At 68.5% G+C, this 55221-nt stretch carries 52 protein-coding genes, 1 tRNA gene and 1 other RNA gene (2 of these 54 running past the window's edge); 23 read left to right on the top strand and 31 right to left on the bottom strand.

The features are described 5' to 3' along the window. The 4 genes in view from GVY41_RS06560 to GVY41_RS06545 are tightly spaced (at most 44 nt apart) and all read right to left on the bottom strand, a layout consistent with a single transcriptional unit that may run on beyond the window. Positions 1 to 811, bottom strand: the 5' portion of a protein-coding gene (locus tag GVY41_RS06560) for an excalibur calcium-binding domain-containing protein (protein ID WP_161344218.1). It extends 17 nt beyond the left edge of the window; only the first 811 of its 828 coding nucleotides appear in the window; it begins with the start codon at positions 809 to 811; its stop codon lies beyond the left edge, outside the window. Positions 812 to 855: 44 nt separating this feature from the next. Further along, entirely contained in the window at positions 856 to 2343 is a 1488-nt protein-coding gene (gatA, locus tag GVY41_RS06555) for an Asp-tRNA(Asn)/Glu-tRNA(Gln) amidotransferase subunit GatA (RefSeq protein WP_161344220.1), read from the bottom strand. Beyond that, complete coding sequence (gatC, locus tag GVY41_RS06550) at positions 2340 to 2627, bottom strand: Asp-tRNA(Asn)/Glu-tRNA(Gln) amidotransferase subunit GatC (RefSeq protein WP_161344222.1); 288 nt, start codon at positions 2625 to 2627, stop codon at positions 2340 to 2342. Before gatC ends, gatA begins: the two co-directional genes overlap by 4 nt. Before the next feature lie 41 nt (positions 2628 to 2668). Beyond that, positions 2669 to 3343: a ceramidase domain-containing protein gene (locus tag GVY41_RS06545; RefSeq protein WP_161344224.1), complete on the bottom strand. Its 675-nt coding sequence runs from the start codon at positions 3341 to 3343 to the stop codon at positions 2669 to 2671. A 69-nt stretch (positions 3344 to 3412) separates the two neighbouring features. On the opposite strand from GVY41_RS06545, the gene GVY41_RS06540 reads away from it, so the two are divergent. Then, complete coding sequence (locus GVY41_RS06540; RefSeq protein WP_161344226.1) at positions 3413 to 4105, top strand: metal-dependent hydrolase; 693 nt, start codon at positions 3413 to 3415, stop codon at positions 4103 to 4105. A gap of 140 nt (positions 4106 to 4245) precedes the next feature. On the opposite strand, the gene GVY41_RS06535 is transcribed toward GVY41_RS06540, so the two are convergent. Beyond that, positions 4246 to 4719, bottom strand: coding sequence for a nucleoside deaminase (locus tag GVY41_RS06535; protein ID WP_161344228.1), 474 nt, complete (start codon positions 4717 to 4719; stop codon positions 4246 to 4248). Between the two features lie 126 nt (positions 4720 to 4845). On the opposite strand from GVY41_RS06535, the gene GVY41_RS06530 reads away from it, so the two are divergent. From GVY41_RS06530 to GVY41_RS20290, 11 genes are all read left to right on the top strand, one after another. Further along, positions 4846 to 6720 (top strand): pseudouridine synthase, encoded by a 1875-nt coding sequence (locus GVY41_RS06530; RefSeq protein WP_161344230.1) that lies wholly within the window; start codon positions 4846 to 4848, stop codon positions 6718 to 6720. A 157-nt stretch (positions 6721 to 6877) separates the two neighbouring features. After that, the gene (locus tag GVY41_RS06525; protein ID WP_161344232.1) at positions 6878 to 7087 is read left to right on the top strand and encodes a hypothetical protein; all 210 of its coding nucleotides are present in this window, start codon (positions 6878 to 6880) and stop codon (positions 7085 to 7087) included. Continuing rightward, a complete protein-coding gene (locus tag GVY41_RS06520) occupies positions 7087 to 7998 on the top strand; it encodes a 5-bromo-4-chloroindolyl phosphate hydrolysis family protein (RefSeq protein WP_161344233.1) in 912 nt (303 codons plus the stop codon). The genes GVY41_RS06525 and GVY41_RS06520 overlap by 1 nt, the downstream gene beginning before the upstream one ends. Positions 7999 to 8059: 61 nt before the next feature. After that, complete coding sequence (locus GVY41_RS06515) at positions 8060 to 9244, top strand: toxic anion resistance protein (protein WP_161344235.1); 1185 nt, start codon at positions 8060 to 8062, stop codon at positions 9242 to 9244. 3 nt (positions 9245 to 9247) lie between these two features. Beyond that, the gene (locus GVY41_RS06510; RefSeq protein ID WP_237422056.1) at positions 9248 to 10213 is read left to right on the top strand and encodes a DUF2927 domain-containing protein; all 966 of its coding nucleotides are present in this window, start codon (positions 9248 to 9250) and stop codon (positions 10211 to 10213) included. Between the two features lie 24 nt (positions 10214 to 10237). After that, entirely contained in the window at positions 10238 to 11362 is a 1125-nt protein-coding gene (locus GVY41_RS06505; protein WP_161344237.1) for an SPFH domain-containing protein, read from the top strand. Between the two features lie 4 nt (positions 11363 to 11366). Then, a complete protein-coding gene (locus tag GVY41_RS06500; protein WP_170301126.1) occupies positions 11367 to 12467 on the top strand; it encodes a TFIIB-type zinc ribbon-containing protein in 1101 nt (366 codons plus the stop codon). 76 nt (positions 12468 to 12543) lie between these two features. Next, positions 12544 to 13479: a carbohydrate kinase family protein gene (locus GVY41_RS06495; RefSeq protein WP_161344239.1), complete on the top strand. Its 936-nt coding sequence runs from the start codon at positions 12544 to 12546 to the stop codon at positions 13477 to 13479. Continuing rightward, positions 13479 to 13937, top strand: a complete 459-nt coding sequence (dtd, locus tag GVY41_RS06490) for a D-aminoacyl-tRNA deacylase (RefSeq protein ID WP_161344241.1) — start codon at positions 13479 to 13481, stop codon at positions 13935 to 13937. Before GVY41_RS06495 ends, dtd begins: the two co-directional genes overlap by 1 nt. 6 nt (positions 13938 to 13943) lie before the next feature. After that, positions 13944 to 14327, top strand: coding sequence for an alpha/beta fold hydrolase (locus GVY41_RS20295; RefSeq protein WP_229725949.1), 384 nt, complete (start codon positions 13944 to 13946; stop codon positions 14325 to 14327). After that, positions 14328 to 14879 (top strand): serine aminopeptidase domain-containing protein, encoded by a 552-nt coding sequence (locus GVY41_RS20290; RefSeq protein WP_268234499.1) that lies wholly within the window; start codon positions 14328 to 14330, stop codon positions 14877 to 14879. 4 nt (positions 14880 to 14883) lie between these two features. On the opposite strand, the gene GVY41_RS06480 is transcribed toward GVY41_RS20290, so the two are convergent. Next, positions 14884 to 15807: a DMT family transporter gene (locus tag GVY41_RS06480; RefSeq protein WP_161344243.1), complete on the bottom strand. Its 924-nt coding sequence runs from the start codon at positions 15805 to 15807 to the stop codon at positions 14884 to 14886. 219 nt (positions 15808 to 16026) lie between these two features. Between GVY41_RS06480 and metH the strand changes: the two genes are divergently transcribed. From metH to GVY41_RS06460, 4 genes are all read left to right on the top strand, one after another. Further along, on the top strand, positions 16027 to 19794 hold the full coding sequence (gene metH, locus GVY41_RS06475; protein ID WP_161344245.1) for a methionine synthase: 3768 nt from the start codon (positions 16027 to 16029) through the stop codon (positions 19792 to 19794). A 48-nt stretch (positions 19795 to 19842) separates the two neighbouring features. Then, a complete protein-coding gene (gene dsbD / locus GVY41_RS06470; RefSeq protein ID WP_229725951.1) occupies positions 19843 to 21618 on the top strand; it encodes a protein-disulfide reductase DsbD in 1776 nt (591 codons plus the stop codon). Continuing rightward, positions 21615 to 22412 (top strand): TlpA disulfide reductase family protein, encoded by a 798-nt coding sequence (locus GVY41_RS06465; RefSeq protein WP_161344247.1) that lies wholly within the window; start codon positions 21615 to 21617, stop codon positions 22410 to 22412. The genes dsbD and GVY41_RS06465 overlap by 4 nt, the downstream gene beginning before the upstream one ends. Before the next feature lie 67 nt (positions 22413 to 22479). Then, complete coding sequence (locus GVY41_RS06460) at positions 22480 to 22698, top strand: DUF6324 family protein (RefSeq protein ID WP_161344249.1); 219 nt, start codon at positions 22480 to 22482, stop codon at positions 22696 to 22698. Between the two features lie 13 nt (positions 22699 to 22711). On the opposite strand, the gene GVY41_RS06455 is transcribed toward GVY41_RS06460, so the two are convergent. Next, complete coding sequence (locus GVY41_RS06455; protein ID WP_161344251.1) at positions 22712 to 23185, bottom strand: MmcB family DNA repair protein; 474 nt, start codon at positions 23183 to 23185, stop codon at positions 22712 to 22714. 128 nt (positions 23186 to 23313) lie between these two features. Between GVY41_RS06455 and ssrS the strand changes: the two genes are divergently transcribed. Further along, positions 23314 to 23470: non-coding RNA, 6S RNA (gene ssrS, locus GVY41_RS06450), on the top strand. A gap of 105 nt (positions 23471 to 23575) precedes the next feature. On the opposite strand, the gene GVY41_RS06445 is transcribed toward ssrS, so the two are convergent. The 8 genes from GVY41_RS06445 to GVY41_RS06410 form a co-directional block, all read right to left on the bottom strand. Next, the gene (locus GVY41_RS06445) at positions 23576 to 24406 is read right to left on the bottom strand and encodes a DUF481 domain-containing protein (RefSeq protein ID WP_161344253.1); all 831 of its coding nucleotides are present in this window, start codon (positions 24404 to 24406) and stop codon (positions 23576 to 23578) included. A gap of 258 nt (positions 24407 to 24664) precedes the next feature. Continuing rightward, a complete protein-coding gene (locus tag GVY41_RS06440) occupies positions 24665 to 25465 on the bottom strand; it encodes a YoaK family protein (protein ID WP_161344255.1) in 801 nt (266 codons plus the stop codon). Positions 25466 to 25584: 119 nt separating this feature from the next. Further along, complete coding sequence (locus GVY41_RS06435) at positions 25585 to 25920, bottom strand: hypothetical protein (protein WP_161344257.1); 336 nt, start codon at positions 25918 to 25920, stop codon at positions 25585 to 25587. A gap of 99 nt (positions 25921 to 26019) precedes the next feature. Then, on the bottom strand, positions 26020 to 26505 hold the full coding sequence (nusB, locus tag GVY41_RS06430) for a transcription antitermination factor NusB (RefSeq protein WP_161344259.1): 486 nt from the start codon (positions 26503 to 26505) through the stop codon (positions 26020 to 26022). Between the two features lie 14 nt (positions 26506 to 26519). Continuing rightward, positions 26520 to 27038 (bottom strand): 6,7-dimethyl-8-ribityllumazine synthase, encoded by a 519-nt coding sequence (locus tag GVY41_RS06425; protein ID WP_161344261.1) that lies wholly within the window; start codon positions 27036 to 27038, stop codon positions 26520 to 26522. Positions 27039 to 27043: 5 nt separating this feature from the next. Continuing rightward, the gene (ribB, locus tag GVY41_RS06420; RefSeq protein ID WP_161344263.1) at positions 27044 to 28144 is read right to left on the bottom strand and encodes a 3,4-dihydroxy-2-butanone-4-phosphate synthase; all 1101 of its coding nucleotides are present in this window, start codon (positions 28142 to 28144) and stop codon (positions 27044 to 27046) included. 96 nt (positions 28145 to 28240) lie between these two features. After that, a complete protein-coding gene (locus tag GVY41_RS06415) occupies positions 28241 to 28801 on the bottom strand; it encodes a hypothetical protein (protein WP_161344265.1) in 561 nt (186 codons plus the stop codon). After that, positions 28798 to 29427 (bottom strand): riboflavin synthase, encoded by a 630-nt coding sequence (locus tag GVY41_RS06410; protein ID WP_161344267.1) that lies wholly within the window; start codon positions 29425 to 29427, stop codon positions 28798 to 28800. Before GVY41_RS06410 ends, GVY41_RS06415 begins: the two co-directional genes overlap by 4 nt. A 448-nt stretch (positions 29428 to 29875) precedes the next feature. Between GVY41_RS06410 and GVY41_RS06405 the strand changes: the two genes are divergently transcribed. The 3 genes from GVY41_RS06405 to GVY41_RS06395 all read left to right on the top strand — a co-directional run bounded on the left by GVY41_RS06405 (position 29876) and on the right by GVY41_RS06395 (position 34445). Next, positions 29876 to 31165: a capsule polysaccharide biogenesis protein gene (locus tag GVY41_RS06405; RefSeq protein ID WP_161344269.1), complete on the top strand. Its 1290-nt coding sequence runs from the start codon at positions 29876 to 29878 to the stop codon at positions 31163 to 31165. An 80-nt stretch (positions 31166 to 31245) separates the two neighbouring features. Continuing rightward, positions 31246 to 32388, top strand: coding sequence for a polysaccharide biosynthesis/export family protein (locus GVY41_RS06400; RefSeq protein ID WP_161344271.1), 1143 nt, complete (start codon positions 31246 to 31248; stop codon positions 32386 to 32388). An 8-nt stretch (positions 32389 to 32396) separates the two neighbouring features. Further along, complete coding sequence (locus tag GVY41_RS06395) at positions 32397 to 34445, top strand: capsular polysaccharide biosynthesis protein (RefSeq protein ID WP_161344273.1); 2049 nt, start codon at positions 32397 to 32399, stop codon at positions 34443 to 34445. On the opposite strand, the gene ribD is transcribed toward GVY41_RS06395, so the two are convergent. The 11 genes from ribD to GVY41_RS06340 all read right to left on the bottom strand — a co-directional run bounded on the left by ribD (position 34442) and on the right by GVY41_RS06340 (position 46227). Then, a complete protein-coding gene (gene ribD / locus GVY41_RS06390) occupies positions 34442 to 35533 on the bottom strand; it encodes a bifunctional diaminohydroxyphosphoribosylaminopyrimidine deaminase/5-amino-6-(5-phosphoribosylamino)uracil reductase RibD (RefSeq protein WP_161344275.1) in 1092 nt (363 codons plus the stop codon). The genes GVY41_RS06395 and ribD overlap by 4 nt on opposite strands. Then, entirely contained in the window at positions 35530 to 35997 is a 468-nt protein-coding gene (gene nrdR / locus GVY41_RS06385) for a transcriptional regulator NrdR (protein WP_066814404.1), read from the bottom strand. The genes ribD and nrdR overlap by 4 nt, the downstream gene beginning before the upstream one ends. Before the next feature lie 120 nt (positions 35998 to 36117). Beyond that, entirely contained in the window at positions 36118 to 36378 is a 261-nt protein-coding gene (locus GVY41_RS06380; RefSeq protein ID WP_161344277.1) for a Txe/YoeB family addiction module toxin, read from the bottom strand. Further along, the gene (locus tag GVY41_RS06375) at positions 36375 to 36629 is read right to left on the bottom strand and encodes a type II toxin-antitoxin system Phd/YefM family antitoxin (protein ID WP_161344279.1); all 255 of its coding nucleotides are present in this window, start codon (positions 36627 to 36629) and stop codon (positions 36375 to 36377) included. The genes GVY41_RS06380 and GVY41_RS06375 overlap by 4 nt, the downstream gene beginning before the upstream one ends. 46 nt (positions 36630 to 36675) lie before the next feature. Then, positions 36676 to 37065, bottom strand: coding sequence for a hypothetical protein (locus GVY41_RS06370; protein ID WP_161344281.1), 390 nt, complete (start codon positions 37063 to 37065; stop codon positions 36676 to 36678). After that, positions 37062 to 39050: an RNA polymerase sigma factor RpoD gene (rpoD, locus tag GVY41_RS06365; RefSeq protein ID WP_161344283.1), complete on the bottom strand. Its 1989-nt coding sequence runs from the start codon at positions 39048 to 39050 to the stop codon at positions 37062 to 37064. The genes GVY41_RS06370 and rpoD overlap by 4 nt, the downstream gene beginning before the upstream one ends. A gap of 150 nt (positions 39051 to 39200) precedes the next feature. Then, positions 39201 to 41162 (bottom strand): DNA primase, encoded by a 1962-nt coding sequence (gene dnaG, locus GVY41_RS06360; RefSeq protein ID WP_161344284.1) that lies wholly within the window; start codon positions 41160 to 41162, stop codon positions 39201 to 39203. Positions 41163 to 41211: 49 nt separating this feature from the next. Beyond that, on the bottom strand, positions 41212 to 41751 hold the full coding sequence (locus GVY41_RS06355) for a sarcosine oxidase subunit gamma (RefSeq protein WP_229725952.1): 540 nt from the start codon (positions 41749 to 41751) through the stop codon (positions 41212 to 41214). Then, the gene (locus tag GVY41_RS06350) at positions 41744 to 44689 is read right to left on the bottom strand and encodes a sarcosine oxidase subunit alpha family protein (RefSeq protein ID WP_161344288.1); all 2946 of its coding nucleotides are present in this window, start codon (positions 44687 to 44689) and stop codon (positions 41744 to 41746) included. The genes GVY41_RS06355 and GVY41_RS06350 overlap by 8 nt, the downstream gene beginning before the upstream one ends. Further along, entirely contained in the window at positions 44686 to 44964 is a 279-nt protein-coding gene (locus tag GVY41_RS06345) for a sarcosine oxidase subunit delta (RefSeq protein WP_161344290.1), read from the bottom strand. Before GVY41_RS06345 ends, GVY41_RS06350 begins: the two co-directional genes overlap by 4 nt. Positions 44965 to 44976: 12 nt before the next feature. Continuing rightward, entirely contained in the window at positions 44977 to 46227 is a 1251-nt protein-coding gene (locus GVY41_RS06340) for a sarcosine oxidase subunit beta family protein (protein ID WP_161344292.1), read from the bottom strand. Positions 46228 to 46434: 207 nt separating this feature from the next. On the opposite strand from GVY41_RS06340, the gene metG reads away from it, so the two are divergent. Beyond that, positions 46435 to 48153 (top strand): methionine--tRNA ligase, encoded by a 1719-nt coding sequence (metG, locus tag GVY41_RS06335; RefSeq protein WP_161344294.1) that lies wholly within the window; start codon positions 46435 to 46437, stop codon positions 48151 to 48153. A 37-nt stretch (positions 48154 to 48190) separates the two neighbouring features. On the opposite strand, the gene trhA is transcribed toward metG, so the two are convergent. The 4 genes from trhA to GVY41_RS06315 all read right to left on the bottom strand — a co-directional run bounded on the left by trhA (position 48191) and on the right by GVY41_RS06315 (position 50336). Next, on the bottom strand, positions 48191 to 48886 hold the full coding sequence (gene trhA / locus GVY41_RS06330; RefSeq protein ID WP_161344296.1) for a PAQR family membrane homeostasis protein TrhA: 696 nt from the start codon (positions 48884 to 48886) through the stop codon (positions 48191 to 48193). Between the two features lie 65 nt (positions 48887 to 48951). Next, positions 48952 to 49596, bottom strand: coding sequence for an exopolysaccharide biosynthesis protein (locus GVY41_RS06325; RefSeq protein WP_161344298.1), 645 nt, complete (start codon positions 49594 to 49596; stop codon positions 48952 to 48954). 213 nt (positions 49597 to 49809) lie between these two features. Next, the gene (locus tag GVY41_RS06320) at positions 49810 to 50016 is read right to left on the bottom strand and encodes a cold-shock protein (RefSeq protein WP_066814430.1); all 207 of its coding nucleotides are present in this window, start codon (positions 50014 to 50016) and stop codon (positions 49810 to 49812) included. A gap of 236 nt (positions 50017 to 50252) precedes the next feature. Then, positions 50253 to 50336: transfer RNA gene (locus GVY41_RS06315), tRNA-Leu, on the bottom strand. Between the two features lie 321 nt (positions 50337 to 50657). Here GVY41_RS06315 and GVY41_RS06310 point away from each other — a divergent pair. Continuing rightward, positions 50658 to 51854, top strand: a complete 1197-nt coding sequence (locus GVY41_RS06310; RefSeq protein WP_161344300.1) for an META domain-containing protein — start codon at positions 50658 to 50660, stop codon at positions 51852 to 51854. Here the strand turns inward: GVY41_RS06310 and GVY41_RS06305 are convergent. Continuing rightward, entirely contained in the window at positions 51851 to 52318 is a 468-nt protein-coding gene (locus tag GVY41_RS06305; RefSeq protein ID WP_161344302.1) for an Lrp/AsnC ligand binding domain-containing protein, read from the bottom strand. The two genes, GVY41_RS06310 and GVY41_RS06305, sit on opposite strands and share 4 nt — an antisense overlap. A gap of 132 nt (positions 52319 to 52450) precedes the next feature. On the opposite strand from GVY41_RS06305, the gene putA reads away from it, so the two are divergent. After that, on the top strand, positions 52451 to 55221 hold the 5' portion of the coding sequence (gene putA, locus GVY41_RS06300) for a bifunctional proline dehydrogenase/L-glutamate gamma-semialdehyde dehydrogenase PutA (protein ID WP_161344304.1). 676 nt of this gene lie beyond the right edge of the window; only the first 2771 of its 3447 coding nucleotides appear in the window; the start codon lies at positions 52451 to 52453; its stop codon lies beyond the right edge, outside the window.

Raw genomic sequence — 55221 nt, 5'->3', positions numbered from 1 at the left:
GGAACGGGGTCGGGTCCCAGCGGCAGGCATAGCCGTCGCCATCGGGGTCGAGGTTGCCCGGGTCGCGCTGCGGGCCGCCGCGGCGCAGGAACTCCATCTGCGCCAGATCCTGCGAGGGGAACTGCGCGCAGTTCTTCTCATAGTTCGACAGGTGCAGGCCGAGACGGGTGTAGACCTTCTGCCCCGGCGGGTTGCTGGCGTTCAGCGCGTATTCGACGATGTTCGGCCCGGTCTCGGTGCGGGGCGGCAGGGCGGTGGGCTGCACCTGCTGATATTGCGCGGCATTGGCCTCGATGCGGGCGCGGTCGGATTCGATGGTCTCCCGCGAGGCGACGGCCGAGAAATCATTCTCGTCCGAGATGCGGGGACCGCCACCGACCGGGGCGGCAGCAACCGGCGCGGCAGTTGAGGGCAGCGGCTGATAGGCGGTTGTCGGGACGGGCTGATAGGGCACCGGGGCGGTTGGCAGCGGCTGGAAGGGCGCGGCGGTGCTGCCGGTGGCCGACGTGGCGTTCAGCGCGGCAAGGGCGGCAGAGCCAATGGCGGCATCGCCCGTGGGCGCAGTGGAGCTAAGCGCGGTGGAGCCAAGCGGGGCCGAGCTGATCGGCCCGCCGGTGATCGCCGAGGCGGGCGCGGTGGCGGCGCCGTAGCTGCCCTGCGACGCCGCCTGGCCCGAGTTGTTGCGCATGTAGGTGCCGTAGTCCTCGAACCCGACGCCGGCGCCGCTGTCGGGCATGGTCGGCGCGCAGGCGGCAAGGGCCAGCAAAAGCGCTGCCGGTGAGACGATCCGCAGTGAACAGCCCTTGGTCATGCTTGGCCCCCGAGTTGGCAATCGTGTTCTGGCAATCGCGCCGCTTACCACCATTTCGCCGGTTTGGAAACGAAGCCGGTCGCACGCTCCAGCACATAGGCGTGATTGAGGAGGTCACCCTCCTCCCACGGCCGGCCGATCAGCTGCAGCCCCAGCGGCAGGCCGCGGCCATCAAGGCCCGTCGGCACCGCGATGCCCGGCAGGCCGGCGAGGTTGACGGTGACGGTGAACACGTCGTTGAGATACATCGCCACCGGATCGGCATCGGCCATCTCGCCCAGCCCAAAGGCGCTGGAGGGCGTGGCGGGCGTCAGGATCGAGTCGATCCCGGCCTCGAAGGCCAGTTCGAAATCGCGCTTGATCAGGGCGCGGACCTTGCGGGCGCGGTTGTAATAGGCGTCATAGAAGCCCGCCGACAGCACATAGGTGCCGACCATTACCCGGCGCTGCACCTCTTTGCCAAAGCCCTCGGCGCGGGTCTTCTCATACATCTCGGTGATGCCATCGCCCTGCCCCAGCTTGGCGCGGTGGCCATAGCGCACGCCGTCATAGCGCGCGAGGTTGCTGGAGGCTTCGGCGGGGGCGACCACGTAATAGGCGGGCAGCGCGTATTTGGTGTGCGGCAGGCTGATGTCGACGATCTCGGCGCCCGCATCCTTCAGCATCGCGGCGCCATCGGACCAAAGCTTTTCGATCTCGGCCGGCATCCCGTCCATGCGGTATTCGCGCGGGATGCCGATCTTCTTGCCGCGGATGTCGCCGGTCAGCGCCGCCTCGAAATCCGGCACCGGCAGGTCGGAGCAGGTGCTGTCCTTGGCATCCGGCCCCGCCATCGCGCCCAGCATGATCGCAGCATCGCGCACGGTCTTGGTCATCGGGCCGGCCTGGTCGAGGCTGGAGGCGAAGGCGACGATGCCCCAGCGGCTGACGCGGCCATAGGTCGGCTTGATGCCGACGATGCCGGTGAAGGCGGCGGGCTGGCGGATCGACCCGCCGGTATCGGTGCCGGTGGCGGCAAGGCAGAGGTCGGCGGCGACGGCGGCGGCGGAGCCACCCGACGAGCCGCCGGGGGTCAGTTCTGCCGTGTCATTGCCGCGGCGCCAGGGGTTCACGGCATTGCCGTAGCAGGAGGATTCGTTGGAGCTGCCCATGGCAAACTCGTCCATGTTCAGCTTGCCCAGCATCACCGCGCCCGCGCCGAACAGCTGGGACGTGACGGTGGATTCGTATTCGGGGCGGAAGCCCTTGAGGATGTTGGAGGCCGCCTGCGAGGGCACGCCCTTGGTGCAGAACAGGTCCTTGATCCCCAGCGGAATGCCGCACATGGCGGGCGCATCGCCAGCGGCCAGCCGTGCATCGGCGGCCTTGGCCTGCTCGCGGGCAATCTCGGGCGTGTGGTGGACAAAGGCGTTCAGCGCGCCGGCGCCCTCGATGGCGGCAAGGCAGGCCTCGGTCAGGGCCAGCGAGGTTGTGTCGCCCTTGCGCAGCGCGTCGCGCGCCTCTGCGATGGTCAGCTGGTTCAGCGCGGTCATTCCATCACCTTCGGCACGGCAAAGAAGCCCTCGCGGGCATCGGGGGCGTTGGACAGGACCTTCTCGGGCTGGCCGCCATCGGTCACCACGTCTTCGCGGCGTTTCAGCCGCATCGGGGTGACCGAGGTCATCGGTTCGATCCCGGTCACATCGACCTCGTTCAGCTGTTCCATGAAGGAAAGGATGCCCGAAAGCTCGCCCGCCAGCGCGGGCAGGTCCTGTTCCTTCACGGCGATGCGCGCGAGATGCGCCACCCGCCTTGCGGTGTCGATGTCGATGGACATGGGGGTGTCTCCCTTGCGCCGGATGCTGTACCGCGCAGGGTTTACGCGGGCGCGGCCCCCGCTGCAAGCATCCGACGTAGCCGGTGGCGGCGCCAGACCTCGATCATCCAGCCCAGCATGAGGCCGTTGAGGATGTGCCACAGGAAATGCGTGCCAAGCGGGATCGCGGCGCAGAGGGGCTCGTCGATGGTGCGGAAGGTCAGCGACACGATGAGGATGCAAGCGCCGAGGGCAAGGCCGCGGGCGGTGGCGGGATCGCGGTGGCGCATGAGGAGGGCGAAGAGCAGGATCAGCACCGGGACCGGCGCATAGCCGGCCGAGGAGCCGAGGCCCGGGATACGTTGCCACAGCGGGACGGTCAGGGCGGCGTAAGGGATGAAGGCAAGCGTTGCCACGCCCGCCTGCCAGGGCTTGAGACCGAGGAAATCGCGGCTGGCGGCAAAGACATAGAGCAGGATGAAGGCCAGGATCGGCAGCACATCGGCAGTGCTGGCCCAGGCGGTGGCATGGGTGTGGAACAGCCACGAGCCAATGCCGATCACCGCCAGCACCGCGCACATCGCCCGGCCCATCGCCATGCCGGGGCCCTGGCAGCGCCGCCACATCACCGCCGCCGCGAGGATGAAGGCGAGGTTGGTCAGAGCGTTCACCGGCTCGGACCAGTATTCGGGGCCCGTCCGCTCGCAATAGGCGTCGATCGCCTCGTTCCAGTCCATGCCTGCCATTTCCCTTTTGCCGCCCCGCCCCTACCTTGGCACAGATAGGCGCAACACGGAGCAGTGCAAATGCAGATCACCTGGCTCGGCCATTCCGGCTTTCGCATCCAGATCGAGGGGGCGGTGCTGCTGCTGGACCCCTGGTTCACCGGCAACCCGATGTTCCCCGAGGGACGCCGCGCCGAGGCGGTGGCCGGCGCGACGCATGTGCTGCTGACGCATGGCCATGGCGACCACACGGCGGATGCCGCCGCCATCGCGGCAGAGCTGGACATTCCGGTGGCCGGCATCCCCGAGCTCGTGGGCCTGCTGAAGGCGCAGAAGGGGATCAAGGGCATCGACTTCAACAAGGGCGGCACCGTCGATCTGGCCGGGGCCAAGGTGACGATGGTCCATGCCACGCATTCCTCGTCGGTGTCCTCGGATGCGGGCCCGGTCTATGCGGGCACCGAGGCGGGCTACATGATCGCGGGGGATGGCCATGTGATCTATGTCTCGGGCGATACCGACGTCATGGCCGACATGGGGGTGTTCAACGACCTGCACGCGCCCGATATCGGCATCCTGGCCTGCGGGGGGCATTACACGATGGACATGCACCGGGCGGCCTATGCGGCGAAGACGTTCTTCGACTTCAAGACGGTGATCCCCTGCCACTACCGCACCTTCCCGCTGCTGGCGCAATCGGCCGCGCCGCTGGCGGCGGCACTGCCCGGGGTCGATGTGATCGAGCCCGAGGTGCTGGTGGCGATCACGCTGTAAGCCGCGGCTGACCCGGGCAAAAGCGGGGGCCAGCGGGGGCCAGCCCCCGCACCCCCGGGATACTTTGGCCAGCAAGAAGCATGAAACGCCCGCATCTTCTTGCTGACCGAAATATCCCGGGGGTGAATTGAGCCGCAGGCTCAAGAGGGGGCAGCGCCCCCTCCCCTGCGGCCGGCGAAGAACGCCTTCAGCAGCCGTTCCGCCTCGGCCGCGCCGATACTGTCATAGACCTCGGGCGCGTGGTGGCATTGCGGGTGAGCGAAGACGCGCGCGCCCTGCGCCACGCCGCCGGACTTGGGATCGGCGGCGCCGTAATAGAGGCGTGCGATGCGGGCGAAGCCGATGGCGGCGGCGCACATCGGGCAGGGCTCCAGCGTAACGTAAAGGTCATGGCCCGGCAGTCGTTCCGATCCGGCGGCGGCGCAGGCGGCGCGCAGGGCGAGGATCTCGGCATGGGCGGTGGGATCCGAGGTTTCGCGGGTGCGGTTGCCGGCGGCGGCGACGATGCGGCCCTCGGGCGAGACCACGACTGCGCCCACGGGCACCTCGCCGCGTTGGCCCGCGGCCCGGGCCTCGGCTAGGGCGGCGTCCATATGGCTGCGGAACGGGGTCATCCTTGCTTGATGCCCCGGCCCCTTCCCCCGCGCAAGATGCTTTTCTTGACGCCGCAGTTGCTGTAGAGGGGCCGCTTGCACTTTGCTTCAGCGACGCGATGTCGCCGCATTCTCAAGGAGAGACCCATGACGTCCGACACCGGAAAACCCGAAGGCTCGAATGGCGAGCGCATCGCCAAGCTGATGGCGCGCGTCGGCATCGCCTCGCGCCGTGATGCGGAGAAGATGATCGTCGCCGGCCGCGTGGCGGTGAACGGCAAGATCATCGACAGCCCGGCGCTGGATGTCGGCCCGAATGACCGGGTCACGCTGGACAACAAGCCCATCGACGAGAAGCAGCCGACGCGGCTGTGGCTCTATTACAAGCCGCTCGGCCTCGTGACGACCGAGAAGGACGAGAAGGGCCGCCAGACCGTGTTCGACACCATGCCCGAGGGGATGCCGCGGGTGATGAGCGTCGGGCGGCTCGACCTCAATTCCGAGGGGCTGCTGCTGCTGACCAACGACGGCGACCTGAAACGCGCGCTGGAGCTGCCGGAGACCGGCTGGCTGCGCAAGTACCGCGTGCGGGTGAATGGCCAGCCGAACAACGCCACCTTCGATCCGCTGCGCCGGGGGCTGACCATCGAGGGCGACGAATTCCTGCCGATGGAAGTGGAGCTGGACCGCCAGCAGGGCGCCAATGCCTGGCTGACCGTCGGCATCCGCGAGGGCAAGAACCGCGAGATCCGGCGGGCGATGACGGTGGTGGGGCTGACGGTGAACCGGCTGATCCGCGTCAGCTATGGCCCGTTCCGGCTGAACGACATGAACCCCGGCGACGTGACCGAGGTGAAGGCCAAGGTGATGCGCGACCAGCTGGGCCCGCTGCTGCCCGGCGCGGAGGAGCGCGAGGAGGCCAAACAGGCCGCCCGCAACGAGGCCCGTGGGGGTGCGCGCACCGGCGGCGGCGCCCGCCCGGCCCGCGTCAGCCGCGAGGGTGGCGGCGAGCGGCGCTATGGCGACAAGCCGCGCTTTGCCGGGGCGCGTGACGGGGCGCGTGACGGGGCCGAGGGCGGCGAGCGCCGGAGCTTTGGCGACAAACCGGCCTATGGCGCAAAGCCGGCCTATGGGGCGAAGCCGCGGGCCGAGGCCGGCGGCGAGCGCCGCAGCTTCGGCGACAAGCCTGCTTATGGCGCCAAGCCTGCTTATGGCGCCAAGCCACGGGCTGAGGGCGACAAGCCGCGGAGCTATGGCGACAAGCCGGCCTATGGCGACAAGCCGCGGACATACGGTGACAAGCCTGCCTATGGCGCGAAACCGCGGGCCGAGGGTGCCGGTGGTGAGCGCCGGAGCTATGGCGACAAACCGGCCTATGCGGGCAAACCGCGGGCCGAGGGTGACAAGCCGCGCACGTATGGCGATAAGCCTGCCTATGGCGGGAAGCCTCGCACCGACGGTGACAAGCCGGCTTACGCTGGCAAGCCCCGTTCTGAAGGTGCGGGCGGTGAGCGTCGCACCTATGGCGACAAGCCTGCCTACGCGGGCAAGCCGCGCGCTGACGGCGACAAGCCGCGGACCTATGGCGACAAGCCTGCCTATGCTGGCAAGCCCCGCGCCGATGGCGACAAGCCGCGGGCCTACGGCGACAAGCCTGCCTATGCTGGCAAGCCCCGCGCCGATGGTGACAAGCCGCGGGCCTACGGCGACAAGCCTGCCTATGCTGGCAAGCCCCGCGCCGATGGTGACAAGCCGCGGACCTATGGCGATAAGCCGGCCTATGCAGGCAAGCCTCGTGCCGATGGCGACAAGCCACGGACCTACGGCGACAAGCCGGCCTATGCTGGCAAGCCCCGCGCGGACGGCGACAAGCCGCGGGCGTATGGCGACAAGCCGCGCAGCTTTGCGGGCAAGCCGGGTGGGTTCGGTGGCAAGCCGGGCGGGAAGCCCGGCGGGTTCGGCGGCAAGCCTCGGGCTGGCGGCCAGGGCGGCGCGCCGAAGGGGCCGCGCGGGCCTCGGTGAACCAACCCTCACAGGCACTGCAGCAACGGCCGGGCGGGAACGCTCCGGCCGTTTGCCTTGGTGCTGGCCCCCGCGCCGGGCATCTCATATGATGCGCGCGGAAGCCTTCGCCGCGTGAGCGAAAGCGCCAGGAAATGCTGGCCGGATCGGGGTGCCGATGCAGAGACTTGTGCTTATCGTCGTGCTTGCTGCCGTGCTGGTGGCGGCAGTGCTTTGGGTCGGGCGTTTCGCGGCCGGGCTGGCGCGGAGCCGTGAGCCCGCGGCGCCCGGAGCGGTGCAGGGCAGCGGCACGGTGCCGAAGCTGGCCTATGCGGGGCTGTTCGTGCTGATTGCCGGCACCTCGGCGGGTTGGCTGGAGGGGCTCTGATGGCGCAGCGCTTTGGCGGACGCTACTCGCCGGGTGGCGATGCCCGGCCGCGGGCCGAGCCGGACACGGACGAACTGCGCCGGGCGCGCGGGCCCGACCCGATGCGGGCGCGGCGCAACCTGCTGTTCCTGGCCCCCGTCCCCTTGCTGTTCACGGCGTTTTCCGGCGGCGCGCTGGGGCTTGCGACCGATCTGTCGGCGCTGGCGATGCTGTGGGGCGGCGCCTGGCTGACCTCGGAAGGGGTGCGCGCGCAGGCGGCGTTCGATGCGCGCACCACCGCAAGGCGGCCGGCAATCCCGCGCAAGCTGTTCGGCGCGGTCCTGACCGGCACCGGCGTCGCGCTGGCCACGCTTGCCCCCGGCGCGCCGGCCGATGCGGGCGCGGTGCTGGCCCCGGCGATCTTTGGCGTGGTGGCCGCGGCGCTGCATGTGCTGGCCTTCGGCGCCGATCCCCTGCGCGACAAGCTGGCGGCGGGCGTCGATGCCTTCCAGTCCGGCCGGGTGGCGCGGGTGCTGGATGAGGGCGAGCGGCATCTGACCGCGATGCGCGAGGCGATCGGGCGCACCGGCGAGCGGGCACTGATTTCCCGCGTGGCCCGCTTTGAAGCCACGGTGCGCGAGATGTTCGCAAGGGTCGAGAACGATCCGCGCGACCTGACGGCGGCGCGGCGCTGGCTGGGCGTCTATCTGGAGGGCGCGCGCAATGCGACGGTGAAGTTCACCGATCTGTGGCTGCGCAGCCGTGATACTGACGCACGCGTGCAGTATGAGGCGTTCCTGGATGATCTGGAGGCGAATTTCGCCGCCCGCAGCCAGACGCTGCTGCTGGATGACCGCAGCGACCTGACGGTCGAGATCGACGTGCTGCGCGAGAGGCTGGCCCGCGAGGGGCTGCTGCGCGACGACAAGTAACGAGGACTAGTGACGAGGAATGGGCGCCCGTGACCGGCGCTGCGCAAGAGGGACGATCCGCATGACCGACACCACCCGCCAGCAAGCCGCCGCCGACCTTGCCGAGGTCGAGGCGCTGACCGCTACCATCCTGCCCGAGCCGGGCACCGCCATCGTGCCGCTGGCCGAGGCGCCGCGGCCGATAGCCCGCAATATCCGCAGGGCGATGGGCGAAATCGACCTGTCCGATAGCGGCTCCATCGTCAACTTCGGATCGGCCGCGCAGGCGGAGCTGCAGCAGATCAGCCAGGCGATGCTCGCCGATGTGAAGAACAAGGATGTGGGCCCGGCGGGCGACAGCCTGCGCGATATCGTCAGCACCATCCGTGGTTTCTCGGTGTCCGAGCTCGACGTGCGCCGCAAACCCAGCTGGTGGGAAAAACTGCTGGGCCGCGGCGCGCCCTTTGCCAAGTTCGTGGCCCGGTTCGAGGATGTGCAGGGCCAGATCGACAAGATCACCGACACGCTGCTGGGGCATGAGCACAAGCTGCTGAAGGACATCAAGTCTCTGGACATGCTCTATGAAAAGACCCTCGCCTTCTATGACCAGCTGGCGATCTACATCGCCGCGGGCGAGGAGAAGCTGCGCGAGATCGACGGGACGCTGATCCCGGCCAAGGAAGCCGAGGTCGCCGCCGCGCCCGAGGCCGAGCAGGTGATGGCGGCGCAGGAATTGCGCGACCTGCGCGCGGTGCGCGACGATCTGGAACGCCGGGTGCATGACCTGAAGCTGACGCGGCAGGTGACGATGCAGTCCCTGCCCTCGATCCGGCTGGTGCAGGAAAACGACAAGAGCCTCGTGACCAAGATCAACTCCACCTTGGTCAACACCGTGCCGCTGTGGGAAACCCAGCTGGCGCAGGCGGTGACGATCCAGCGGTCGACCGAAGCCGCGGCCGCTGTGCGCGAGGCCAATGACCTGACCAATGAGCTGCTGACGGCGAATGCCAAGAACCTGCGCACCGCCAATGCCGCCGTGCGGACGGAAATGGAGCGGGGCGTGTTCGACATCGAGGCGGTGAAGATCGCCAATGCCGAGCTGATCGCCACCATCGAGGACAGCCTGCGCATTGCCGACGAGGGCAAGGCCCGCCGCGCCACCGCCGAGACCGAGCTGCAGAAGATGGAGGCGGAACTGCGCGACACCCTCGCCTCGGCCAGTGCGCGCAAGACCGGCACCGGCGCCAATATCGGCACCTCTGTCTGAACGATGGCACGCCGGTTTCGCCAGCGCCCAAGGCTGCATGTGGCAGCGGCCCTGCTGATGGCAGGGCTGCTGACGGCCTGCGAAACCGCGGCGCCGGTCTCGGCGCCGGTGCCGCCCGCGCGGCATGAACGCGCGGCGGTCCCGGCGGCCGTGGCGCCTTCGCCCGCCAGTATGGCAATGCGGGCGCGGCTGTCGCGGGTGGAAGCGACGCTGCTGTCGCGCGGGTTGATGCGCACCGATGGCGGCGGGCCGGATACGCCGTTCAACGACCGGCAGCTGGCCGAGAACTTCATCCGCATCGCGCTTTACGACGAATACGTCCTGCGCAACGGCGCCTTCGTCGCGCAGACCACCCCCAGCCGGCTGCGCCGCTGGGACCAGCCGGTGCGGATGGCGGTGGAATTCGGGGCGGCCGTGCCCGAAGCGCAGCGCGCCACCGACCGCGCATCCTTGCGGGCCTATGCCGCGCAGCTGTCGCGCGCCAGCGGCCACCCGATCCGGATGGCCGACAGCGCCAGCGCCAATTACCATGTGCTGATCCTGAACGAGGATGAACGCCGCGGCTATGGCGCGCGGCTGGCGCAGCTGGTGCCGGGGATCGACCCGGTGTCCGTCGCCACCATCCTTGATCTGCCGGCCTCGACCTTCTGCGTGGTCTTTGCCTTCTCGCAGGGCCAGAGCAGCACCTATACCCGCGCGGTGGCGGTGATCCGGGCCGAACATCCCGACAGGATGCGACTGTCATGCATCCACGAAGAGGTGGCGCAGGGGCTGGGGCTGGCCAATGACAGCCCCGCCGCGCGGCCGTCGATCTTCAACGACGACGAGGAATTCGCGCTGCTGACCCGGCATGACGAATTGCTGCTGAAGATGCTCTACGACAAGCGGCTGCGCCCGGGGATGACCCCCGAACAGGCGCGGCCGATCGTGGAGACGATGGCCTATGAACTGATCGGCGGCGAAAGCTGACCCGGTCCTTGTGGAGGAACAGGCATGAGCATTTTCGATTTTCTGATGGGCGAGTTCATCGACGTCATCCACTGGACGGATGACACCCGCGACACGATGGTCTGGCGGTTCGAACGCGAGGGCCATGCGATCAAGTATGGCGCCAAGCTGACGGTGCGCGAGGGGCAGGCGGCGGTCTTCGTGCATGAGGGGCAGCTGGCCGATGTGTTCGGGCCGGGGCTGTATCAGCTTGAAACCAACAACATGCCGGTGATGACCACGCTCCAGCACTGGGACCATGCCTTCCAGTCGCCGTTCAAGTCCGAGATCTATTTCGTCTCGACCGTGCGCTTCAACGGGCTGAAATGGGGCACCAAGAACCCGGTGATGGCGCGCGACCCCGAGTTCGGGCCGCTGCGGCTGCGGGCCTTTGGCAGCTATTCGATGCGCGTCACCGATCCTGGGCTGTTCCTGAAGGAGATCGTCGGCACCGATGGCGAGTTCACCGCGGACGAGGTCAGCGAGCATATCCGCAACGTGATCGTGCAGGAGTTTTCCCGCGTGGTTACCACCAGCGGCATCCCGGTGCTGGACATGGCCGGCAACACCGCCGACTTCTCGCGCATCGTCACCGCCGCGATTTCGCCGACGATCGCGGGCTATGGCCTGTCGATCCCCGAGCTCTATGTCGAGAACATCTCGCTGCCCGAGGCGGTGGAGCAGGCGCTGGACAAGCGCACCTCGATGGGGATCGTCGGCGACCTTAGCCGCTATGCGCAATTCTCGGCGGCGGAGGCGATGGGGGCGGCGGCCACGACGGAGAATTCCGGCATGGGCGCCGGGATCGGCGCCGGGCTTGGCATGGCGATGGGCAGCCAGATGGCGGCGGCCGGCCCTTGGGGGGCTGCGCCGCAGGGTGCGGGCGCGCAGGCCGCGCAAGGCGCGGTGCCGCCCCCGGTGCCGGGCGGGGCGCAGTTCCATGTGGTGGAGGACGGCGCCAGCAAGGGCCCGTTCGGGATGGACGCGCTGCGCGGCATGGCCGCCTCGGGCGCGCTGACCCGCGCGACGCTGGTCTGGTCCTCGGGCATGGCCGGATGGGAGCCTGCGGGCGAGGTCGCCGCGCTGGCGCCGGTGTTCGCCGAGGTGCCGCCGCCCCTGCCGGGGGCCTGACATCTTGCCGGTCCGCGAACACCACTATCCGTGCGAGCAGTGCGGCGCCGATCTACGCTATGCCCCCGGGCAGACCCGCATGGTCTGCGCCCATTGCGGCCATGCGCAGGAGGTGCCCGAGGCCGAGGACAAGCTGTCCCGCACCGGGCTGGTGGAGTTGGACCTGCAAGACGGGCTGTCGGCCGACCTGCCGCGCGAGGCGGTGGCCGAGCATCGCACCACCCATTGCCCCAATTGCGGCGCGGTGGTGGAGTTCACGGGGGATCACCACGCCGCCGAATGCCCGTTCTGCGCAACGCCGGTGGTGGTGGATACCGGCACCAGCCGCAGCATCAAGCCGCAGGGCCTGATCCCCTTCGCAGTGACGGAAGAGGCGGCGCGGGACGCGCTTGGCCGCTGGCTCAAGGCGCGCTGGTTCGCGCCCTCGGGCCTGGGGGATTATGCGCGCAAGGGGCGGCGCATTCAGGGGATCTATACCCCGTTCTGGACCTTCGACGCCGATACCCGCAGCCGCTATAGCGGCCAGCGCGGCGACTATTACTACGAGACGCGCACCCGCACCGTCACCGTCAACGGCAAGTCGCAGCAGCGCACCGAACAGGTCCGCCACACCCGCTGGCGTGCCGCCTCGGGCGCCGTGGCACGGAAGTTCGACGACCTGCTGGTGCTGGCCGCGAAAAGCCTGCCGCGCAGCCATACCGATGCCTTGCAGCCCTGGGATCTGGGCGCGCTGGTGCCCTACCGCGAGGATTACCTGTCGGGCTTTCTGGCCGAGGGCTACACGGTCACCCTGCCCGAAGGCCACGGGGTCGCACGCGAGATCATGGCGGGGGTGATCGCGGGAGATGTGCGCAGCGATATCGGCGGCGATGAACAGCGGATTTCTTCGGTAAATACAACGCATTACAATGAGACCTTCAAGCACATCCTGCTGCCGGTCTGGACCGCCGCCTACAAGTATCGCGGCCGTAGCTTCCGCTTCGTCGTCAATGGCCAGACCGGCAAGGTGCAGGGCGAGCGGCCCTACTCGCCGTGGAAGATCGCCTTTGCGGTGCTGCTGGTGCTGCTGGTGGCGGGGGCGATTGCACTGATCTCGCAGAGTTGAGGCCGGGCTTGCCGCACGTCCGGCAAAGGCGCTATGACACGGCGGCGTTACCGCTATCACACCCACGGAGGCGACCATGATCCTGAGCTGCGGCGAGGCGCTGATCGACATGCTGCCACGCACAAGCGCCGCGGGCGAGCCGGCCTTTGCGCCCTATCCGGGCGGCGCGGTGTTCAACACCGCCATCGCCCTTGGCCGCCTCGGCGCGCCGGCGGGCTTCCTGTCGGGCCTGTCCACCGACCTCTTCGGGCAGATGCTGGAGGCGGCGCTGGCGGCCTCGAACGTGGACACGTCGCTGGCGATCCGCAGCGACCGGCCGACGACGCTGGCCTTCGTGCGGCTGGTGAATGGCCAGGCGAGCTATGCCTTCTATGACGAAAATACCGCGGGGCGGATGCTGATGGCGGCGGAGATGCCCGCCCTGACGGGTGCGGTGGCGGCGATCTTCTGCGGCGGGATCAGCCTGATGGTGGAACCGGGCGGCGCCGCCTATGAGGCGCTGTTCCTGCGCGAGGCGCCTGCCCGCGTGGCGATGCTCGACCCCAATATCCGCCCCTCGTTCATTGCCGATGAACCCGCCTACCGCGCCCGCATTGCCCGGATGATCGCCGCGGCGGACATCGTCAAGCTGTCGGATGAGGATCTGCGCTGGCTGGCTGGGCCGGGCGAGATTGCGGTGCTGGCGGCGGGGCTGCTGGCGGCTGGCCCGAAGGCGGTGTTCGTGACCGAGGGCGCGGCAGGGGCCCATGCCTTTACCGCGGATCAGGCGGTCTTCGCGCCGGGCCTGAAGGTGACGGTCGCCGATACCGTGGGCGCAGGCGACACGTTCAACGCGGGCATTCTGGCGGCGCTGCACAAGGCGGGGGCGCTGACCAAGGCCGGGGTCGCGGCGCTTGGGGCTGACACGCTCCGCGCCGCGCTCGACCTTGGCAACCGCGCCGCCGCGGTCACCGTCTCGCGCGCCGGGGCGAACCCGCCCTTCGCGGATGAGCTGCCGCGGGCCGCTGGCTGATGCGCGCCCTGATCCAGCGGGTCCGCGAGGCGAAGGTGAGCGTCGAGGGCCGCGTGACCGGCGAGATCGGGCCGGGCCTGCTGATCCTCGTCTGCGCCATGCAAGGCGACGGCGAGGCCGAGGCCGCCGCGCTGGCCGCCCGCATCGCCAGGCTGCGGATCTTCAAGGACGCGGCCGGCAAGATGAACCTCGCGCTGGCCGAGGCGGGGGGCGCGACGCTGGTCGTCAGCCAGTTCACGCTGGCCGCCGACACCTCGCGCGGCAACCGCCCCGGCTTTTCCACCGCCGCCCCGCCGGACGAGGGCCGCCGGCTCTACGAGCAGTTCTCGGACGAACTGCGCAAGCTGGGCTTCCCCGTCGCCAATGGCGAGTTCGGGGCCGACATGCAGGTGGCGCTGGTCAATGACGGGCCGGTGACGATATGGATGGATACGGCGGACAGGGTGGTAAAGGGATAAAGAGACATGATGCGCACCCTGTCGTCGCTGCCACTGCTGCTGCCGACCCTTGCGCTGGCAGAGCCGGTGCAGATTCCCGGCCCGCAGGGCCCGCTGGAGGCGGAACGCATTGCCGTAGAAGGCGCCGCCCATGCGGTCATCATCATACCGGGCTCGGGGCCGACCGACCGCGACGGGAACTCGGGCCCGATGGGCCTGCGGTCCGACAGCTACAAGCTTCTGGCGAACGGCCTTGCGGCAGAGGGCATCGCCTCGCTTCGCATCGACAAGCGCGGCTTATACGGTAGCGCGGCGGCGCTTGCCGACGCCAATGACGTGACCATCGCCAACTATGCCCAGGATGTGCGGGATTGGGTGGCGGAGGCATCGAGCCTTGCACCCTGCGTGTAGATTGCAGGCCATTCCGAGGGCGGGCTGGTGGCCCTGGTGGCTGCGCAGACCCCGCCCGAGACCCTGTGCGGGCTGATCCTGATGGCAACCCCGGGGCGCCCGGTCGGGCGGCTGATGGTCGAACAATTCGCCGCCAACCCTATGAACGGGCCGCTGATGCCGGAACTTGAAGGCCTCGTCAACGATCTGGTGGCCGGCCAGACCCGCGATCCGGCCCTTGTCTCGCCCATGCTGCAGCCGCTGTTTTCGACCGGGCTGCAGCGCTACATGATCGACCTGTTCTCGTATGACCCGATCGCGCTGGCGCAGGGCTGGGACGGGCCGGTGCTGATCGTGCAGGGGGATGCCGACATGCAGGTGGGCGCGGACCATGCCGGGCTTCTTGCGGCGGCGCTGCCGCAGGCAGCGACCGCGATGCTTCCGGGCGCGACTCATATGCTGAAGCCCGACCAGCCGGGGCAGCCCTTTGCCACCTATACCGACCCGGCGCTGCCGCTGCATGAGGGGCTTGTCCCCGCGATCATCCGGTTCGTGGCGGCGGACCGGCCCTGACCCCCTACCCCTGCGGGGTCATCGACCGGCGTTGCCGCGCCCGCTCCAGCCCCAGTTGCCGCTCGCGCCAGATGATGAGGATGCCGGCGGAGACGACCAGCGCGGCGCCGAACAGCACCACCAGCGTCGGGGTCTCGCCGAAGGCGAAATAGCCGACCAGCAGGGCGAGGATCATCGAGAAATATTCGAAGGGCGCGATCACCGAGGCATCGGCATAGCGGTAGGAGGAGGTGAGCAGCACCTGCCCCACCCCGCCCAGCAGGCCCATCAGCACCAGCAGCGCAAATGTGCCGGGCGCGGGCAGCACCCAGCCCCAGGGCAGCGAGATCAGCGACAGCAGGGCGGAGTTGACCGAGAACCAGAAGACGATGGCGGTCGTGCGCTCCTCGGCGACCAGCTTGCGCACGAAGACCTGCGCCAGCGCGGTGAAGACGGCGCCGATCAGCACCACCATCGCGCCGAACGCCTCTGTCGCCACCACATCGCCGCTGCGCAGGGCGGTCAGCCGGGGCGAGAGCACGATCATCACGCCGACCAGCCCCAGCCCGACCGCGATGATGCGGAAGGCGCGGATCTGCTCGCCCAAAAACATCGCGGCGAAGATCACCGTCAGCAGCGGCGCGGCATAGCCGATGGCGGTGACCTCGGGCAGCGGCAGCAGGCCAAGCCCGGCAAAGCCGCAGGCCATGGCGCCGGTGCCCATCAGCCCACGCCAGAAATGCCCCAGCGGGTTGGCGGTGACGATGCCGGCGCGAAGCTCGCCGCTGACCGCCAGCCAGACCAGGATCACCGGCAGCGCGAAGGCAGAGCGGAAGAACACCGTCTCACCCGGCGGGATCTCGACCGAGACCAGTTTCACCAGCGAGGCCATCGCCATGAACACGATGACGGCACAGATCTTGAGGCCGATGCCCCGAAGCGGCTGCATGATGTGTCTCCTGTTCGCCGGGTCAGGGGCATAAAGCCGGGTGGGGCGGCGGGTTGCAAGGGCTGGCGGAGCGGGCGAGGCCGTATGCAGGGCAGCGAATGTGAGCGTGCTGCATAATGAACATGACCAACATGAATTTCACTAATGCTGCGCTTTCGTCTAGAAGGCGGGATTGGCTGGCGCCGGGTTTCGGCGCCGGCCCGCAGGAGACGTGCCCAGATGACCGAGACCCAGATCCCCACCCGTTCCGACGTGTTCCGCCGGCTGGAGGCTGCCGCGCGCGAGCGGATCCTGATCCTTGACGGGGCGATGGGCACGCAGATCCAGAATCTCGGCCTCGATGAGGCGGCGTTCACCGGCCACGGCTCGGGCTGCACCTGCCATCACCACAGCGACGATCCGCAACAGGGCAACAATGACCTTCTGATCCTGACCCAGCCCGAGGCGATCGAGGAAATCCACTATCGCTATGCGATGGCCGGGGCGGATATCGTCGAGACCAACACCTTTTCGTCGACGCGCATCGCGCAGGCCGATTACGGCATGGAAGCGGCGGTGCATGACCTGAACGTGCAGGGCGCGCGGCTGGTGCGGCGGGCGCTGGACCGGGCGACGGCGCAGGACGGGCGCGAGCGGTTTGTGGCGGGGGCGCTGGGGCCCACGAACCGCACCGCCTCGATCTCGCCTGACGTGAACAACCCCGGCTACCGCGCTGTTTCGTTTGACGATTTACGGATTGCGTATGCCGAGCAGATCCGCGGCCTCATCGAGGGCGGCGCCGACCTGCTGCTGATCGAGACGATCTTCGACACGCTGAACGCCAAGGCCGCGATCTTTGCCTGTGAAGAGGTGTTCGTGGAAACCGGCATCCGGCTGCCGGTGATGATTTCGGGCACGATCACCGACCTGTCGGGGCGCACGCTGTCGGGGCAAACACCGACCGCCTTCTGGCATTCGGTGCGCCATGCCGCGCCGTTCACCATCGGGCTCAACTGCGCACTTGGGGCGGCGGCGATGCGCGGGCATCTGGCCGAAATCTCGGGCGTGGCGGATACCTTCACCTGCGCCTACCCGAATGCCGGGCTGCCCAACGAGTTCGGCCTCTATGACGAAAGCCCCGAGGCGATGGCGGCGCAGATCGAGGAGTTTGCGCGGGATGGCCTGCTGAACGTGGTGGGCGGCTGCTGCGGGTCCACCCCCGACCATATCCGCGCCATTGCCGCGGCGGTGTCGAAATATCCGCCGCGCGCCATCCCTGCGCAGGAACCGCTGATGCGGCTGTCGGGGCTGGAGCCGTTCACACTCACGAAGGACATTCCCTTCGTGAACGTCGGCGAGCGCACGAACGTCACCGGATCGGCCCGCTTCCGCAAGCTGATCACCGCGGGCGATTACGCCGCCGCGCTGGATGTGGCGCGCGATCAGGTGGAGAACGGCGCGCAGATCATCGACGTGAACATGGATGAGGGGCTGATCGACTCCAAGCAGGCCATGGTCGATTACCTGAACCTGATCGCGGCCGAGCCGGACATTGCCCGCGTGCCGGTGATGATCGACAGCTCCAAATGGGAGGTGATCGAGGCGGGGCTGAAATGCGTGCAGGGCAAGCCGATCGTCAACTCGATCAGCATGAAGGAGGGCGAGGAGGCCTTCCTTCATCAGGCGCGGCTTTGCCGGGCCTACGGCGCCGCCGTGGTGGTGATGGCCTTCGACGAGCAGGGCCAGGCCGATACCGAGGCGCGGAAGGTGGAGATCTGCACCCGCGCCTACAAGCTGCTGACCGAAGCCGTGGGCTTCCCGCCCGAGGACATCATCTTCGACCCCAATGTCTTTGCCGTGGCGACGGGCATCGAGGAGCATGACAATTACGGCGTCGATTTCATCGAGGCCACGCGGCGGATCATAGCGAGCCTGCCCCATGTCCATATCTCGGGCGGCGTGTCGAACCTCAGCTTCAGCTTCCGCGGCAATGAACCGGTGCGCGAGGCGATGCATGCGGTGTTCCTCTATCACGCCATCCAGGCCGGGATGGACATGGGCATCGTCAATGCCGGGCAGCTGGCGGTGCTGGACAGCATCGATGCGGACCTGCGCGAGGCTTGCGAGGATGTGGTGCTGAACCGGGTGCCGAAGGCCGGCGGATCGGCGACCGAGCGGCTGCTGGAGATTGCCGAGCGCTTCAAGGGCACCGGCGCGCGCGAGGCGAAGGAGCGCGACCTGCTCTGGCGCGACTGGCCGGTGGAAAAGCGGCTGGAACATGCACTGGTCAATGGCATCACCGAGTTCATCGAGGCCGATACCGAGGAGGCGCGGCTTGTGGCCGAACGCCCGCTGCATGTGATCGAGGGTCCGCTGATGGCGGGGATGAACGTCGTGGGCGACCTCTTCGGCGCGGGCAAGATGTTCCTGCCGCAGGTGGTGAAATCGGCGCGGGTGATGAAGCAGGCGGTGGCGGTGCTGCTGCCCTACATGGATGCCGAGAAGCTGGCGAACGGGGGCGAGGGCCGCGAGAGCGCCGGCAAGGTGCTGATGGCGACGGTGAAGGGCGATGTGCATGACATCGGCAAGAACATCGTCGGCGTCGTGCTGGCTTGCAACAATTACGAGATCATCGATCTGGGCGTGATGGTGTCCGCGGCCAAGATCCTTGAAACGGCGCGGGCCGAGAAAGTGGACATCATCGGGCTTTCCGGCCTCATCACCCCCTCGCTGGACGAGATGGCGCATGTGGCGGCGGAGATGGAGCGCGAGGGCTTCGACATTCCGCTGCTTATCGGCGGGGCGACGACCAGCCGGGTGCATACCGCGGTGAAGATCCATCCGCGCTATGGCAAGGGTCAGGCGGTCTATGTGACCGATGCCAGCCGGGCGGTGGGCGTGGTGTCTGCCCTGCTGTCGCCGCAACAGAAGGACGGCTATGTGGCGGATGTGCGCGAGGAATACCGGCAGGTCGCCGATCGCCATGCGCGGAACGAGGCCGACAAGAAGCGCCTGCCGCTGGCCACCGCGCGGGCCAATGCGCTGAAACTGGACTGGACAGGCTACACCGTGCCGGCGCCGTCCTTCCTCGGCACCCGCAGCTTTGACGACTGGGATCTGGCGGAACTGGCCCGCTATATCGACTGGACGCCGTTCTTCCAGACATGGGAGCTGAAGGGCGTCTATCCGCGGATTCTGGAGGATGAGGCGCAGGGCGCCGCCGCCCGCCAGCTGTTCGAGGATGCGCAAGGGATGCTGGACCGCATCATCGCGGAACGCTGGTTCCAGCCCCGCGCCGTGGTTGGCTTCTGGCCGGCCAATGCGGTGGGCGACGACATCCGCCTGTTCACCGGCGAGGACCGGCAGACGCCGCGCGCCACCCTTCACAGCCTGCGCCAGCAGGTCGCAAAGCGCGACGGGCGGCCCAATGTGGCGCTGTCGGATTTCGTGGCGCCGGTGGGCACGGTGCCCGATTACGTGGGGGCCTTCGTGGTGACGGCGGGGATCGAGGAGGTCGCCATCGCGCAACGCTTCGAGCGGGCGAATGACGATTACTCGGCGATTCTGGTCAAGGCGCTGGCCGACCGCTTTGCCGAGGCCTTTGCCGAGCGGATGCATGAGAGGGTGCGGACCGAGTTCTGGGGCTATGCACCGGACGAGGACTTTGCGCCCGACGCGCTGATCGGCGAGCCTTACCGTGGCATCCGCCCTGCCCCGGGCTACCCGGCGCAGCCCGACCATACCGAGAAGACCACCCTTTTCGAGCTGCTGGATGCCGAGGCGGCGACGGGCGTGCGGCTGACCGAGAGCTTTGCGATGTGGCCGGGATCGTCGGTCTCGGGTCTCTACCTCGGGCACCCGGACAGCTATTACTTCGGCGTGGCGAAGGTGGAGCACGATCAGGTGGTGGACTATGCAAGGCGCAAGGGCATGGATCTGGCCGAGGCGGAGCGCTGGCTGGCGCCGGTGCTGAACTACATCCCGCAGCCGGCGATGGCGGCGGAATAGGGCGTCGGCGTTAAGGCCCGCTTAAGCAGGGGGGAGGAAAGCGGCGGGATGATGACACGCCTCGCCCCCCGCCCCGCCCTGATGACGGTTCTTGCCGCGCTGACCCTGATGCTGGCGCTGGCCTTTGGTCTGCGCCCGGCCCTCGCGCAAGAAAGCCTCGGGCCGCTCACAAGCTTTTCCAGCGCGGGCAAGCCGATGGCCGCCGAGGAGGCGTTTCCGCTGACGGTGGCGGCCGAGGGCGACGGGGTCCGGCTGACCTGGCAGGTGATGCCGGGGCATTACCTTTACCGCGAGTTCTTCCGGGCCACGGCAGCGGATGGCTCCGAGCTGCCCCTGGACCTGCCGCCCGGCACCGCGAAGGACGATCCGGGCTTCGGCGCGATGGAGGTCTATTACGATGCCGTCTCTGCCGCGCTGCCCGCGGCGGCGTTTCCGGTGACGCTGACCTGGCAGGGCTGTCAGGACGGCGGCATCTGCTATGCGCCGATCACCCGGACGGTTGCCGCGGATGGCGCCGCGGCCGAACCGGCGCCGGGGCTGCAGATGGCCCAGTCCCAAGGGCTGGTGGACGGCATCGCGGCAAAGGGCGGCGCGGCGCTGGTCATCGCCAGCTTTTTCGGATTTGGCCTGCTGCTGGCCTTCACGCCCTGCGTGCTGCCGATGGTTCCGATCCTGCTGGGCCTGCTGTCACGGCAGGGCGAGCGGCTGACGCCGCTGCGGGGCGCGGTGCTGTCGGGCGTCTATGTGCTGGCGATGGCGCTGGCCTTTGGCGCGCTTGGTGTGGCGGCGGCGCTGTCGGGGCAGAACCTGCAGATGGTGCTGCAATCACCCGCGGCGCTGATCGCGGTGGCGGCGCTGTTCGGGGTGCTGGCGCTGTCGAGCTTTGGCCTGTTCGAACTGTCGCTGCCCGCCCGGCTGACCGCGGCGCTGACGCGGCCCGGGACCGGGCGGCGCGGCTCGCTGGCGGGGGCGGCGGGGCTTGGCTTCACCTCGGCGCTGATCGTCGGGCCTTGCGTGACCGCGCCGCTGGCGGGGGCGCTGTTGTATATCGCGCAGACCGGCGATGCAGCGTTGGGTGCGGGGGCGCTGTTCGCGCTGGGGCTTGGGCAGGGCGCGCCCTTGCTGGTGGCGGGCACGCTTGGCGCCCGCGCCCTGCCCCGCGCCGGGGCGTGGATGGAGGCGGTGCGGCGGGCCTTCGGGTTCATCTTCCTGGGCATGGCGGTGTGGTTGCTGGGTCGGATCCTGCCGGGGCCGGTGGTTCTGGCGCTCTGGGCGCTGCTGGCGCTGGGGCTTGGGGTGGCGCTTGGCGGTGTTGATGCTGCCGGGCCGGGGCTTCGGCAGCGGCTGGCCAAGGTCGCCGGCCTCGCCGCCATCGTCGCGGGCACGGCGCTGGGGTTTGGCGCGGCGGCGGGCGGGAGCGATCCGCTGCGGCCGCTGGCGCCCTTGGCCGGGGGCGCACCTGCGCCGCAGGCGCTGGCCTTCGCCAGCGCGACGGACAGCGCCGGGATCGACCGCGCACTTGCACAGGCAGACGTCCCGGCGCTGGTCTATGTCACCGCCGACTGGTGCGTGACCTGCCGGGTGATCGAACGCGATGTGCTGGCCGATCCGGCGGTGCAGGCGGCGCTGGAGGGCCGGGTGCTGGTCAAGGCCGATGTCAGCGACTTCGACCCCGGGGCGCAGGCGATGCTGGACCGCCTGCAGTCGGTCGGCCCGCCGACGATGGTGTTTCTGGACCAGGGCGGGGCCGAGGCGCCGGGCACACGGCTGATCGGGGATATCAGGGCCGCTGACCTGCTGCGCAGCGCCGGGGCGGCGCCATGATCGCGCTTGGCCCCTTCGTGCTGTCGGCCGAGCGGTTTTCGGCCTGGATCGGCATCTTCGTGTTCCTGATGACGGTGGCCTTGCTGACCCGCCGCCACGGCCCGCTGGCCGACCGGCGTGCCACGCGGGCGGTGGTGCTGGGGGTGGTCGCGGCGCGGCTGGCCTTCGTGCTGGCCAACCTGCCGGTGTTCCTGAGCGACCCGCTGAGCGTGCTTTATATCTGGCAGGGCGGTTATCTGTCCCTGGCCGGGGTGGCGGTGGCGGCGCTGCTGCTGGCGCTGGACCTGCGGCGCCTGCCCGGTCAGGCGGCGCCGATGCTGGTGGCCGCGCTGCTGGCCGGGGCCGCATGGAACACCGCGCGCCTGCTGTCGCCGGACCCTGCCGCCAGCCAGCTGCCCGCCGGCGCCTTCGCCGCACTGGACGGCTCCCCGGCGGGCTTCGTGCCGGGGCAGCCGGTGGTGGTGAACCTCTGGGCCAGCTGGTGCCCGCCCTGTCGGCGCGAGATGCCGATGATGACCGAGGTCGCGGCCAGCGAGACCGGCGTGCAGATGGTGTTCCTGAACCAGGGAGAGGGCGAGGCGGTGATCCGCCGCTTCCTGACCCGCGACGGGTTGCCGGACCGCGGCATGTGGCTGGACCCAGGGCAGGCGATGCAGGCAGAGTTCGGCATCCCCGGCCTGCCCGCGACGCTGTTCTTCGATGCCGCCGGCCAGTTGCATCACCTGCATGTCGGCGAGATTTCCCGTGCGGCGCTGCTGTCGCGGATGGGCCAGATCCAGGACAAGGCGCCCTGAAGCCCTTGTCATCCGGGGGGCAAACGCGCTAGCTGCCGCAGAACGCCGCGCACCGACGGAGGACCCGATGGGGATCGACAAACAAAGCGAAGTTGCCGCAAACCTGCAGATCGGGCCGACCACGCTTGGCATGGTGCGGATCTATGTCGAGGGAGAGGGTGTCGACCTGCCGCTGGACTTCGACCCGGACGAGGCCGACGAGATCGCCGAAGAGCTGCGCGCCGCGGCCGAGGCGGCCCGGCAGATGGGCGGCGGCAGTGCGCCCAAGGGCAAGGGCCGGCGCTAGGTCAGACCGCGAGTCAGACCGGCAGGCGCCCGCCAAGCCGCAGCCCCGGATCGCGCAGCGCCTGCAGCCGTGCAGCCGCGTGGCGGGCGAAGGTCTGCAGCACCGCCTTGCGCCGCGCCCCCGCCAGCCGGGTCTCGGGGGCCATCCGAAGGATTTCCGCATCATAGCCGTCGGCCAGGATCAGGCCGGTGCCCTCGGGCAGCAGGTCCGTCGGGAAATCGGCATCCACCGCCCAGAAGAAGCGGTCGGCCCAGTCGAGATAGCCCTGCCATTTGCGGTCGGTCATGTAATCGGCGCGCCCCGATTTGCACTCGATGATCCAGACCTCGCCCTTCGGGCCTAGCGCCATCACATCGACGCGCAGGCCCGGCGCCGGAACCAACTCCTCCACCGTGACGAAGCCATGCGACAGCAGATGGCGACAGACCCCGCGGGCGAGGATCTGGCCGGGCATCGGCGGCAATTGTGGGGGCAGCAGGTCGATCATCCGCGCAGCATGAACCAAAGGGGAACATGTCGCAAGACCCGCCCGCCCGATCCTCGCGCAGCCTTGCGCGCCCAATCTTTGCGCAAGCCTTGCGCGGGCGGCCTCGCGGGCCTATGTCTGGGATGTGGCGGGTTCTGCCCCTCTCGTGCGAGGCACTTTTCCAGTGGCCGATAAGCATCTCCGAGGGAGCTGGCTCTGCCGGGATCCTGGTCTCGGTATCTGGCGCCCACCTGGTAAAACCAGGCTCTCGGGAAATTAAGCCTTCACGGCTGCCGCGGATCCCGCCACACCTTCCCCACAGACCGAAGGCCTGCGCCGGGCGCTGTCACCGCGCATGAAAAAGGGGGCAGGTTTCCCCGCCCCCGTCAATCTCTCAGCACAAGCGGCTGATCAGAAGCCCATCACCAGCGACACGCCAAGACGGTTGTCGGTCTTCTTGGTGCCTTCGATGGCCTCGTCATTGTAGTCGGTCTTGTAGCTGACGCGGGTCGACAGGGTATCGGTCATGGCGAAGTTCAGGCCAAGATCGTTGCTGACCAGCGTGTTGGCATCCGATGCGAGGATGTCGGTGTCGTTGGTCAGGTAGACCGTCTCGTTGAAGGCGTGGTAGAGACGCGAGGAGGCGATCATCGCCGCTTCGGTGTCTTCTTCGCCCAGCTGGTCTTCGACATAGCGGATGCCCGGGCCAGCCTGGACGCGCCAGGCGGTCTGGGGCGTGTTGATGATCCGGTAGCCGGGGCCGAAACCGAGGAAGGCGTCGGTTTCGAAGGCGGCATATTCGTCGAACTGGGCGCGGGCCAGGCCGAAGACGTAGAAACGGTCGGTCAGCGAGTAGTTGGCGTCATAGACCGTGAAGAATTCCTTCTTGGTCTCGTCGCCATCATCCTCGCCGTATTCCACGCCGAAGCCGATGGTGTGGGTCCACTGGCCAGCGCCGTAGCGCAGGCGGCCCGCCAGCGCGAGGTCCTGGGTATCGGTGTTGCCCGACGAGCCGGCATAGGTCATGGCAACGCTGCCCGACCAGCCGGGCTGGAACTGCTCGGGGCCAAAGCGGGCGTCATCGCGGGCTTCTTCCAGGTCTTCCTGGGCATCGTCCGAAATGTCGTCAATCCGGTCGTCCAGAGCCTCGGTGCCGACAAGGGTGCCCTGCGCGTAGATCGCGGAGGTCCCGATCAGCAGCGCAAGGGTCGAGGCAGACGCCATGGTCAGAATGGTTTTCATGGGTGCGATCCTTATTCACTGTCACGATTGCGGGCGGGGGTGGACCGCCGCAGGCACTTGATGGCGAGGCCTTTTGCGGCCGCGGCATCCGTAAAGGCCTTATCGCCGTTCCGGCGCCGGATGCAGAGACTTGAAATCACGGATGATACCGCTACCAAACCCAGGCAAGCGACATGCCGCCGCGCCTTACGCAGGGTCACTGGCGCGGATCCGCCGGTTCCCTTGCACACGCAGAAATGAGAGGTCCGTGAGGTTGGCCTACTGCCGCCTTGCGGCGGTTCCGGTTACGCCCGGCAACCCAAGGGCGAGCAAGACCACGGCCAGCGGTAGCGAGAAGAAGAACCCGGCCTGGCTGTAACCGACCGCGCCGACGATGCCCCCCAGCAGGAAAGACACGACAAGCCGCACGAGGATGCGCAGCTTGGGGGCATCGATTCGCGCGCCGGAGGCGGGCAGGACAAGGCCGAAGACCCCGCGCCCAAGCTCGATGCCGATATCCGTCACCATGCCCGTCGCATGGGTCGTGCGGATGCGCGCGCCGGAAATCTTGGTGATCGTCGCGTTCTGCATCCCCATGATGAAACACAGGCAGGCAAGCGAGAACAGCCGCCCCGCCTCGCTGCTGAAGATCCCGCCCCAGGCGAAGCAGGCGAGGAAGCCGCCCTGGATCACCAGCGGCCAGGCGTATTGCTGGCGCCCGGCATGGCTGCGCGCCCAGTGGATCAGGACGGTGCTGAAGCCGGCGCCCGCGGTGAAGGCAGAGATGGCGAGGACGCTGACGAAGATGACTCGCAGGTTCAGCAGCGCGACATTGTCGGCCAGCTGCGACAGATAGCCGGTCATGTGCGAGGTGTATTGGCCGAGAGCGAAGAACCCGCCCGCGTTCGCCGCCCCGGCGATGGCGGCCAGAACCGTGGCGAGGATCAGGTCATTGCCCGGGGACCGGCGATGCGCGACCAGCAGGCGGGCCGAGCGGACCGGCTGCAACATGCGCCGCCCGGTCTTCCACCGCGCCCGCCGGTTGCGGATCGGCAGGGCGGGGGGGAGGGCGGAGGTCATTCAGGTGGTCCCGTTGATCATGCGCGGTGGCTTGGGCCTGCAGTCGCGGTCAGGGGATCACATGCACGGCAGCGAATGCCGCGATACTGCAGCCGGGGTCCTGCAGATGCAAGATGCGGTCAGGCGCCGCGGCTGCGGCGCGGGGCGCGGGCGCCGACCGTGACGGGGATCAAGCTGCCCGTGGGCTGCGCCACCGGCTCGGGCATCTTGCGCCCGCCGGTGCCGCGGTCCTCGGGTTCAGCCATCCGCATCACCGCGATGCCGAACTGCACGCCCGAAAACACCACCGCGTTGAACATCACCAGCATGACCACGGCAATCGGCCCTTCCCGAGTCGAGGTCACCAGATGCCAGAGGTTGCCGATGTTGAACCATAGAAGCGCGCCGACGAAGACCAGCGACAGCAGCAGCCCGAGGGCGACGTTGCGGATATAAAGGCGCACGAGTTCGGGCATGGTGGGGTCCATCTGACGATTGGTGATCCGCCATGATAGCGCGCGCCGGGGCGAATCATATCCGCCAATGCGCCGCAGGGCCCCGGGTGGCGCTGCTGGTCAGAACGCGTCTGGCCGCGCCTCGCGCGCCATGTGGTCCAGCACCGCGTTGACGAATTTCGCTTCCTTGCCTTCGGGGAAGAAGGCGCGGGCGACGTCGACGAATTCGTTGATCACCACCTTGGGCGGGGTGGCGGGGGTCATCAGCTCTGCCCCGGCAGCGCGGAACAGGGCGCGCAGCGTCGGGTCGATGCGGGCAATCGGCCAGGTGGCCATCAGCGCCCGGTCGGTCATCTGGTCGATCTTCGCCTGCCATTGCACGGCATCTTCCAGCAGGCGGCGAAAGAGGTTCGGGTCGCCCTCGGCCATTTCGTCGCCTTCATAGACCGCGCCGAACCGGTGCGTCTCGAACTCGGCCCGCACCTTGTCGACCTCCTGCCCCGCCGCTTCCATCTGGAACAGCGCCTGCACGGCATAAAGCCGGGCGGCGGATTTCATCTGCCGCTTTTCATCCTGGCTGCGCTTGCGCGGGGTCTCTTCGGTCATCTTGTGCCTATGGGTCAGGTCTGGTCAGGCGCGGCGGGGCGAAAGCCCATGCCCTTCGTCTGGCGGGCCCATTTGCGGGAAAGCGCGACCAGATGCAAGGCCGCAGCAGCGGCGCCGCCGCCCTTGTTCTGCCCGGCGGGATCGGCGCGAACCACCGCCTGCTCGCGGGTTTCCACAGTCAGGATGCCATTGCCGACGCAGGCGCCCTGCAGCCCCAGCATCATCAGCCCGCGAGAGCTGTCATTGCAGACCGTGTCGTAATGCGTGGTCTCGCCGCGGATCACGCAGCCAAGGGCGACGAAGCCATCGTAATCGGTCATCCGCCCCGCCATGGCGATGGCAGAGGGGATTTCCAGCGCGCCCGGCACCTCGATCACGTCGATATCGGCGCCCGCGTCATGCGCCACGGCGCAGGCCCCGGCCACGAGGTCGTCGGCGATGTCCTTGTAATAGGGCGCCACCACCACCAGCAGCTTCACCGCCCGGTCGAAGACCGGTAGCGGCAGGGTGTAATGCGTCTCATGTCCGGCCATCGGCGTTACTCCGTGATCGGGCGGGTGCCCGCGATTTCAAGGCCATAGGCTTCAAGCCCCACCACCTTGGGTGCCTTGGAGTTGGTGACGAGGATCAGCTTCGACAGCCCCAGCGAGGACAGGATCTGCGCCCCCAGCCCGTATTGGCGCAGCGTCTGCGGAGAGGCCTCACCCTCCATCACCAGCTTCATCGTGGTGTCGCGCAGCAGCACCACGACGCCGCGGCCCTCGGCGGCGATGACCTTCATCGCGCCCTGCAACTCGCCCGACTGGCCCCCGCCGATCCCGAGAACATCTTCCATCGGGTTCAGCGCATGGACCCTCGCCAGCACCGGCGCCTCGCCCGAGATATCGCCCTTGGACAGCACGACATGCTCTGCCCCCTGCGTCTCGTCGGTGAAGATCCGCATCAGCCAGTCGCCGCCATGCACCGATTGCACCGGCTTGACGGCACGTTCGGTGACCAGGTTGTCATGGCGGCGGCGATAGGCGATCAGGTCGGAAATCGTGCCGATCTTCAGGTTGTGGCGCTGTGCGAAGGCCACCAGATCGGGCAGCCGCGCCATGGTGCCATCGTCGTTCATGATCTCGCAGATCACGCCCGAGGGGTTGAGCCCGGCAAGGCGGCTGACATCCACCGCCGCCTCGGTATGCCCCGCCCGCACCAACACGCCGCCGTCGCGGGCACGCAGCGGGAAGACGTGGCCGGGGCTGGCAATATCGGCGGCGCCGCGGGTCGGGTCGATGGCGACGGCGACGGTGCGGGCGCGGTCATGCGCCGAGATGCCGGTGGTCACGCCCTCGCGCGCCTCGATCGACATGGTGAAGGCGGTCTCGTGGCGGCTGGAGTTCTTGGGGCTCATCAGCGCGAGGCCAAGCGCGTCGATCCGGGACCCGGGCAGCGACAGGCAGATCAGCCCGCGGCCATGCGTCGCCATGAAGTTGATCGCCTCGGGCGTGGCCATCTGGGCGGGAATCACCAGATCGCCCTCATTCTCGCGGTCCTCATGATCGACGAGGATGAACATCCGCCCGTTGCGGGCATCCTCGATGATCTCTTCGACGGTCGAGATGGCATCGCTGTAGTCGGTCTTCATATCGGTCATCGCAGCACTCCCCGGGCAACCGCCTGATAGCGCAGGGCGCGCGGCTTTGCCAGCGCAAGGGTGCGGGGGGCCTGTGCGGCGTTGCAGAGCCGGGGTTTAAGCGAAGAAGCGTTCCGCCGGCATGTAACCGGCCAGCCGCCCCGCCGCGCACCATTCGCGTTCCACCGCGGTGTCGCCGACCAGCAGCACCCGGTCGCTTGGCACGCCGCCCAGAAGGCCGCGCACCGCGTCGCGCAGGGCCGGGAAGGTCAGCAGGCCCGGGGCGCGGCCGGAGCCGTCGAAGCGCAGCCCCTGCGCGGCGAGGCCGGCGAGGGTGGCTGCCGGGTCGAGGGGTGGCTGCGCCGCAAGCTGGCGCTGGACCCCGCTCTGCGCGGCGAGCTTGGCCGCACGGTCTGCTGCCAGCGCCTGATCGGCGCGGAACAGGTGCAGCGCGTTGGTGGAGTAGAGGAAGGCCACGATGTCATGCCCCGTCGTCGCGCGGACGGTGGCATAGCTGGTGTAGTCGAGCCCGATCTCCTTCGCGCGCCGCACCCGCAGCCGGATCACTTCCAGCGGCAGCTGCGGCAAGAGGTCGGCCCGCGCCTTGCGCCAGCAATGCACCTGCCAGCCCTTACCGCCCGTCAGCGCCGGGCCGCGGTTGTGGCCGATGGCGCTCATGCCTTCAGGGCAGAGTTCAGACTGGCAGACCACTCGGTCATCCGCGCCACATAACGGGCCAGCGTGTCGATCTCGAGGTTCACCGCATCGCCGACCTTCGCATCGCCCCAGGTGGTTGCGGTCTTGGTATGCGGGATCAGGTTCACGCCGAAGCTGTCGCCCGCCACCTCGTTCACCGTCAGCGAGGTGCCGTTCAGCGACACCGAGCCCTTGGGTGCGATGAAGCCCGCCAGCGCGGCAGGCACGCGGAAGGTCAGCCGCGTGCTGCCGCCCTCGTCCCGCATCGCGGTGATTTCGGCCACGCCATCGACATGGCCCGAGACGATATGCCCGCCAAGCTCATCCCCCACCTTCAACGCGCGTTCGAGGTTGATGCGGCGGCCCGGGCGCCAGACGTTGCGGCCAAGGTTGGTCTTGTCCACCGTCTCGGCCGAAATCTGCACCTCGAACCAGTTCCGCGTGTCGGTGCCGGTAGCGATCACCGTCAGGCAGACCCCGTCGCAGGCGATTGAGGCGCCGATGTCGATCCCTGCCGGATCATAGCTGGTGCCGATCCGGGCCCGCAGGTCGCCCTCCTGCCGCAGATCGAGGATTTCGCCAATGTCGGTGATGATGCCGGTGAACACGCTGGGATCCTTCTTGCTTGCGGCTTCCGAAATAAGCCCGCGAAGGGGTTCGGGCAAGACAGAGTCTTCCCTCGCCCGGAACAAGGCGCCTTGGCGCCGCCGGGCAGCGCCCGTCCGCCCCCTCGGGCGGGCGCTCCTCAAGGCCAGCGCCTAGAACGCCGGTGGAAGCAAGCCGTACCATAAAGTGCCTAGAATTGGCGTTGCAGCGCCCACCCGGCGGACAGGCTCTGCCCTCTGACCGTGTGCGCGTCAAACCATTCCCCCGAAAACGACCCTTTCCCGCCCCCAAATCGCCCGCTTTCCCCCGCAGACAACCCCAAAGGGCCACGCTCGACTTTGCGGGCGCGCTATGCTTTCACGGACCCGTGAGGCGGCGAGCCCGCGCCGTCCCTGCCTGAGGTGTTGTGATGATCGGACCCGGAGTGCTGACCAACCCCGAAGCGCGCACATGACCGGCTCTGCCGCCTCCCGCAGCTTCCTGTTCCTGCAGGGCCCGCATGGCCCGTTCTTCGACCGTCTGGGCGCCATGCTGCGCGCGGCCGGCGCCGCCACCTGGCGCGTGGCCTTCAACCGCGGCGATGAGCGGTTCTGGCGCGACCGCTCGACCCTGCTGCCCTATCCCGGCCCCGCCGAGGACTGGGCCACCGCGCTGCGCGGCATCCTGGCCGACAAGGGCATCACCGACCTCGTGCTCTACGGCGACACCCGCCCCATCCATGCCGAGGCGGTGCAGATCGCCCGCAGCCTTGGCCTGACGGTGCATGTGTTCGAGGAGGGCTACCTGCGGCCCTACTGGATCACCTATGAGCGCGGCGGCTCGAACGGCCATTCCCGGCTGATGGAGATGCCGATTGCCGCCATGCGCAAGGCGCTGGAGCAGTCGGAGATGGAGATGCCCGACGCCCCCGCCCGCTGGGGCGACATGCGCCATCATGTGTTCTACGGCGCGCTCTACCACTTCTACGTGATGTTCCTGAACCATCGCTATGCAGGCTTCCGCCCGCATCGCGGCATCGGCGTGGCGCGGGAATTTGCGCTGCACCTCAAGCGGCTGGTGCTGATGCCGCTGCACGGGCTCGAACGCTTCGCCGCCAGCCAGCGCATCCGGCTGGGCGGCTTTCCCTACCATCTGGTGCTGATGCAACTGGAGCATGATGCCAGCTTCAGGATGCACGGCCCCTTCGCCACCATGACCGAATTCATCGACACCTGCCTGCAGGGCTTTGCCAAGGGCGCGCCGCGGCACCATCATCTGGTGTTCAAGGCACACCCCTTGGAGGATGGCCGCAGCAGCATGGTCGCCGATATCCGCCGGCTTGCGGCGCTATACGGGGTGACGGGCCGGGTGCATTTCGTGCGCGGCGGCAAGCTGGCGGGGCTGCTCAATCAGGCACGCTCGGCGGTCACCGTGAACTCCACCGCCGCGCAGCAGGTGCTCTGGCGCGGGCTGCCGCTGAAGGTGTTCGGGGCGGCGGTCTATTCCAAGCCGGAGTTTGTCTCCACCCAGCCGCTGCCCGAGTTCTTCGCCCGGCCCCGCCGCCCCGACGGGCGCGCCTACCGCGACTACCGGCACTATCTGCTGGAAACCTCGCAGGTGCCCGGCGGCTTCTATTCCTCCCGCGGGCGCCGCCATGCCTTGCGGCAGGTGGTGGACATGATGCTGATCCCCGAAGACCCCTATGATGCGCTGATTTCCGGGGCCGCGTCTCCACGGCAACAATTGCGGGTCGTGCAATAAGCCTGCTGGCTTTTTGGTGCTGTTTTCCGTAAGGTTGCCGGAAAAAGATGAGGCAAGTTCCGTCATAAGGAGCGAGAGCAGTGACAATCAAGGCAAGCCGCGGGGCCAGAGTGCTGGCCCTGATCGTTATCGCGGCGACCGTAGCTGGCTGCGGCCTCCCCCGGTCCGGCCCGAACAAACGCGAAATCTATGCAGGATCGGTGGAGCGACAGGGCAATGCCTTCATCGTCTCCGTCAATGACCGGGTCACGCGCGCCACGGCGGTGGTGCCGGCGCTTGGCTTCTCCTCGGCCTTTCTGGGCGCGGGCGTCGTCGGGTCCGACGATATCCGCGCCGGCGACGTGCTGGGGCTGACGATATGGGAGAACGTCGATGACGGGCTTCTGGCCGTGGCCGGCACACCCGCCACGCAGCTGAGCGAGGTGCAGGTCGATGGCGCAGGGTTCATCTTCGTGCCCTATGCTGGCCGCATCAAGGCCGCGGGCAACACGCCCGAGGCGCTGCGCCGGATCATCACCGAGAAGCTGGACGCGCAGACGCCCGATCCGCAAGTCTCTGTCACCCGGCTTGCCGGGGATGGATCGACGGTCACGCTGATGGGCTCCGTCGGCGCGCAGGGGGTCTATCCGATCGAACGGCCGACGCGGACACTGGCGGCGATGCTGGCCCGCGCCGGCGGCATCGCCATCGAGCCCGAGACCGCCAAGGTCACCGTCAGCCGCGGCAACCAGACCGGCACCGTCTGGCTGACCGACCTGTGGGAAAACCCGGCTCTGGATATCGCGCTGCGCCCCGGCGACACCATCGTGGTCGAGCAGGACGACCGCTCGTTCACCGCGCTTGGCGCGACCGGCGGGCAGAACCGGGTCAAGTTCGACACCCAGACCATTTCCGCCATCGAGGCGATTGCGCAGGTGGGCGGGCTGAACACCGGGCTGGCCGATCCGACCGGGGTCTTCGTGTTCCGCAACGAAAAGGCGGAGATTGCCAATAGCGTGCTGGGGCGCAGCGACCTGCGCGGCGATCAGCGCATGGTCTATGTGCTGGACCTGACGGCACCAACGGGCATGTTCGAGGCGCGGGATTTCGTGATCCGCGATCAGGACACAGTCTATGTGACCGAGGCTCCGTTCGTCCAATGGACCAAGACGCTCGGCGCGCTGACCGGCACCGCGAACTCGGCCAACTCCGTCGCGGCGCTGGCAGGCGGCAGCGGCGGCTGAAACTGGCGATGACCCGCGATGAACCACAGGCCGCCGGGACCGATCCCCGGCGGCTTTTCTTCTACAATGGCGGGTTCCTGACCCAAGGCCGGCTGCGGCGGATGCTGGCGGCGGCGGGCTGGCGGCTGTCACTTGGCCTGCCGGGCCCCCGTGATGCGGTGGCGGTGTGGGGCCACAGCCCGACGGCAGCGCGCGGCGAGGCAGTGGCAGCACGGCGCGGCGTGCCACTGGTGCGGATCGAGGATGCCTTCTTGAGGTCGGTCCATCCCGGGCGCAGCCGGGGAGAGCCGCCCTTGGGCCTGCTGATCGACGAGACCGGCGGCGCGCATTACGCCAGCGCCGCGCCTTCGGCACTGGAGGCGCTGCTGGCCCGGCACCCGCTGGACGATGCACAGCTTTTGCAACGTGCACGGGATGGGATCGGGCGGCTCAAGGCGCTGGACCTGTCCAAATACAACAATTTCGATCCTGCCCTGCCCGCGCCTGACCCCGGCTATGTTCTGGTGATCGACCAGACCCGGGGCGACGCCTCCATCCGCCTTGGCGGCGCGCGCGAGAGCACGTTCCGCGAGATGCTGGTCTTCGCGCAGGAGGAGCATCCCGGCGCACGGGTGGTGATAAAGTCGCATCCCGAGACCCAGGCCGGCCATCGCGCCGGGCACTATGGCCCCGAGGATGCCGGGGGCAGGATCAGCCTGCTGACGGGTCCGGTCTCGCCCTGGGCGCTGCTCGATGGCGCGGTGGCGGTCTATACCGTCTCCTCGCAGATAGGGTTCGAGGCGATCCTGGCAGGCCACAGGCCACGGGTGTTCGGCCAACCCTTCTATGCCGGATGGGGGCTGACCGCTGACGAAAACCCCGTGCCCCGCCGCCAGCGCAAGCTGACCAAGGCGCAGCTGTTTGCGGCGGCGATGATCCTCGCGCCGGTCTGGTATGATCCCTGCCGCGGCCGGCTCTGCAGCTTCGAACAGGCGGTGGATCAACTGGAAGCCGAGGCCCGCGCCTTCCGCGAGGACCGGCATGGCCATGTCGCGGTGGGCATGCGGCTGTGGAAACGCAGCCCACTGCAGAAGGTGTTCGGGCGCGAGGCGCGGCTGGTGTTCGAGAATGATCCTGTTCGGGCCGCCGCCAAGGCCCGGCAGATGGGCCGCGGGTTGCTGCTCTGGGCTGGCAAGGAGACCCCGGAATTGGCCGAGGCCGCCGAGGGCCTGACCCTCGCCCGTGTCGAGGACGGCTTCCTGCGCTCGCGCGGGCTTGGCGCGGAACTGGTGCCGCCGCTGTCTCTGGTGACCGACCCCCTGGGGATCTACTACGACCCCAGCCGCGAGAGCCTGCTGGAACGGCTGATCGCCGCGCCGCCGCCCCCCGGCGGGCTGCGCCGGGCCGAAGATCTGGTGGCGGGGCTGATCCGGGCGGGGGTGACGAAATACAACCTCGGCGGCGCGCTGCCGCCTCTGCCCGAGGGGCACCGGATTCTGGTGCCGGGGCAGGTGGAGGATGACGCCTCGATCCGGCTGGGGGCCGGCGAGGTGCGGAGCAACCTTGACCTTTTGCAACTAGTGCGGGCCAGAAACCCGTGCGCAATGGTCATTTTCAAGCCACATCCCGATGTCGAGGCCGGTCTGCGCCCGGGCACCGTCAGCGAAGCCGACCTGCTGGGGCTGGCCGACGCCGTGGTCCGCCGCGGCGATCCGGCCGCCCTTTTGGCAGAGGTCCACGAGGTCTGGACCATGACCTCGCTGCTGGGGTTCGAGGCGCTGCTGCGCGGGGTGCCCGTCACCTGCCTCGGCGCACCCTTCTATGCCGGCTGGGGCCTGACGACCGATCTCGGCCCGATCCCGGCGCGCAGGCAGGCGCGGGTGCCGCTGCTACAACTCGCCCATGCCGCGCTGATCGCCTATCCGCGCTATACCGATCCGGTGACCGGCCTGCCCTGCCCGCCCGAAGTGGTGGCCGAGCGGCTGGCAAGCGGCACCGTGCCGCATCCCGGCGCCGCCAATCGGGCTCTGGCGAAGCTGCAGGGGCTCTTCGCCTCGCGCTCGAGGCTCTGGCGTTAGACCCGCCGCCAGCGGTGCAGCACGTCGCCGCCCACTGCCCGGCTTTCAACCAGCTCAAAGCGCGGCGCCGCGGCCAGCGGGCCCGCCGGCAGCGCCCCCAGCGAGGGCAGCCCCCCGGCCCCAAGCGCCAGCCCTGCGGTGAAGCCGACCACCTCATCCACCAGCCCGGCGGCCAGCAGCGCGGCGGCAAGCTGGCCGCCGCCCTCGCAAAACACCCGCGTCAGGCCCTGTTGCCCCAAGGTTTCCAGCATCGCCACAGGATCAAGGCCCCCGCCGCCGAGCGCCACCGGCAGCAGTCGCGCCCCCGCCGCACGCCACGCCTCCTGCGGCGCCAAGGGCGCGTTGCCATGCAGCAGCCAGACCGGCCCCTCGGCAACCGAACCCGCCAACTGCCCCAGCGGCAGGTCCAGCCCGGCCGAGGCGACCACGCGCACCGGCTGACGCACAGCGCCCATCCCCCGCACCGTCAGCAGCGGATCGTCGGCGCGAACCGTGCCCCCGCCGACCAGCACCGCATCGTGCCGCGCCCGCATCGCATGGACCAGATGCCGCGCCTCGGGCCCGGTGATCCAGCGGCTTTCGCCCGCGGCAGTGGCGATGCGGCCGTCGAAGCTGGTGGCGAGCTTCAGTGTGACCATCGGCCGCCCAAGCCGGATGCGGCTGAGGAACCCGGCCTGCGCCGCCTCTGCCTCGGCCGCCAGCACACCGGTTGTCACCTCAACCCCAGCCGCCCGCAGCCGGCCATGACCGCGGCCCGAGACGCGCGGGTCGGGATCCTCCAGCGCCGTCACCACCCGGGCGATACCCTCCGCCACCAGCGCCTCGGCGCAGGGGGGGGTCTTGCCGTGATGCGAACACGGTTCAAGGCTGACATAGGCGGTGGCGCCGCGCGCCCGCTCGCCAGCCTGCGCCAGCGCCACGGGTTCCGCATGGGGCCGGCCGCCCTCCTGCGTCCAGCCGCGGCCGACGATGCGGCCGCCCTGCACGATCACGCAGCCGACTGCGGGGTTTGGCCAGACCCGCCCCAGCCCGCGGGCGCCCAGCTGGATTGCCAGCGCCATGAAGCGGCGGTCGTCTTCGGCTGTCACTCTTCCGCGGCGCCGGAGGGGCGCAGTTCGGACACGAACTTGTCGAAGTCATCCGCCGCCTGGAAGTTCTTGTAAACGCTGGCAAAGCGCACATAGGCGACGGTGTCGATCCGCGCCAGCGTCTCCATCACGATCTCGCCGATGGCCTTGGAGGGGATGTCGGTCTCGCCGAGGCTCTCCAGCCGCCGCACGATGCCGGAAATCATCTGGTCGATCCGCTCGGGGTCGATCGGGCGCTTCTGCATGGCGATGCGGATCGAGCGTTCCAGCTTGGTCCGGTCGAATTCCTCGCGCTTGCCGCTGGTCTTGATGACCACGAGATCGCGCAGCTGGACCCGTTCATAGGTGGTGAAGCGCCCCCCGCAGGCCGGGCAGAACCGCCGCCGCCGGATGGCGACATGGTCCTCGGCCGGGCGGCTGTCCTTCACCTGGGTATCGACATTGCCGCAAAACGGGCAGCGCATGGCATCTCTCCCTCGTCGTGCTGACGATATTGTTTCCAGCACTATAGGGGGGACGCGATTCGTTGGGTAGAGGGTTTCGGTGGCCACAAGATGCAGGGGGCGGGGTGTGGCCGCGAAGACTCAAGCGCCGTAGTGATAGCGGCATTGCAGGATCTGGAGGGTTCCGGCGGTAGCGCGATAGACGACGCGGTGTTCGCGGTCGATCCGGCGTGACCAGAAGCCCGCAAGATCGCCCTTCAGCGGTTCGGGCTTGCCGGTGCCTTCAAACGGGTGGCGCAGGCATTCCTTGATCAGCGCGTTGATCTTGCGGAGCGTCGCCTTGTCGGTGGCCTGCCAGTAGAGGTAATCGTCCCAGGCCCTGTCCCAGAAGGCCTGGGTCATTCGTCGATCAGATCACGCGGGCGGGCCTCACCGCGGTTCAGGGCCGCCACCCCGCCGCGCAGGCGCCGGGCGTTTTCCGGGCTGGTCAGAAGATAGGCCGTCTCATCCATGCTCGCCCAGTCTTCGAGGCTGACCATGACCACCGGCTTGCCGGTGGCGCGAGTGACGATGACCGGCTCATGGTCGTCGTTCACGCGGTCCATGACAGCGGACAGCGTCTGGCGGAGTTCGGTGGAGGAGAGGGTTTTCATGGGCCTCAATGTACGCGTTTGCGTACCTTGAGGCAAGGGAGCGTGCCTACTCCAGGTTCAACGACCGAACCGATCGCCAGTCGAACGACCGGACCCGGTCCTGTTCAGCCGGGATGTCAGCCTTGGTCAACCCGGTCGCGGCATAGAAGCCGTCCGAGAAAGACCCTTCCGACGGCATAGGCTGGTTTCTGTCCAGACTGTCCTTCGACACGACCATTACTGAAACATTCGGCAGATCGTGCTCTGCGCAAAGTGTTGCGGCCAGGTTCAGATAGCTGCTGAGTCCCTGGCCGTTCACTTTCGACATTCCGAGGCGCTTTGCCAGTTCGGAATAGGTGAGTGCGCCCTCCCCCGCCAACATGGCGCGGGCGACGACCTTGATCGTCTGAAATGCCCGCTGCTGGGTGAGCGGGGAGACGTTGCGCCCTTCACTCATTGATCGAGGAAGCTCCGCAGCTTGCGGCTCCGGCTCGGGTGCTTCAACTTCCGCAGCGCCTTCGCCTCGATCTGCCGGATCCGCTCGCGGGTGACGCTGAACTGCTGGCCGACCTCTTCCAGCGTGTGGTCGGTGTTCATGCCGATGCCAAAGCGCATCCGCAGAACCCGTTCCTCGCGCGGGGTCAGGCTGGCCAGAACCCGGGTCGTGGTTTCCTTCAGGTTCTCCTGAATGGCGGAATCCAGCGGCAGGATCGCGTTCTTATCCTCGATGAAGTCGCCAAGCTGGCTGTCTTCCTCGTCGCCGATCGGCGTTTCCAGCGAAATCGGCTCCTTGGCGATCTTCATCACCTTGCGGACCTTTTCCAGCGGCATCTGCAGCTTTTCGGCCAGCTCTTCGGGCGTCGGCTCGCGGCCGATCTCATGCAGCATCTGGCGCCCGGTGCGGACCAGCTTGTTGATCGTCTCGATCATGTGCACCGGAATCCGGATGGTGCGGGCCTGGTCCGCGATGGACCGGGTGATCGCCTGACGTATCCACCAGGTGGCATAGGTCGAGAACTTGTAGCCGCGCCGATACTCGAACTTGTCGACGGCCTTCATCAGGCCGATATTGCCTTCCTGAATAAGATCAAGGAATTGCAGGCCGCGGTTCGTGTATTTCTTGGCGATGGAGATCACCAGCCGCAGGTTGGCCTCGACCATTTCCTTCTTGGCCTGCCGCGCCTCTTTCTCGCCCTTCTGGACCTGGTTCACGATCCGGCGGAATTCGGTGATGTCGACGCCGACATACTGGCCGACCTGCGCCATGTCTGCGCGCAGATCCTCGACCTTGTCGCGGCTTTTCTCGATCAGCGATTGCCAGCCGCGGCCGGCCTTGGCCGCCATCCGGTCCAGCCAGACCGGGTCCAGCTCGTAGCCGCGATACTCGTCGATGAACTCGCGGCGGTTGATCCGCGCGGCATCGGCCAGCTTCACCATGCTGGAGTCGATGGACATGATCTTGCGGTTGATGCCGTAAAGCTGGTCGATCAGCGCTTCGATCCGGTTGTTGTGCAGGTGCAGCGCGTTGACCAGCAGCACAATCTCGGACCGCAGCTTCTGATAGGCGGCTTCCTCGGCGGCCGAGAAGGTGCCGTCCTCGTTCAGCGTCGCCGACATCCGCAGATCCTGCATCTCGGCCAGCGTGGTATAGTCGCGCGCGATGACTTCCAGCGTTTCCAGAACCTTGGGCTTCAGCGCCGCTTCCATCGCGGCAAGCGACATCGCCGAGGCTTCGTCATCCTCGTCGTCATCCTCGGCCTGCAGGATCGGGTTGCCGTCCGCATCCAGCTCGGGCTCGTCGCTGGCGGGCTTCTTGGGGGCAGCCGAGACATCGACCTCGCCCACCACCGGCTCGTCCAGATCTTCCTCGCCGTCGAGCGAGCGGCCGAAGGTCGCCTCGAGGTCGATCACGTCGCGCAGCAGGATGTCTTCCGACAGCAGTTCGTCGCGCCAGATGGTGATGGCCTGGAAGGTTAGCGGGCTTTCGCACAGGCCCGCGATCATCGTGTTGCGGCCGGCCTCGATGCGCTTGGCGATGGCGATCTCGCCCTCGCGGGACAGCAGCTCGACCGAGCCCATCTCGCGCAGATACATGCGCACCGGGTCATCGGTGCGGTCCAGCGCTTCGGCATTGGTGGTGGAAACGGCCAGCTCGCGCGAGCCCGAGGAGGCATCGACAACCGCGCCGCCGGTCTCGCCCTCTTCGGCCTCGTCGTTTTCGATGACGTTGATGCCCATCTCGGACAGCATCGACATGACGTCCTCGATCTGTTCCGAGGACGCCTGTTCCGGCGGCAGCACCGCGTTCAGCTGGTCGTAGGTGATGTAGCCGCGCTCTCGCGCGTCCGCGATCATCCGTTTGACGGCAGCCTGGCTCATGTCGAGCGAATGATCGCCGTCCTGCTCGTCGGGCTTCACGTCGTCGGTGTCTTTTGCGGCCATGGGGGCTCCTCATAGGCGTCGGCGCGGGGCATCGTCACGGCGGACATCAGCAAAACTGGCGATTCGCGGCGCGATCCACGAATCATGTCCGACTCTCTTAGCGAATCAAGCGGGCGAGTCACAGGGGCAGTCACATAAGTGGCGAAGCCGTCAGCTGCGGTTCTTTCGCCAGATCTCCTTGTCGATCAGGCTTTGCAGATGCGCTGACAGCGCCGCCCGATCCTCGCCCATGTCCTTCGCATCGTCCAGATTCGATCTCTCGGCGCGGTGGCGGGCGCTGGCCGCCTGGCTCAGCCGCCAGGTCACGCCCTCATCGGCGAGCCCGGCCAGATCCTCCATCGCATCCTCGATCTCGGCCCGCGCGCCGCGGCGTGCTTCCAGTTTCGCCAGTTCCTCGGCCAGGCACATCAGCGCGAGGTCCGGATCGTCGGCATTGCGAACGGGCGGGGCGATCGACACATGGGGCAGCGACAGCAGCTTTTCAACCGTATCGCCCGCTTCTGTCATAAGTCGGTCACGGAAGTCGGGGCCCGGTTCGTGGCTCAGGTGCAGCAGCAACAGCCGCAGCGCATCATGCCCCTCGCCGGTGAACTGCACGGTCTCCATCTGGCTTTCAAAGCGCGAGATGCAGGCCGGATGGGTGGCGCAGATCGCCAGGATCATCGCCTCGCGCAGCAGGTCCTCGGGGTCGGACTGGCCGGCAGAGGCCAGCACCGTCGCCCGCGTCACCGAATAGGCACCCACCTCGAAGGGCACGAACTTGCCGCCGAATCGGGCTTGCCCGCCCGGCCGCGCCGCCTGCCAGGCCTTTTGCGGGCGCTGCCAGCCGGTGCCGAACAGGTCGCGCTGCAGGCGCTTCAGCTCCTGCTCGTAATGCGAGCGGATCGAGCCATCGCGGATCTTGTGCGTCACCTCGTGGAAGGTCTTCTCCAGCGCCGCGCGCCGCTCGGGGCTGTCAAAGCTGCGCCCTTCGGTCTCGCGCTGCCACAGAAGGTCCACCATCGGGCGGGCGCCCTCCAGCAGCTTCTGCATCGCGCCGGCGCCCTGGGCGCGGATCAGGTCGTCCGGGTCCTGCCCTTCCGGCAGGATCACGAAGCGCAGCCCCTGCCCCGCCTCCAGCAGCGGCAGCGCGAGGTCCATGACCCGTTGCGCCGCGCGGATGCCGGCCTTGTCGCCGTCCAGCGCCACGACGGGTTCGGGCGAGATCCGCCACAGCATCTGCAGCTGCGTTTCGGTGATCGCGGTTCCCAGCGGGGCCACCGCCCCGCCAAAGCCGGCCTCGGCCAGCGCGATCACGTCCATGTAGCCCTCGGCCACCACCAGCGGCGCGCCCTTGGCCACCGCCTCGCGCGCCGGGCCGTGGTTGTAGAGGTTGCGGCCCTTGTCGAAGAGCTCCGTCTCGGGCCCGTTCAGGTATTTCGCCCGGGCATTCGGGTCCATCGCCCGCCCGCCAAGGCTGATCGCGCGGCCCCGCGCATCGCGGATCGGGAAGATGATCCGGCCACGGAAGCGGTCATAGGGCGCGCCGCCATCCTCGGGCTTGGCGCAGAGCCCGGCATCGACCAGCAGGTCCGCCGCGATGCCCTTGCCCGTCAGCGCCTGAAACAGCCCCTGCCGGGTGTCGGGCGCAAAGCCGATGCCAAAGCGCTCCTGCCCCGCGTCGGACAGCTTGCGCTTGGCCAGATAGTCGCGCGCCGCCGCCGCGGCCCCGGTGCGCAGTTGCAGCCGGTACCACTTCACCGCCTCGTCCATCACCTCGGCCAGCTGGGTGCGGCGGTCGGCGCGCTGCGCGGCCTGCGGGTCGCGGGCCGGCATGGTCATCCCCGCCTCGCGCGCCAGCGCCTCCACCGCCTCCAGAAAGCCCATGTTCTCGGTCTCGCGCAGGAAGCTCAGCGCGTCGCCCTTCGCGTGGCAGCCGAAGCAGTAGTAATAGCCCTTGCGGTCATCGACATGGAAGCTGGCCGATTTTTCCTGATGGAACGGGCATGGCGCCCACCAGTCGCCCTTGGCCTGATTGGACTTGCGGTTGTCCCACATGACCTTGCGGCCGACGACGCGGGACAGCGTCGTGCGGGTGCGCAGCTCATCAAGGAAACCCGGGGGAAGACTCATGCCTTCCTATATCGGGCCGGTGCGGCGCTGAGTCCAGACCGGCGGCGGATCAGCCCCGCGCCGCCAGGGCCTGCATCGCCACCGCCAGCTCATGCACCGCGGTGCCGGCCATGGACCGGAACACCCAGATCTCAAAGGCTTCCGCGCCGGTGCGGTGCAGGATTGCCATCATATGCCCCAGCGGCGCGCGCGCGACATGGCCCGGCGCAAACACCGCCGCCCGCAGGTCCAGCGGACAGAGCCGCGCCAGGACGGCCGCCGCCTGCGCCCCCTCCAGCCGCAGCACCGCCCAGCCGTCGGACTGGTCGGTCAGCGCCGCCAGATCCTCCAGCCCCTGCGGCACAAGCCCGGTGACGAAAGCCACGCCCCGCCCGGCCCAGAGGCAGCGCCCAGCCGGCGCCACCACAGCGCGGCCGACCTCGGGCCAGCCAAGCCCGTCCGCCGCCAGCGCCCGCGCCGTGGCCGCCTGCCGGCCCTTGAACGGCGCGACAGAGGTGACGGGGCCCGGCTGCGCCTCGGTCAGTTGCGCGCCGGGGGTGATGATCGGCAACAGATCCTCGCAGGGGGATTTGTCGATGAGACTAGCCACGCGCGCGCCCTCCTTCGGGATCAAGGAACACCGGATGCGACACCTCGCACAGCAGATCGACATCGCGCAGGTGATCAACCAGCCGCACCATCTCGCCCATCCGCGCCCGGCCGTCCTGCAGGAAGCCAAGACCAAGCGCGCCCTTCAGCACCGGCGACCAGCAGGCCGAGGTGACATAGCCCTGATCGTTCGCGGGGGTCAGGTCCGCCCCGGTCGGGAACAGATGCGCCCCCGCCGTCAGCATCCGCCCCGGATCGACCGGGCGCAGGCCCACCAGTTGCTCGCGCGCCGGGCCCATCAGGCCGGGGCGCATTGCGGCGGCGCGGCCGATGAAATCCTTCTTCGTGCTCAGCATCCCTTGCAGGCCGACATCGAAGGCGGTGACGCGGCCGTGGATTTCGGCATGGGTGATGAACCCCTTCTCGATCCGCAGCACATTCAGCGCCTCCATGCCATAGGCGCATCCGCCCATCGCCTCGGCCCGCGCCACCAGATCGCGCCACAGCGCATCGCCATAGCGGGCGGGCACCGCGATTTCATAGGCATGTTCACCCGAAAAGCTGATGCGGAACAGCCGCCCCGCGACGCCATGCACGGTCACCGCGCCGCAGCCCATGAAGGGGAAGGTCGCATCGTCCAGCGGCGCGGCAAGAATCCCGTCCAGCAGCCGCCGCGACTGCGGGCCGGCCACCGCGAACTGCGCCCAGCTTTCGGTGACCGAGATCAGCCGAACATCCCAGTCGCCGCAGAAGGCCTGCGCCACGAACTCCATATGCCGCATCACCAGCCCGGCCGCAGCGGTGGTGGTCGTCACCACGAAATGCTGCGGGGCGAGGCGCGCGCAGGTGCCATCGTCCAGCACCATCCCGTCCTCGCGCAGCATCAGACCATAGCGGGCGCGGCCCACGGCCAGCGTGGACATGGTATTGGTGTAGACGAAATCCAGAAACCGCTCCGCATCAGCGCCTTGCACGTCGATCTTGCCAAGGGTGGACACGTCGCAGACCCCGACCTTCGCCCGCACTGCCAGCACCTCGCGGTCGCAGGACTCGCGCCATGTCGCCTCGCCCGGGCGCGGGAAGTAGCTGGGGCGATACCACAGCCCCGCCTCGATCATCGGCGCGCCGCGGTCGCGGCTGGCCTTGTCGGATGTCGTCAGGCGCTGCGGCGCGAACCCCTCGGCCCGCCCGCCGGCGCCCATGGCGGCGATGGAGACGGGGGTATAGGGCGGACGGAAGGTGGTGGTGCCGGTGCCCGGGATGCTGCGCCCGGTCGCATCGGCCAGCACCGCCAGCGCGGCGGTGCTGGAGGTCTTGCCCTGATCGGGGGCCATCCCTTGCGTGGTGTAGCGCTTCATGTGCTCGACGCTGGCAAAGCCCTCCTGTGCCGCCAGCTTCACATCCTTGGTGGTCACGTCATTGGCGAAGTCGAGCCAGGCCCGGCCCCGCTCGCCCGGAACTTCCCAATAGGGGCGGAGGGTGTAGCCGCCATCCTCGGCCCCCGGCAGCGGCATCTCGGTCGCGGTCAGGCCCAGATCCTCCACCACGGCGCGCGCCGCGACCAGACCGCCAGCCAAAGCGGCGGCCGTGGAGAAGTCCCCCGCCGCCGCGCCGCAAGCCACCATCCCCGGCACCGATCCGGGCTTGCCCGGGATCGGCGGCACGAAGGCGGCGATCTCCTCGTGCCAGACCGGGCGCCCGCCCATATGGCAGGTCAGGTGCAGCGCCGGGTTCCAGCCGCCCGAGACGGCAAGGCAATCCGCCGCGATCCGCTGCGGCCCGGTCTCGGTCTGCACCGTGATCTCGCGCAGGCCGCGGCGCCCCCGGGTTGCAATCACCCGTGCCCCGGCCAGCACCGGGAAGTCGCCCGCCACGCGCAGGCCCGGGCGCACGTCGATCAGCGCCGCGACCTCGACCCCCGCTGCGACCAGATCGCGCGCCGTCTGGTGGGCATTGTCATTGTTGCCGAACACCGCGACCCGGCGCCCCGGCGCCACGCCCCAGCGGTTGACATAGGCGCGCACCGCCCCCGCCGCCATGATCCCCGGCCGGTCATTGGCCGGGAAGGCGATCCCCCGCTCCAGCGCGCCCGTCGCCAGAATCGAGCGCTTGGCCACGATCCGCCAGAAACACTCGCGCGGCAGCGCTTCGGGGCGCTGCGCCAGATGCAGCCCCACCCGCTCCAGCGCGCCAAAGGTGCCGCCATCATAGGCGCCGGTCACGGTGGTGCGCGGCATCAGCCGCACCTTCAGCGAGGCCAGTTCCTCCAGAACCTCCGCCGCCCAAACCGGTCCGGGCTTGCCATCCACTTCCTGCGTTTCGGCCAGCAGCCGCCCGCCCATCCGCGCATCCTCATCGGCCAGAATCACATCCGCCCCGGCCCGCGCCGCCGCCAGCGCCGCCATCAGGCCTGCGGGCCCGGCGCCGATCACCAACAGGTCGCAAAACGCAAAGGCCTTTTCGGAATGCGCCGTGTCGTGCTGCCCGGACAGCGCCCCCAGCCCCGCCGCGCGGCGGATCGCGGGCTCATAGACCCGCTCCCAGAAGGCCCGGGGCCACATGAAGGTCTTGTAGTAGAACCCCGCTCCCAGGAACGGCGCGAACAGGTCGTTCACCGCCAGCATGTCGAAGTTCAGGCTCGGCCAGCGGTTCTGGCTGACGGCCTCCAGCCCCGCGAACACCTCCTGCACCGTCGCCCGCGTGTTGGGCGTGCGGTCCGCGCCCTGCCCCACCGTCACCAGCGCATTCGGCTCTTCGCTGCCCGCCGCCCAGATGCCGCGCGGGCGGTGATACTTGAAGCTGCGCCCGACCATCCGCACGCCCGAGGCCATCAGCGCCGAGGCCAGCGTGTCGCCCTCGAACCCCACGAACTCGCGCCCGTCAAAGCGAAACCCCAGCGGGGTCGAGCGGTCGATCAGCCCCTTGCCGTCGATCCTCATGCCGCGCCCCCCTCAGCCTGCGCATCGGTCACCAGCCGCACCGACAGCACCGCATGGCTGACGGTATCGCGGTTCACCACCAGCCAGGCGGCGCAACCCATCTCGTGATACCACAGGTCACGCGTGGCCCCGGCGGGGTTGTCGCGCAGGTGCAGGTAGGCGTCCCAGGCCTCGGCCGGGGCACCCATCCCGGGGCGGTTCAGGTAGTCGGCCGCGCCGTAATAGGTGAACTCGCGCCGGTCACGGTCGCCGCAGAGGGGGCAGGTGATGCGCATCTCGTCAGTCCCTCAATGCAGGTTGTGCTGGCTGCCGGTGCCTTCTTCGTCCAGCAGGTGCCCGCTGGCGAAGCGGTCCAGCCGGAAGCGCCGCGCCACCTCATGCGGGTGGTCCGTCGCCATCAGATGCGCCATGCACCAGCCAGAGGCGGGCACGGCCTTGAACCCGCCATAGTTCCAGCCGCAATCGATATAGAGCCCCTCGATGGGCGTGCGGTCGATGATCGGGCTGCCATCGGGCGACATGTCCATGATCCCGCCCCAGCTGCGCAGCACGCGTGCCCGGCCGATCATCGGCATCAGCGTCATCCCCGCCTCCATCACATGCTCCACCATCGGCAGGTTGCCCCGCGCGGCATAGCTTGCGTAGAAATCGAGATCGCCGCCGAAGACGAGGCCGCCCTTGTCGGACTGGCTGATGTAGAAATGGCCCATGCCGAAGCTGATGACATGGTCGATCACCGGCTTCAGCCCCTCGGTGACAAAGGCCTGCAGGATATGGCTTTCGATCGGCAGCCGCAGGCCAGCCATCGCCGCGACCTGAGAGGACCGGCCCGCCACCACGATCCCGACTTTCTTGGCCCGGATCGCGCCCCGCGTCGTCTGCACGCCGGTCACGCGGCCAGCCGAGATGTCGATCCCCGTCACCTCGCAGTTCTGGATCAGGTCCACGCCGCGCTTGTCCGCCCCGCGCGCATAGCCCCAGGCCACCGCATCATGCCGCGCCGTGCCGCCGCGCCGGTGCAGCAGGCCGCCATAGATGGGAAAGCGGGTGTTGTCGAAATCGAGATAGGGCAGCAGCGCCCGCACCCCGTCCCGGTCCAGGAGTTCCGCATCGTCGCCCTGGGTGATCATCGCATTGCCGCGCCGGGCAAAGGCGTCGCGCTGGCCGTCGGAGTGGAACAGGTTGATGAGCCCGCGCTGGCTGTGCATCACGTTGTAGTTCAGCTCGGCCTCCAGCCCCTCCCACAGCTTCAGCGAGTGGCTGTAGAACTCCTGGTTGCCGGGCAGGAAGTAGTTGGCGCGCACGATGGTGGTGTTGCGCCCGATATTGCCGCCGCCGAGATAGCCCTTCTCCAGCACCGCGATGTTGCGGATGCCGTGGTTCTTCGCAAGGTAATAGGCCGTCGACAGCCCATGCCCGCCGCCGCCGATGATCAGCATGTCATACTCGGACTTCGGTTCCGGCTCGCGCCAGACCGGCTTCCAGCCGCGGTTGCCCCGCAGCCCCTCGGCGATCACCCTCAGCCCGGAATAGCGCATGTCTGCCCCCATTGCTCGCGGCTCAGTGAACCCTGTTGCGGCCGAGTTATCAACGGGGCACCGAAAATTCCCCGTCCGGCGGCGACATCACGGGGTCGCAATCGCACCCTCTGCCGCCCGCCCCGTGACGCTTCGCCGCGCAACCCTCTGGCCCTTCCCGCGCAACGCCTGTAAATCGCGCAGCGACACCAAAGGATAGGCGCGGCAATGGCACGGATTCTGATCACCTCGGCACTGCCCTACATCAACGGCATCAAGCATCTGGGCAACCTCGTCGGCAGCCAGCTGCCGGCAGACCTCTATGCCCGCTACATGCGCGCCCGCGGGCATGAGGTGATGTTCATCTGCGCCACCGACGAGCATGGCACGCCCGCAGAGCTTGCCGCCGCCAAGACCGGCGAGGCGGTGGATGCCTATTGCGCCCGGATGCATGAGGTGCAGGCGGATCTCGCCCGCGGGTTCCGGCTGTCCTTCGACCATTACGGCCGCTCCTCCAGCGCGCGCAACCGGGCGCTGACCCAGCATTTCGCCGGCAAGCTGGCCGAGAATGGCTTCATCGAGGAGCATTCGGAAAAGCAGGTCTATTCCATCGCCGATGGCCGCTTCCTGCCCGACCGCTATATCGAGGGCACCTGCCCGAATTGCGGCTATGAGCGGGCGCGGGGGGATCAGTGCGAGAACTGCACCAAGCAGCTCGACCCGACCGACCTCATCAACCCGCGCTCGGCCATTTCCGGCTCCACCGATCTGGAAGTGCGCGAGACCAAGCACCTCTACCTGCGCCAATCCTTGCTGAAGGACGAGATCGACGCCTGGATCGACCGGCAGACCGATTGGCCGCTGCTGACCACCTCGATCGCCCGCAAATGGTTGCATGACGGCGACGGGCTGCAGGACCGCGGCATCACCCGGGATCTGCATTGGGGCGTGCCGGTCAAGAAGGGCGACGCCGATTGGCCGGGGATGGAGGGCAAGGTCTTCTACGTCTGGTTCGACGCGCCCATCGAATATATCGGCGCCACCGCCGAATGGGCCGATGCGACCGGAAAATCGGATAAGGACTGGGAACGCTGGTGGCTCACCGACAAGGGCGCCGAGGATGTTCGCTATGTGCAATTCATGGGCAAGGACAACGTGCCTTTCCACACCCTCAGCTTCCCCGCCACGATCATGGGCTCGCGCGAGCCGTGGAAGCTGGTCGATTACATCAAGTCGTTCAACTACCTAAACTATGATGGCGGCCAGTTCTCCACCAGCCAGGGCCGCGGCGTATTCATGGATCAGGCGCTGTCGATCCTGCCGCCCGATTACTGGCGCTGGTGGCTGCTGAGCCACGCCCCCGAAAGCAGCGACAGCGAGTTCACCTGGGAGAATTTCCAGACCTCGGTGAACAAGGATCTCGCCGACGTTCTGGGCAATTTCGTCAGCCGCATCACCAAGTTCTGCCGTTCGAAATACGGCGAGGTGGTGCCCGAGGGCGGCGAGACAGGCGAGCGCGCCGCGGCGCTGGTCGTCGAGCTGGAAACCCGTGTCCGTGCCTATGAATCGCACATGGAGGCGATGGAAGTCCGCAAGGCCGCGGCCGAGCTGCGCGCGATCTGGGCCGCCGGCAACGAATACCTGCAATCGGCCGCGCCGTGGACCGTGGTCAAGACAGAGCCGGAGCGGGCGGCGGCGATGGTGCGGCTGTCGCTGAACCTCGTGCGGCTTTACGCCGTGCTGTCGGAGCCGTTCATTCCCGACGCCGCCGCGGTGATGCTGGAGGCGATGGGCACCACCGACCGCAGCTGGCCGGGTGACGTAGCCGCGGCGCTGGAAACCCTGCCCGCCGGCCATGCCTTCACCACGCCGGACAACCTGTTCCGCAAGATCACGGATGAGGAGCGCGAGGACTGGGAGAAGCGGTTCTCGGGCGTGCGCAGCTAAGGCCACAGGCGCAAGAACGTGACCAGGTGTCGGCGGCCTATGCCGCCGGCACCAAAACATGAAGTGTAACGGCGGCGTAGAACACCACGCTCGCCACCAGCACGAAGCCATGCCAGATCGTGTTGTGGAACGGCAGACCTTCATAAAGGTAGAACGCGACCCCGACCGTATAGATCAGCCCGCCAATCACGATCAGCATCAGCACCGCCGGCGACACCGTGGCGAACACGCCCCAGCCCGCGACCACCCCGACCCAGCCCATGCCCAGATACAGCGACAGCGCCAGCCAGCGGAACCGCTCGGGTGACACCATCTTCAGCCCGGTCCCCGCCACCGCCGCCCCCCACAGCCCGGCCAGCAGGTAGCCCTGCCCGCCCGCCAGCAGCGTGAACGGCGTATAGGTGCCGGCAATCTTCAGGTAGATCGCGGAATGGTCCAGCCGGCGCAGCACCCGCGTCCAGCTGCCCTGCGGCACCATGTTGTAAAGCGCCGAGAACAGGATCATCGCCACCAGCGTCACCCCGTAGATCGAGGTCGCCACAACCGCCGTCGCATCGCCGCGCAGCACCACCGTCAGCGCCACCAGCACCGGCACTGCCATCAGCGCGGCGGTGAGGCCGGACACATGCATGACAGCATCGCTCAGCCGCTCGGCACGGCTGTAGCCATCGCGCACGAAGGCGGCACGGCGGGGGCGGGCCCCGCCCGCGAGATCAGAGGAATTCAGGGTCATCCGTCCATCCTAGCGCAGATCGCCGGGCGCCGGTATGGCCTCGCCCCTCAAACCCGCGTGAAACCTCAGCCGCCGAAAACGGCGCCAAGCCCCTGCCCGGCGCGCACCGCCAGCAGCGCCAGCACCACGAAATACCCGATGGTCAGCCCGATGAAGCCATAGCCGGCCAGCACCATCACGCCGTCGCGCTGCATCATCCCCATCGCCAGCAGCAGCACCGCAATCGCCGGCAGGGTGTTGGAAAAGGGCACCAGCCCCAGCGGCGCCATCAGCAAGATCCCCGCCAGCATCAGCATCAGCCCGTTGAAGCGCGACACGACCCCGGCCCGGGTCAGCCCGGTCAGCCGCGGGCGCACGAAACGCTCAACCTTGCCGACCAGATCCAGCCCGCGCCCGAGCGCCGCCCGCAACTTTTCCGACGGCATTTCCCGGTCCAGCACCCGCCGCGGCAGCCAGGGCAGCCGGTTCAGCGTGATCGCCAGCGCCGCCAGCACGATGGCCGCGCCGAACACCGTGCTGACGCCCGGGATCGACACCGGCAGCAGGAAGGGCAGCGAGGCGATGCCGCACAAAAGCAGCAGCCCCTGCTCGCCAATCGCCTCGATCAACCGTCGCAGGGTGATGGTCTCGCCACCGATCCCGTCAATGGTCGCGCGCAAGGAGGCGCTGAACGAGGTGGTGGTGTCGTGGAAATCTTCCTGGCTGCTCATGGTCGCGCCTGTCCTGGTTGGGCGGCGCATCAAAGCCGCAGTCGCGCGCAGTGTGCCATGCTGCACTGCCGCATGGCAACCTCGCATCGCCCGCGCTGGCGCGCCTCCGCCTGCCGGACATGCAAACGGGGAGGGCATGTGCCCTCCCCGTTCAGATTTGCTGGCATCGTGGGCCGGGGCCCGACCGCTGCCTGCGCCAAGCGATCGTGTCGCTTAGGCCAGCGCGAGGTTGGTCGCGGATTCGCGGCCGTCGCGGCCGGTCTCGATGTCGAAGGTCACTTTCTGACCGTCATTCAGCTGACGGATGCCCGCACGCTCGACCGCCGAGATATGGACGAAAATGTCCTTTTTCCCGCCGTCCGGGGCGATGAAGCCGAAACCCTTGGTGGTGTTGAACCATTTCACGCTGCCGGTGGCCATCGTGATGTCTCCTTCACATATGCCGCCCGCACCATTGCGACGGCCCGGCTCTGTCAGTTCAAAATCGATAGGACTGCAGCCGATGAAGCGAGACAGGGATCGATAGAGATAACGTAGCCGCCCCAATATGGGCCCGGTCCGGCCCAAAAGCAACTGATTTCAGAACGGTCGGCGCCGCCCTGCCGGGCCGCTTCGACCAGTGTGGGCACGGCTTTCCGGGCTTGGATGAAGGCAGCTGGTGCCCGCGGCCGGACTCGAACCGGCAAGGCCAGGGCCGAGGGATTTTAAGTCCCCTGTGTCTACCGTTCCACCACGCGGGCCGCCAGAGCCGGCAGCAGATCCCGGCTCTGGCGCGGACCATAGCGGGGGGGAATGCCGAAGGGAAGATGGGGGAAAGTCGGCACGGCTGCATCACGGGCCTTGGCGAAGGCCATCGCCTTCGCCACGCGGTGACATTGCGTCTTGCACCGGACGGGCCCCCAAAGGGCCCGGCCAGCGCCCGCCCGAACAAAGCAGGTCGAACTCGGAAATGGCTTCGGACAGGACACTCCAGTTCAAAATACGACCCAGCCCCCCGCTGGCCTCCGCCCCCAACCCGCGCTATGCCTGCGACATCCTGCCTCGCACCCAAGAGCCCGCCCATGCGCCTAGCCCTCGTCCTCGCCGCCCTGCTCGCCGCCTCGCCGGCCCTCGCCGAGCGCCTGCTGACCGGCAGCGCCAGTTATCCGCAGCGCATCGCCCTGCCGGAAGGCGCCGACCTGGCGCTGGACCTGACCGATGCCAGCGGCGCGCTGGTGGCCGAGCTGCGCCAGCCGCTGCAGGGCGCGCAGGTGCCGCTGCCCTTCACCCTGACCGCGCCCGACGATGCCCTGACCCTGCAGGCGGCGGTGCTGGTCGGCGGCGCGCCGATGTGGGTCAGCGAGACACTGGCCATCCCTGCTGGCACCGACCCCACCGATCTTGGCATCCTGCGCCTGCGCCCGCATCGGCCGATGGGCTTTGCCACCCGCTTCCGCTGCGGCGAGGCGGGGCTGGAGCTTGGCTATACCGCCGAGGGCGCCCGCCTGCGGATCGGCGCCACCTATTTCGACCTTGCGGCGGGCGAGCCCGGCACCTTCACCGACGCCGCCGACCCCGGCACCTTCGCCACCGTTCAGGGCAACACCCTGAATGTCAGCCTGCGCGGCACGCCGCTGCCCGCCTGCCACCCAGAGCTTCCGGGGTTTGCCCCGTTCCGCGCCACCGGCACCGAACCGGGCTGGAGCCTCGTCATCGAGGCGGGCACCGTCACCTATACCGGCGATTATGGCGCCGTGACCCTGACCGGCGATCTGCCCGCGCCGGAGGCCAGCAGCGGTCCCAACCGGCGTTACGTGCTGGCAGAGGGCCTTGCTTTCAGCGTCGTGGACCAGCTTTGCCGCGACGCTGCCACCGGGATGCCCTTCCCCGCCACGGTCGCTGTCGAAACCGCCGATGCCGTGCTGCCCGGCTGCGGCGGCGATCCCGCTGCGCTGCTGGCGGGCGTCACATGGCAGGTCGAGGATATCGGCGGCCGCGGCATCCCCGACAATGCCGCCGCCATGCTGACCTTCCTGCCGCTTGGCCGGGTTGCGGGCCGCACCGGCTGCAACACATTCACCGGCGGTGCCGAACTGACGGGCGAGGGCCTGCGCTTCGGCCCCGCCGCGCTGACCCGCATGGCCTGCCCCCCGGCGCTGACGCGGATGGAGGCGGATTTCCTGTCGGCCCTGCAGGAAACCGACCGCTTCGACTTCACCCCCGATGGTGCGCTGCAGCTGATCGGCGGCGACCGGGTGCTGCTGACGGCCCGGTTTTAAGCAAGTCCCACCTCCTTCACCGTCTCCATCGCCACATAGGTCGAGGTCGAGGCGACATGCGGCAGCGTCGAGATCCGCTCTGCCATCACCCGGCGATAGTCCGAGATATTGCCGGTCCGCACCTTCAGCAGGTAGTCGAACCCGCCCGCGATCATGTGGCACTCCTCGATTTCCGGCACCCCGCGCACCGCACGGTTGAAGCCCTGCAACGCCGCCTCCCGCGTGTCCGACAGCCGCACCTCGACAAAGGCGACATGCGCCAGCCCCATGCGGATCGGGTTCAGCAGCGCCCGGTAGCCGGCGATATAGCCCGCCTGCTCCAGCCGTTTCACCCGCGCCTGCACCGGGGATTTTGTCAGCCCGACGCGCCGCGCCAGTTCGGCATGGGCGATGCGGCCATCCGCCGCCAGTTCGCGCAGAATCGCGGTGTCGAAACGGTCGAGGGCGGGAAGGTCATTGGGCATGTCAAACTCTCATAAATCAGGCGATCCGCCTGCGTCTTAGTCGTCTACAGGCGAACCACCTTCAGATTTGCCGGTAGAATGCCGCGATTGCAAGCCTCCCCCCATCCCCCTCTCGCTCCACAGGATCCCCCCATGCAGGACATCTGGCACCGCCTCGACTCTGGCACCCTCGCAGCCGAGGGGCCGCTGCTGGCGGGGCTGATCGCCAGCGCCGGGCTGGACGGCGCCACCCGCGCCCGCATCGCTGCCCGTGGCGCGGATCTGGTCCGCGCCATCCGCGCCGATGCCCGCCCGGGGCTGATGGAGGTGTTCCTGGCCGAATATGGCCTGTCGACCGACGAAGGCATCGCGCTGATGTGCTTGGCCGAGGCGCTGCTGCGCGTGCCCGATGCCGGCACGATGGATGCGCTGATCGAGGACAAGATCGCGCCGTCGGACTGGTCGCGCCACCTTGGCGGCTCTGCCTCCACCCTCGTCAACGCCTCGACCTGGGCGCTGATGCTGACCGGCAAGGTTCTGGATGAGCGGGAGCCGGGCGTCACCGGCCACCTGCGCGCCGCGATCCGCCGCGTGGGGGAGCCGGTAATCCGCGCCGCCGTCGCCCGCGCGATGAAAGAGATGGGCCGGCAGTTCGTGCTGGGGGAAAGCATCAAATCGGCGATGACCCGCGCCGAAAAGCTGGAGGAGCAGGGCTACACCTACAGCTACGACATGCTGGGCGAGGCCGCAAAAACCGGCGAGGATGCGACGCGCTATGCCAAAAGCTACGCCGCCGCCATCGCCGCCATTGCGGGCGCCTGCACGACTGGCGACGTGCGCAGCAATCCCGGCATCTCGGTCAAGCTCTCGGCCCTGCATCCGCGCTATGAGGTTGCGCAGGAACATCGCGTCATGGCCGAACTGGTGCCGGTGGTGCAGGCGCTGGCCCGCGACGCCGCCCGCGCCGGCATGGGCTTCAACATCGACGCCGAGGAAGCCGACCGCCTGACCCTGTCGCTGAAGGTGATCGAGGCGGTGCTGGCCGATCCCGAACTGGCCGGCTGGGACGGCTTCGGCGTCGTCGTGCAGGCTTACGGCCGCCGCGCCGGGGCCACGCTGGACTGGCTCAACGCGCTGGCCGTGAAATACGACCGGCGCATCATGGTGCGGCTGGTCAAGGGCGCCTATTGGGATGCCGAGGTGAAGCGCGCGCAGGTTCTGGGCCTGACCGATTTCCCGGTCTTCACCCGCAAGCAGGCCACCGATGTCAGCTATATCGCCAATGCCGCCAAGCTCTTGGCGATGACAGACCGCATCTATCCGCAATTCGCCACCCACAACGCCCATACCGTTGCCGCGATCCTCGAGATGGCCGCCGACCCCGCCGCCTTTGAGTTCCAGCGCCTGCATGGCATGGGCGAGCGTCTGCATGACATCGTCCACCGCGCCGAGGGCACCCGCTGCCGCATCTACGCCCCCGTCGGCGCCCACCGCGACCTGCTGGCCTACCTTGTGCGGCGGTTGCTGGAGAACGGCGCCAACTCTTCCTTCGTTCACCAGATCGTCGATGCCGAGGTGCCGCCCGAAACCGTCGCCGCCTGCCCCTTTGCCGCCATCGAGGCGCTGCTGCCCGAGGCCGCCAACCCCGCGATCCGCCCCGGCCCCGCCCTGTTCGCGGATCGCGCCAACAGCCGCGGCTTCGACCTGACCGACGCCGCCACCCTCGCCGCCATCGAAGCCGCCCGCACGCCCTTCCTTGACACCGCGCCGCAGGCCGCCCCGCTGATCGCCGGCCCCCTCGCCGCCACCGCTCCCCAGCCGCTCCACAACCCCGCCACCGGCGCGCTCATCGGCCATGCCGCCCTCGCCACAAAGGCAGATGCCGAAACCGCCCTCGCCGCCGCCGCCGCGTGGGACGCCCCCGCCGCAGAACGCGCCGAAATCCTGACCCGCGCCGCGGGCCTCTACGAGGATCACTTCGGCGAAATCTTCGCCCTTCTCGCCCGCGAGGCCGGCAAGACCCTGCCCGACGCCGTCGCCGAACTGCGCGAGGCGGTGGACTTCCTGCGCTACTACGCCGCCCAGGGCGCAACCCTCACCGCCCCCGCCCGCGGCACCATCACCTGCATCAGCCCGTGGAACTTCCCGCTCGCCATCTTCACCGGCCAGATCGCCGCCGCCCTCGCCGCCGGCAACGCCGTGCTGGCCAAACCGGCCGAGCAGACGCCGCTGATCGCCCACCTTGCCACCCGCCTCCTGCACCAGGCTGGCGTGCCGCGCACCGCCCTGCAGCTCCTCCCCGGCCCCGGCGCCAGCATCGGCGCCGCCCTCACCGCCGACCCGCGCATCCACGGCACCGTCTTCACCGGCTCCACCGCCACCGCGCAAGCCATCCGCACTGCCATGGCGAAAGCCACCGCCCCCGGCACGCCCCTCATTGCCGAAACCGGCGGCCTCAACGCCATGATCGTCGACTCCACCGCCCTGCCCGAACAGGCGGTGCGCGACATCGTCGCCTCGGCCTTCCAGTCGGCGGGCCAGCGCTGCTCGGCCCTGCGCTGCCTCTACGTGCAGGAAGACATCGCCGCCCCCCTCCTCCACATGCTGGCGGGAGCCATGGACGAGCTGGTCCTGGGCGACCCCTGGCACCTCGCCACCGATATCGGCCCGGTCATCGACACCGATGCGCTGGACAAGATCCGCGCCCATGTCGCCAAGGCCCGCAGCGATGGCCGCCTCATCAAGGAACTCGTCCCCCCCGCCACAGGCACCTTCGCCGCCCCCGCGATCCTGCGCATCGGCGGCATCGAGGACATGGCAGAGGAGATCTTCGGCCCCATCCTCCACGTCGCCACCTTCCGCGCGACCGACCTGCAAAAGGTCGTCGCCGCCATCAACGCCAGCGGCTACGGCCTCACCTTCGG

Origin of the sequence: Frigidibacter albus (genome assembly GCF_009908165.1) — a bacterium.
GTDB classification, from domain to species: Bacteria; Pseudomonadota; Alphaproteobacteria; order Rhodobacterales; family Rhodobacteraceae; genus Frigidibacter; species Frigidibacter albus.
The sequence above is the reverse complement of the archived record's forward strand: the minus strand, read 5'-3'. Positions and strand labels throughout refer to the sequence as shown.

What these genes read in the sequence shown, in the direction of transcription:
- gatA (WP_161344220.1), bottom strand. Translation starts at nt 2,343, where the DNA reads ATGACCGCGCTGAACCAGCTGACCATCGCAGAGGCGCGCGACGCGCTG.
- gatC (WP_161344222.1), bottom strand. Translation starts at nt 2,627, where the DNA reads ATGTCCATCGACATCGACACCGCAAGGCGGGTGGCGCATCTCGCGCGC.
- GVY41_RS06545 (WP_161344224.1), bottom strand. Translation starts at nt 3,343, where the DNA reads ATGGACTGGAACGAGGCGATCGACGCCTATTGCGAGCGGACGGGCCCC.
- GVY41_RS06540 (WP_161344226.1), top strand. Translation starts at nt 3,413, where the DNA reads ATGCAGATCACCTGGCTCGGCCATTCCGGCTTTCGCATCCAGATCGAG.
- GVY41_RS06535 (WP_161344228.1), bottom strand. Translation starts at nt 4,719, where the DNA reads ATGACCCCGTTCCGCAGCCATATGGACGCCGCCCTAGCCGAGGCCCGG.
- GVY41_RS06530 (WP_161344230.1), top strand. Translation starts at nt 4,846, where the DNA reads ATGACGTCCGACACCGGAAAACCCGAAGGCTCGAATGGCGAGCGCATC.
- GVY41_RS06525 (WP_161344232.1), top strand. Translation starts at nt 6,878, where the DNA reads ATGCAGAGACTTGTGCTTATCGTCGTGCTTGCTGCCGTGCTGGTGGCG.
- GVY41_RS06520 (WP_161344233.1), top strand. Translation starts at nt 7,087, where the DNA reads ATGGCGCAGCGCTTTGGCGGACGCTACTCGCCGGGTGGCGATGCCCGG.
- GVY41_RS06515 (WP_161344235.1), top strand. Translation starts at nt 8,060, where the DNA reads ATGACCGACACCACCCGCCAGCAAGCCGCCGCCGACCTTGCCGAGGTC.
- GVY41_RS06510 (WP_237422056.1), top strand. Translation starts at nt 9,248, where the DNA reads ATGGCACGCCGGTTTCGCCAGCGCCCAAGGCTGCATGTGGCAGCGGCC.
- GVY41_RS06505 (WP_161344237.1), top strand. Translation starts at nt 10,238, where the DNA reads ATGAGCATTTTCGATTTTCTGATGGGCGAGTTCATCGACGTCATCCAC.
- GVY41_RS06495 (WP_161344239.1), top strand. Translation starts at nt 12,544, where the DNA reads ATGATCCTGAGCTGCGGCGAGGCGCTGATCGACATGCTGCCACGCACA.
- dtd (WP_161344241.1), top strand. Translation starts at nt 13,479, where the DNA reads ATGCGCGCCCTGATCCAGCGGGTCCGCGAGGCGAAGGTGAGCGTCGAG.
- GVY41_RS20295 (WP_229725949.1), top strand. Translation starts at nt 13,944, where the DNA reads ATGATGCGCACCCTGTCGTCGCTGCCACTGCTGCTGCCGACCCTTGCG.
- GVY41_RS06480 (WP_161344243.1), bottom strand. Translation starts at nt 15,807, where the DNA reads ATGCAGCCGCTTCGGGGCATCGGCCTCAAGATCTGTGCCGTCATCGTG.
- metH (WP_161344245.1), top strand. Translation starts at nt 16,027, where the DNA reads ATGACCGAGACCCAGATCCCCACCCGTTCCGACGTGTTCCGCCGGCTG.
- dsbD (WP_229725951.1), top strand. Translation starts at nt 19,843, where the DNA reads ATGATGACACGCCTCGCCCCCCGCCCCGCCCTGATGACGGTTCTTGCC.
- GVY41_RS06465 (WP_161344247.1), top strand. Translation starts at nt 21,615, where the DNA reads ATGATCGCGCTTGGCCCCTTCGTGCTGTCGGCCGAGCGGTTTTCGGCC.
- GVY41_RS06460 (WP_161344249.1), top strand. Translation starts at nt 22,480, where the DNA reads ATGGGGATCGACAAACAAAGCGAAGTTGCCGCAAACCTGCAGATCGGG.
- GVY41_RS06455 (WP_161344251.1), bottom strand. Translation starts at nt 23,185, where the DNA reads ATGATCGACCTGCTGCCCCCACAATTGCCGCCGATGCCCGGCCAGATC.
- GVY41_RS06445 (WP_161344253.1), bottom strand. Translation starts at nt 24,406, where the DNA reads ATGAAAACCATTCTGACCATGGCGTCTGCCTCGACCCTTGCGCTGCTG.
- GVY41_RS06440 (WP_161344255.1), bottom strand. Translation starts at nt 25,465, where the DNA reads ATGACCTCCGCCCTCCCCCCCGCCCTGCCGATCCGCAACCGGCGGGCG.
- GVY41_RS06435 (WP_161344257.1), bottom strand. Translation starts at nt 25,920, where the DNA reads ATGCCCGAACTCGTGCGCCTTTATATCCGCAACGTCGCCCTCGGGCTG.
- nusB (WP_161344259.1), bottom strand. Translation starts at nt 26,505, where the DNA reads ATGACCGAAGAGACCCCGCGCAAGCGCAGCCAGGATGAAAAGCGGCAG.
- GVY41_RS06425 (WP_161344261.1), bottom strand. Translation starts at nt 27,038, where the DNA reads ATGGCCGGACATGAGACGCATTACACCCTGCCGCTACCGGTCTTCGAC.
- ribB (WP_161344263.1), bottom strand. Translation starts at nt 28,144, where the DNA reads ATGACCGATATGAAGACCGACTACAGCGATGCCATCTCGACCGTCGAA.
- GVY41_RS06415 (WP_161344265.1), bottom strand. Translation starts at nt 28,801, where the DNA reads ATGAGCGCCATCGGCCACAACCGCGGCCCGGCGCTGACGGGCGGTAAG.
- GVY41_RS06405 (WP_161344269.1), top strand. Translation starts at nt 29,876, where the DNA reads ATGACCGGCTCTGCCGCCTCCCGCAGCTTCCTGTTCCTGCAGGGCCCG.
- GVY41_RS06395 (WP_161344273.1), top strand. Translation starts at nt 32,397, where the DNA reads ATGACCCGCGATGAACCACAGGCCGCCGGGACCGATCCCCGGCGGCTT.
- nrdR (WP_066814404.1), bottom strand. Translation starts at nt 35,997, where the DNA reads ATGCGCTGCCCGTTTTGCGGCAATGTCGATACCCAGGTGAAGGACAGC.
- GVY41_RS06380 (WP_161344277.1), bottom strand. Translation starts at nt 36,378, where the DNA reads ATGACCCAGGCCTTCTGGGACAGGGCCTGGGACGATTACCTCTACTGG.
- GVY41_RS06375 (WP_161344279.1), bottom strand. Translation starts at nt 36,629, where the DNA reads ATGAAAACCCTCTCCTCCACCGAACTCCGCCAGACGCTGTCCGCTGTC.
- GVY41_RS06370 (WP_161344281.1), bottom strand. Translation starts at nt 37,065, where the DNA reads ATGAGTGAAGGGCGCAACGTCTCCCCGCTCACCCAGCAGCGGGCATTT.
- rpoD (WP_161344283.1), bottom strand. Translation starts at nt 39,050, where the DNA reads ATGGCCGCAAAAGACACCGACGACGTGAAGCCCGACGAGCAGGACGGC.
- dnaG (WP_161344284.1), bottom strand. Translation starts at nt 41,162, where the DNA reads ATGAGTCTTCCCCCGGGTTTCCTTGATGAGCTGCGCACCCGCACGACG.
- GVY41_RS06350 (WP_161344288.1), bottom strand. Translation starts at nt 44,689, where the DNA reads ATGAGGATCGACGGCAAGGGGCTGATCGACCGCTCGACCCCGCTGGGG.
- GVY41_RS06345 (WP_161344290.1), bottom strand. Translation starts at nt 44,964, where the DNA reads ATGCGCATCACCTGCCCCCTCTGCGGCGACCGTGACCGGCGCGAGTTC.
- GVY41_RS06340 (WP_161344292.1), bottom strand. Translation starts at nt 46,227, where the DNA reads ATGCGCTATTCCGGGCTGAGGGTGATCGCCGAGGGGCTGCGGGGCAAC.
- metG (WP_161344294.1), top strand. Translation starts at nt 46,435, where the DNA reads ATGGCACGGATTCTGATCACCTCGGCACTGCCCTACATCAACGGCATC.
- trhA (WP_161344296.1), bottom strand. Translation starts at nt 48,886, where the DNA reads ATGACCCTGAATTCCTCTGATCTCGCGGGCGGGGCCCGCCCCCGCCGT.
- GVY41_RS06325 (WP_161344298.1), bottom strand. Translation starts at nt 49,596, where the DNA reads ATGAGCAGCCAGGAAGATTTCCACGACACCACCACCTCGTTCAGCGCC.
- GVY41_RS06320 (WP_066814430.1), bottom strand. Translation starts at nt 50,016, where the DNA reads ATGGCCACCGGCAGCGTGAAATGGTTCAACACCACCAAGGGTTTCGGC.
- GVY41_RS06310 (WP_161344300.1), top strand. Translation starts at nt 50,658, where the DNA reads ATGCGCCTAGCCCTCGTCCTCGCCGCCCTGCTCGCCGCCTCGCCGGCC.
- GVY41_RS06305 (WP_161344302.1), bottom strand. Translation starts at nt 52,318, where the DNA reads ATGCCCAATGACCTTCCCGCCCTCGACCGTTTCGACACCGCGATTCTG.